At 66.5% G+C, this 57,092-nt stretch carries 56 protein-coding genes and 2 pseudogenes (1 of these 58 running past the window's edge); 22 read left to right on the top strand and 36 right to left on the bottom strand.

The annotated features are described in order from the left end of the window. The first annotated feature begins 132 nt into the window (after positions 1-132). Complete coding sequence (locus ACKY0X_RS00855; RefSeq protein WP_409429762.1) at positions 133-1,296, top strand: YbhN family protein; 1,164 nt, start codon at positions 133-135, stop codon at positions 1,294-1,296. A gap of 19 nt (positions 1,297-1,315) precedes the next feature. Here the strand turns inward: ACKY0X_RS00855 and ACKY0X_RS00850 are convergent. Beyond that, a pseudogene (locus ACKY0X_RS00850) lies at positions 1,316-1,615 on the bottom strand (hemophore); the annotation flags it as partial. Between the two features lie 388 nt (positions 1,616-2,003). Between ACKY0X_RS00850 and ACKY0X_RS00845 the strand changes: the two are divergent. Beyond that, positions 2,004-4,991, top strand: a complete 2,988-nt coding sequence (locus ACKY0X_RS00845; RefSeq protein ID WP_409427921.1) for an MMPL family transporter — start codon at positions 2,004-2,006, stop codon at positions 4,989-4,991. Next, positions 4,988-5,482: a helix-turn-helix domain-containing protein gene (locus tag ACKY0X_RS00840; RefSeq protein ID WP_409427920.1), complete on the top strand. Its 495-nt coding sequence runs from the start codon at positions 4,988-4,990 to the stop codon at positions 5,480-5,482. Before ACKY0X_RS00845 ends, ACKY0X_RS00840 begins: the two co-directional genes overlap by 4 nt. Positions 5,483-5,504: 22 nt before the next feature. On the opposite strand, the gene ACKY0X_RS00835 is transcribed toward ACKY0X_RS00840, so the two are convergent. Further along, entirely contained in the window at positions 5,505-6,218 is a 714-nt protein-coding gene (locus ACKY0X_RS00835) for a hypothetical protein (RefSeq protein ID WP_065041880.1), read from the bottom strand. Next, positions 6,215-6,931: a hypothetical protein gene (locus tag ACKY0X_RS00830; RefSeq protein WP_409427919.1), complete on the bottom strand. Its 717-nt coding sequence runs from the start codon at positions 6,929-6,931 to the stop codon at positions 6,215-6,217. Before ACKY0X_RS00830 ends, ACKY0X_RS00835 begins: the two co-directional genes overlap by 4 nt. Positions 6,932-6,982: 51 nt before the next feature. Here ACKY0X_RS00830 and ACKY0X_RS00825 point away from each other — a divergent pair, with 51 nt between their 5' ends. After that, entirely contained in the window at positions 6,983-8,980 is a 1,998-nt protein-coding gene (locus tag ACKY0X_RS00825) for a M13 family metallopeptidase (protein WP_409427918.1), read from the top strand. A gap of 43 nt (positions 8,981-9,023) precedes the next feature. On the opposite strand, the gene ACKY0X_RS00820 is transcribed toward ACKY0X_RS00825, so the two are convergent. From ACKY0X_RS00820 to ACKY0X_RS00805, 4 genes are all read right to left on the bottom strand, one after another. Beyond that, positions 9,024-10,160, bottom strand: coding sequence for a L,D-transpeptidase family protein (locus ACKY0X_RS00820; RefSeq protein WP_064888578.1), 1,137 nt, complete (start codon positions 10,158-10,160; stop codon positions 9,024-9,026). Positions 10,161-10,320: 160 nt separating this feature from the next. Continuing rightward, on the bottom strand, positions 10,321-11,532 hold the full coding sequence (locus tag ACKY0X_RS00815; RefSeq protein ID WP_409427917.1) for an MFS transporter: 1,212 nt from the start codon (positions 11,530-11,532) through the stop codon (positions 10,321-10,323). A gap of 79 nt (positions 11,533-11,611) precedes the next feature. After that, positions 11,612-11,905, bottom strand: a complete 294-nt coding sequence (locus ACKY0X_RS00810; RefSeq protein ID WP_409427916.1) for a metal-sensitive transcriptional regulator — start codon at positions 11,903-11,905, stop codon at positions 11,612-11,614. Next, a complete protein-coding gene (locus ACKY0X_RS00805) occupies positions 11,902-12,474 on the bottom strand; it encodes a DUF305 domain-containing protein (RefSeq protein WP_409427915.1) in 573 nt (190 codons plus the stop codon). The genes ACKY0X_RS00810 and ACKY0X_RS00805 overlap by 4 nt, the downstream gene beginning before the upstream one ends. Before the next feature lie 74 nt (positions 12,475-12,548). Here ACKY0X_RS00805 and ilvD point away from each other — a divergent pair, with 74 nt between their 5' ends. Continuing rightward, positions 12,549-14,273, top strand: a complete 1,725-nt coding sequence (ilvD, locus tag ACKY0X_RS00800; RefSeq protein ID WP_409429761.1) for a dihydroxy-acid dehydratase — start codon at positions 12,549-12,551, stop codon at positions 14,271-14,273. A 56-nt stretch (positions 14,274-14,329) separates the two neighbouring features. Here the strand turns inward: ilvD and ACKY0X_RS00795 are convergent, their stop codons facing one another. Then, positions 14,330-14,773 (bottom strand): SPW repeat protein, encoded by a 444-nt coding sequence (locus ACKY0X_RS00795; RefSeq protein ID WP_409427914.1) that lies wholly within the window; start codon positions 14,771-14,773, stop codon positions 14,330-14,332. Between the two features lie 128 nt (positions 14,774-14,901). Then, positions 14,902-15,561, bottom strand: coding sequence for an O-methyltransferase (locus ACKY0X_RS00790; RefSeq protein WP_409427913.1), 660 nt, complete (start codon positions 15,559-15,561; stop codon positions 14,902-14,904). A gap of 123 nt (positions 15,562-15,684) precedes the next feature. Between ACKY0X_RS00790 and mymT the strand changes: the two genes are divergently transcribed. Continuing rightward, positions 15,685-15,834 (top strand): metallothionein MymT, encoded by a 150-nt coding sequence (gene mymT, locus ACKY0X_RS00785; RefSeq protein ID WP_081654569.1) that lies wholly within the window; start codon positions 15,685-15,687, stop codon positions 15,832-15,834. Between the two features lie 81 nt (positions 15,835-15,915). Here the strand turns inward: mymT and ACKY0X_RS00780 are convergent, their stop codons facing one another. Together ACKY0X_RS00780 and ACKY0X_RS00775 are read right to left on the bottom strand one after the other, a co-directional pair. Beyond that, on the bottom strand, positions 15,916-16,098 hold the full coding sequence (locus ACKY0X_RS00780) for a hypothetical protein (RefSeq protein WP_409429782.1): 183 nt from the start codon (positions 16,096-16,098) through the stop codon (positions 15,916-15,918). Positions 16,099-16,195: 97 nt separating this feature from the next. Next, a pseudogene (locus ACKY0X_RS00775) lies at positions 16,196-16,498 on the bottom strand (transglutaminase-like domain-containing protein); the annotation flags it as partial. Positions 16,499-16,641: 143 nt separating this feature from the next. Here ACKY0X_RS00775 and ACKY0X_RS00770 point away from each other — a divergent pair. Next, positions 16,642-16,998, top strand: coding sequence for a hypothetical protein (locus tag ACKY0X_RS00770; RefSeq protein WP_409427912.1), 357 nt, complete (start codon positions 16,642-16,644; stop codon positions 16,996-16,998). Between the two features lie 106 nt (positions 16,999-17,104). Here the strand turns inward: ACKY0X_RS00770 and ACKY0X_RS00765 are convergent, their stop codons facing one another. The 5 genes from ACKY0X_RS00765 to ACKY0X_RS00745 are packed head-to-tail and all read right to left on the bottom strand — an operon-like array spanning position 17,105 to position 21,409. Beyond that, positions 17,105-17,491 carry a hypothetical protein gene (locus tag ACKY0X_RS00765; RefSeq protein WP_409427911.1) on the bottom strand — a complete coding sequence of 129 codons (387 nt, stop codon included), beginning with the start codon at positions 17,489-17,491 and terminating at the stop codon, positions 17,105-17,107. Positions 17,492-17,502: 11 nt separating this feature from the next. Then, on the bottom strand, positions 17,503-19,179 hold the full coding sequence (locus ACKY0X_RS00760; protein ID WP_409427910.1) for a hypothetical protein: 1,677 nt from the start codon (positions 19,177-19,179) through the stop codon (positions 17,503-17,505). A 59-nt stretch (positions 19,180-19,238) separates the two neighbouring features. Further along, positions 19,239-19,748: a TIGR04338 family metallohydrolase gene (locus ACKY0X_RS00755; RefSeq protein ID WP_409429760.1), complete on the bottom strand. Its 510-nt coding sequence runs from the start codon at positions 19,746-19,748 to the stop codon at positions 19,239-19,241. Positions 19,749-19,759: 11 nt separating this feature from the next. After that, positions 19,760-20,512 carry a DUF2786 domain-containing protein gene (locus ACKY0X_RS00750; RefSeq protein WP_409427909.1) on the bottom strand — a complete coding sequence of 251 codons (753 nt, stop codon included), beginning with the start codon at positions 20,510-20,512 and terminating at the stop codon, positions 19,760-19,762. Positions 20,513-20,557: 45 nt separating this feature from the next. Continuing rightward, positions 20,558-21,409, bottom strand: a complete 852-nt coding sequence (locus tag ACKY0X_RS00745) for a lysophospholipase (RefSeq protein ID WP_409427908.1) — start codon at positions 21,407-21,409, stop codon at positions 20,558-20,560. A gap of 48 nt (positions 21,410-21,457) precedes the next feature. Here ACKY0X_RS00745 and ACKY0X_RS00740 point away from each other — a divergent pair, with 48 nt between their 5' ends. Beyond that, positions 21,458-22,201 carry a glucose 1-dehydrogenase gene (locus ACKY0X_RS00740; protein WP_409427907.1) on the top strand — a complete coding sequence of 248 codons (744 nt, stop codon included), beginning with the start codon at positions 21,458-21,460 and terminating at the stop codon, positions 22,199-22,201. A gap of 68 nt (positions 22,202-22,269) precedes the next feature. Continuing rightward, entirely contained in the window at positions 22,270-23,394 is a 1,125-nt protein-coding gene (locus tag ACKY0X_RS00735; RefSeq protein WP_067968924.1) for an NDMA-dependent alcohol dehydrogenase, read from the top strand. 4 nt (positions 23,395-23,398) lie between these two features. On the opposite strand, the gene ACKY0X_RS00730 is transcribed toward ACKY0X_RS00735, so the two are convergent. Both ACKY0X_RS00730 and ACKY0X_RS00725 read right to left on the bottom strand, forming a co-directional pair. Further along, positions 23,399-23,872: an LppA family lipoprotein gene (locus tag ACKY0X_RS00730; RefSeq protein WP_409427906.1), complete on the bottom strand. Its 474-nt coding sequence runs from the start codon at positions 23,870-23,872 to the stop codon at positions 23,399-23,401. An 83-nt stretch (positions 23,873-23,955) separates the two neighbouring features. Continuing rightward, positions 23,956-25,869, bottom strand: a complete 1,914-nt coding sequence (locus tag ACKY0X_RS00725) for an alpha/beta hydrolase (protein ID WP_409427905.1) — start codon at positions 25,867-25,869, stop codon at positions 23,956-23,958. Positions 25,870-25,942: 73 nt separating this feature from the next. Between ACKY0X_RS00725 and ACKY0X_RS00720 the strand changes: the two genes are divergently transcribed. Both ACKY0X_RS00720 and ACKY0X_RS00715 read left to right on the top strand, forming a co-directional pair. After that, the gene (locus ACKY0X_RS00720) at positions 25,943-26,662 is read left to right on the top strand and encodes a pirin family protein (RefSeq protein WP_409427904.1); all 720 of its coding nucleotides are present in this window, start codon (positions 25,943-25,945) and stop codon (positions 26,660-26,662) included. A 175-nt stretch (positions 26,663-26,837) separates the two neighbouring features. After that, positions 26,838-27,875, top strand: a complete 1,038-nt coding sequence (locus ACKY0X_RS00715; protein WP_409429759.1) for a phosphodiester glycosidase family protein — start codon at positions 26,838-26,840, stop codon at positions 27,873-27,875. A 25-nt stretch (positions 27,876-27,900) separates the two neighbouring features. Here ACKY0X_RS00715 and ACKY0X_RS00710 read toward each other — a convergent pair whose 3' ends face one another. Both ACKY0X_RS00710 and ACKY0X_RS00705 read right to left on the bottom strand, forming a co-directional pair. Next, positions 27,901-28,560, bottom strand: a complete 660-nt coding sequence (locus ACKY0X_RS00710; protein WP_409427903.1) for an Mce protein — start codon at positions 28,558-28,560, stop codon at positions 27,901-27,903. Positions 28,561-28,657: 97 nt separating this feature from the next. Beyond that, complete coding sequence (locus ACKY0X_RS00705) at positions 28,658-29,248, bottom strand: hypothetical protein (protein WP_409427902.1); 591 nt, start codon at positions 29,246-29,248, stop codon at positions 28,658-28,660. Positions 29,249-29,628: 380 nt separating this feature from the next. On the opposite strand from ACKY0X_RS00705, the gene ACKY0X_RS00700 reads away from it, so the two are divergent. From ACKY0X_RS00700 to ACKY0X_RS00655, 10 genes are all read left to right on the top strand, one after another. Beyond that, positions 29,629-30,498, top strand: a complete 870-nt coding sequence (locus ACKY0X_RS00700; RefSeq protein WP_409427901.1) for an MlaE family ABC transporter permease — start codon at positions 29,629-29,631, stop codon at positions 30,496-30,498. A gap of 1 nt (position 30,499) precedes the next feature. Next, complete coding sequence (locus tag ACKY0X_RS00695) at positions 30,500-31,357, top strand: ABC transporter permease (protein ID WP_409427900.1); 858 nt, start codon at positions 30,500-30,502, stop codon at positions 31,355-31,357. A 1-nt stretch (position 31,358) separates the two neighbouring features. Next, positions 31,359-32,939, top strand: coding sequence for an MlaD family protein (locus ACKY0X_RS00690; protein ID WP_409427899.1), 1,581 nt, complete (start codon positions 31,359-31,361; stop codon positions 32,937-32,939). Next, on the top strand, positions 32,936-34,027 hold the full coding sequence (locus tag ACKY0X_RS00685; RefSeq protein ID WP_409427898.1) for an MCE family protein: 1,092 nt from the start codon (positions 32,936-32,938) through the stop codon (positions 34,025-34,027). The genes ACKY0X_RS00690 and ACKY0X_RS00685 overlap by 4 nt, the downstream gene beginning before the upstream one ends. Then, the gene (locus ACKY0X_RS00680; protein ID WP_409427897.1) at positions 34,020-35,084 is read left to right on the top strand and encodes an MCE family protein; all 1,065 of its coding nucleotides are present in this window, start codon (positions 34,020-34,022) and stop codon (positions 35,082-35,084) included. Before ACKY0X_RS00685 ends, ACKY0X_RS00680 begins: the two co-directional genes overlap by 8 nt. Before the next feature lie 62 nt (positions 35,085-35,146). Further along, positions 35,147-36,286, top strand: coding sequence for an MCE family protein (locus tag ACKY0X_RS00675; RefSeq protein WP_409429758.1), 1,140 nt, complete (start codon positions 35,147-35,149; stop codon positions 36,284-36,286). A 38-nt stretch (positions 36,287-36,324) separates the two neighbouring features. Further along, positions 36,325-37,536: an MCE family protein gene (locus tag ACKY0X_RS00670; RefSeq protein ID WP_409427896.1), complete on the top strand. Its 1,212-nt coding sequence runs from the start codon at positions 36,325-36,327 to the stop codon at positions 37,534-37,536. Then, on the top strand, positions 37,533-38,783 hold the full coding sequence (locus ACKY0X_RS00665) for an MlaD family protein (RefSeq protein WP_409427895.1): 1,251 nt from the start codon (positions 37,533-37,535) through the stop codon (positions 38,781-38,783). Before ACKY0X_RS00670 ends, ACKY0X_RS00665 begins: the two co-directional genes overlap by 4 nt. Before the next feature lie 19 nt (positions 38,784-38,802). Next, positions 38,803-39,417, top strand: a complete 615-nt coding sequence (locus ACKY0X_RS00660) for an Mce protein (RefSeq protein WP_409427894.1) — start codon at positions 38,803-38,805, stop codon at positions 39,415-39,417. Positions 39,418-39,427: 10 nt separating this feature from the next. Beyond that, a complete protein-coding gene (locus ACKY0X_RS00655; protein WP_409427893.1) occupies positions 39,428-40,222 on the top strand; it encodes a mannan-binding lectin in 795 nt (264 codons plus the stop codon). An 11-nt stretch (positions 40,223-40,233) separates the two neighbouring features. Here the strand turns inward: ACKY0X_RS00655 and ACKY0X_RS00650 are convergent, their stop codons facing one another. The 16 genes from ACKY0X_RS00650 to ACKY0X_RS00575 form a co-directional block, all read right to left on the bottom strand. Further along, a complete protein-coding gene (locus ACKY0X_RS00650) occupies positions 40,234-40,902 on the bottom strand; it encodes a YoaK family protein (RefSeq protein ID WP_409427892.1) in 669 nt (222 codons plus the stop codon). Between the two features lie 13 nt (positions 40,903-40,915). After that, complete coding sequence (locus ACKY0X_RS00645) at positions 40,916-41,641, bottom strand: mammalian cell entry protein (protein WP_409427891.1); 726 nt, start codon at positions 41,639-41,641, stop codon at positions 40,916-40,918. Next, complete coding sequence (locus ACKY0X_RS00640; protein ID WP_409427890.1) at positions 41,608-42,156, bottom strand: mammalian cell entry protein; 549 nt, start codon at positions 42,154-42,156, stop codon at positions 41,608-41,610. Before ACKY0X_RS00640 ends, ACKY0X_RS00645 begins: the two co-directional genes overlap by 34 nt. Beyond that, positions 42,153-43,109: an RDD family protein gene (locus tag ACKY0X_RS00635; RefSeq protein WP_409427889.1), complete on the bottom strand. Its 957-nt coding sequence runs from the start codon at positions 43,107-43,109 to the stop codon at positions 42,153-42,155. The genes ACKY0X_RS00640 and ACKY0X_RS00635 overlap by 4 nt, the downstream gene beginning before the upstream one ends. Further along, positions 43,106-43,762, bottom strand: coding sequence for an Mce protein (locus ACKY0X_RS00630; protein WP_409427888.1), 657 nt, complete (start codon positions 43,760-43,762; stop codon positions 43,106-43,108). The genes ACKY0X_RS00635 and ACKY0X_RS00630 overlap by 4 nt, the downstream gene beginning before the upstream one ends. After that, positions 43,732-45,324: an MCE family protein gene (locus ACKY0X_RS00625; RefSeq protein WP_065038954.1), complete on the bottom strand. Its 1,593-nt coding sequence runs from the start codon at positions 45,322-45,324 to the stop codon at positions 43,732-43,734. Before ACKY0X_RS00625 ends, ACKY0X_RS00630 begins: the two co-directional genes overlap by 31 nt. Then, positions 45,318-46,469, bottom strand: a complete 1,152-nt coding sequence (locus tag ACKY0X_RS00620; protein ID WP_065038955.1) for an MCE family protein — start codon at positions 46,467-46,469, stop codon at positions 45,318-45,320. Before ACKY0X_RS00620 ends, ACKY0X_RS00625 begins: the two co-directional genes overlap by 7 nt. Positions 46,470-46,486: 17 nt before the next feature. Beyond that, positions 46,487-48,052, bottom strand: a complete 1,566-nt coding sequence (locus tag ACKY0X_RS00615; protein ID WP_409427887.1) for an MCE family protein — start codon at positions 48,050-48,052, stop codon at positions 46,487-46,489. After that, positions 48,049-49,653, bottom strand: a complete 1,605-nt coding sequence (locus ACKY0X_RS00610) for an MCE family protein (RefSeq protein ID WP_065038957.1) — start codon at positions 49,651-49,653, stop codon at positions 48,049-48,051. Before ACKY0X_RS00610 ends, ACKY0X_RS00615 begins: the two co-directional genes overlap by 4 nt. Beyond that, positions 49,650-50,678, bottom strand: coding sequence for an MCE family protein (locus tag ACKY0X_RS00605; protein WP_409427886.1), 1,029 nt, complete (start codon positions 50,676-50,678; stop codon positions 49,650-49,652). The genes ACKY0X_RS00610 and ACKY0X_RS00605 overlap by 4 nt, the downstream gene beginning before the upstream one ends. Beyond that, positions 50,675-51,886 (bottom strand): MCE family protein, encoded by a 1,212-nt coding sequence (locus ACKY0X_RS00600; protein WP_064890489.1) that lies wholly within the window; start codon positions 51,884-51,886, stop codon positions 50,675-50,677. The genes ACKY0X_RS00605 and ACKY0X_RS00600 overlap by 4 nt, the downstream gene beginning before the upstream one ends. A gap of 5 nt (positions 51,887-51,891) precedes the next feature. Further along, entirely contained in the window at positions 51,892-52,761 is an 870-nt protein-coding gene (locus ACKY0X_RS00595; RefSeq protein WP_065038959.1) for an ABC transporter permease, read from the bottom strand. Between the two features lies 1 nt (position 52,762). Beyond that, positions 52,763-53,500: an ABC transporter permease gene (locus ACKY0X_RS00590; protein WP_109413487.1), complete on the bottom strand. Its 738-nt coding sequence runs from the start codon at positions 53,498-53,500 to the stop codon at positions 52,763-52,765. 322 nt (positions 53,501-53,822) lie between these two features. After that, positions 53,823-55,415, bottom strand: coding sequence for a fatty-acid--CoA ligase FadD5 (gene fadD5, locus ACKY0X_RS00585; RefSeq protein ID WP_409427885.1), 1,593 nt, complete (start codon positions 55,413-55,415; stop codon positions 53,823-53,825). Between the two features lie 20 nt (positions 55,416-55,435). After that, a complete protein-coding gene (locus ACKY0X_RS00580; protein ID WP_024442929.1) occupies positions 55,436-55,876 on the bottom strand; it encodes an SRPBCC family protein in 441 nt (146 codons plus the stop codon). Between the two features lie 36 nt (positions 55,877-55,912). After that, the gene (locus ACKY0X_RS00575; RefSeq protein ID WP_409427884.1) at positions 55,913-56,389 is read right to left on the bottom strand and encodes an acyl-CoA thioesterase; all 477 of its coding nucleotides are present in this window, start codon (positions 56,387-56,389) and stop codon (positions 55,913-55,915) included. A gap of 14 nt (positions 56,390-56,403) precedes the next feature. Between ACKY0X_RS00575 and ACKY0X_RS00570 the strand changes: the two genes are divergently transcribed. Continuing rightward, positions 56,404-57,092, top strand: the 5' portion of a protein-coding gene (locus ACKY0X_RS00570) for an alcohol dehydrogenase catalytic domain-containing protein (RefSeq protein ID WP_409427883.1). It continues 427 nt past the right edge of the window; 689 of the gene's 1,116 nt are visible here — the first part of the coding sequence; its start codon is at positions 56,404-56,406; the stop codon falls past the right edge of the window.

The raw sequence follows: 57,092 nt of genomic DNA, 5'->3' as shown, positions 1-57,092 counted from the left end.
CCGCGGCTAACCTTTAAATTCGTGCCCCACGCCTCCGTTTCGCCCGACCGCGTCGATCCCGACGTCGTCGTTCATGGCGTCGGCGGGCAAGAACCTTCGTCTTCACAGCGCCCCGGCGGCAAATCCCGGTGGGTGCGCCCAGTCCTGGTGGGTCTGATCGCGGTCGTGCTCACGGTCGAACTCGTGCTGGTGTGGGACCAGGTTTCCGCCGCGTGGCGCAGTCTCGGCCGCGCCGACGCCCGCTGGCTCCTCGGAGCGGTAGTGGCCGCGGCGGCATCAATGCACAGCTTCGCGCAGATCCAGCGGACGCTGCTGGGCTCGGCCGGTGTGCACGTGTCGCAGAGGCAGTCCGAGGGCGCCTTCTACGCCGCCAACTCGCTGTCCACCACCCTGCCCGGCGGCCCGGTGCTGTCGGCGACCTTCTTGTACCGGCAGCAACGCCGTTGGGGTGCGACTCCGGTGGTGGCGTCATGGCAGCTGGTGATGTCGGGGGTACTGCAGGCGGTCGGGCTGGCCGTGCTGGGCCTCGGCGGTGCGTTCCTCCTCGGGGCGCGCAGCAACCCGTTCTCACTGTTGTTCACCCTCGGCGGGTTCATCGCGCTGCTGCTGCTGGCGCAGGCGGTCGCCACGCGACCGGAGTTGATCGACGGGATCGGCGTTCGCGTGCTGTCCTGGTTCAACTCGATGCGCGCCCGGCCCGTGGACGCCGGGCTGGCGACCTGGCGTCGGCTGCTGAGCCAATTGGAGTCGGTGAGCCTGGGCCGGCGGGACCTGTCGACGGCTTTCGGCTGGTCGCTGTTCAACTGGGTCGCCGACGTCGCCTGCCTGGCGTGCGCCGCCTATGCCACCGGTGGGCGGGCATCGGTCGCCGGTTTGACGGTGGCCTACGCCGCGGCCCGCGCGGCGGGGACGATTCCCCTGATCCCCGGTGGCCTGTTGGTGGTGGAGGCCGTGTTGGTGCCTGGCCTGGTGTCGAGCGGGCTGACGCTGCCAGACGCCATCTCTGCCGTGTTGATCTACCGGCTGATCAGCTGGGTGCTGATCTCAGCCGCCGGCTGGGTGGTGTTCTTCTTCGTCTTCCGCACCGACAACGCGGCCGACCACGACACCGACGAGTACGCCCCGGTCCTCAGCGAACCGCGATCGGTTGGGTCACCGCACCGGCCGGAGGTCCGCTCACCGGTAGGCCGGTCACCGGCAGGCCGCCTACGGGCAGGCCGCCAGGCAGGCCGCCACCCGGCAGGCCGCCCTGAGCCTGCACGGCCTGCAGCAGCCCGAGCACCTGCGGCAGGCTGACCGCCAGCTTGCACTGGTCAGTCACCTCCTGAACCGGCGCGGTGATCTTGGCCAGGTCGTCGCCGACCTTCGGGTTGGCGTCGAAGTGCGCCTTCAGGTTTGCCAGCGTCTGCGGACCGGGCTGCTGCTGCAGCGCGCCGGTCATCACCTGGTTGGTGTCCGGGTGCGAGTCCAGGTAGTCACCGGTCGAGGTGACGACCTTGCCCACGGTCCGGGCGATCTCGCTGGCCACGCACGGGTCTTTTGCGGCGGTCGCCGAGGGCGCCGACGGGGTGACCAGCAGCGCGGCCGAGACGGCCCCGCCTAGAAGGACAGGCACGCCCACAAGGACGCCCTTGCCCGACAGACTGCGACGCACGGTGGCGCGGGTGATGTTCACGAATTCTCCTCACGACTGGCGAGATCTCCGATCGGCCCCGACGAGTCCCGCCACATTGCGGACGACGGTTCGACGATGGTCTGGTGTGCGCGCGATGCCCCCCGGCAGCAACGGCAGATCGAAAGACGGCCTTTCGCCCATCCTGACAGTAACCACTTGATGCCGCCACCCGAGCACAGGTCAGCCTGGTCACAGTGTGGTTCCCGGACGGCATCGGAGCAGCTCAGAGGCGACAGAAACGGCCAGCACAATTGGTTGCTGCGGTAGGCTCGCAGCACGCGACGCACCAGTGCGGGCGAGAGCGGGGAGAGACGAAATCCAGCAGTTCATGATGCGCTTCAGCAGCAACCTGCGCAGATTCCGCTGGGTGGTCTTCACAGGGTGGTTACTTGCTGTGATTCCCTCGCTCTACCTGGCCGCCACTCAGTCCGGCCACCTCACCGGTGGAGGCTTCGAGGTCCAGGGATCGCAGTCGTTGCATGTGCAGTACCAGCTCGAAGACCATTTTCCCGACGAGGGCGCCTCACCGCTGGCCTTGGTGGCCGCACCCCGCGCCGACGCCACCTACCGAGACATGAAAGACGCCGTCGCGCTGCTCCAGCGGGCCGCCGGCGAAGTTCCCAGCGTGACCGTGCTACCGGATACGACGCAGCCGCCGCCGCGGCCCGACCGGCCGTACGTGGTGTCCCTGCGAGTGGACTTCAACAACACCGGCGCGGTCGACGTCGCCAAGAAGCTGCGCACCAGGCTGGGCGTGGAAGGTGAACATCCCGGCCGGGTCGAAAACGGTTCGGTGAACCTCTACGTGATCGGGCAGGGCGCGCTCGGCGCCGCAGCGTCGGCGAAGACCAAGCAGGACATCGGAGCAGCCGAGCGATGGAATCTGCCGATCGTGCTGGTCGTGTTGCTGGCCGTGTTCGGCTCATTGGCGGCCGCCGCAATCCCGCTGGCGTTGGGGATCGGCACGGTGATCGTCACCATGGGCCTGGTCTATCTGCTGTCGCTGTTCACCACGATGTCGGTGTTCGTCACGTCGACGGTGTCGATGTTCGGGATCGCTTTGGCGATCGACTACTCGCTTTTCATTCTGATGCGCTACCGCGAGGAACTGCGGGCCGGCCGCCAACCGCAGGAGGCCGTCGACGCGGCGATGGCGACGTCGGGGCTGGCGGTGGTGCTGTCGGGTCTCACCGTGGTGGCCTCCCTGACCGGGATCTATCTCATCAACACGCCGGTGCTGGTGTCGATGGCGACCGGAGCGATCCTGGCTGTCTCGGTGGCGGTGCTGGCGTCGGTCAGCCTGACCCCGGTGGTGCTGGCCTTGTTCGGCCGAGCAGTAGCCAAGCGGTCGGCGCTGCTGCATTGGGCGCGCAGCCCCCAGACCGTCCAGTCACGGTTCTGGACCAGCTGGACGGCTTCGGTGATGCGGCGCCCCTGGGCCTCGGCGTTGGTGGCTGCGGGATTCCTGCTGGCGCTCGCGGCGCCGGCGCTGTCGCTGTCGCTGGGCAACAGCATGCTTCGCCAGTTCGATTCCTCCCACGAGATCCGGGGCGGGGTGGCCGCGGCGGCCCAAGCCCTGGGTCCGGGGGCGCTGGGACCGGTCCGGGTGTTGGTGACCATCCCCGGCGCGAATGCGTCGGCGCCGGCCCACGCCGAGACGTTTGCGGCGATCCGCCAGGAGATGTCGCAGGCCCCCAACATCGCCTCGGTGTCCCCGCCGGTCTTCGGCAACGACAACAGCAGCGGCCTGCTGTCTGCGGTGTTGTCCGTCGATCCCGAGGACATGGCCGCGCGGACAACCGTCGACTGGATGCGCGAACACCTGCCGGAAGCGGCCGGCTCGCCGGCAGTGCAGGTGGATGTCGGTGGACCGACCGCGTTGATCAAGGACTTCGACGACCGGGTCGCAGCGGCCGAACCGATGGTGTTCGTGTTCGTGGCGTTGATCGCCTTCCTGATGCTGCTGGTCTCGATTCAGTCGGTGTTGCTGGCGGTCAAGGGCGTCGTGATGACGGTCCTGTCGGTGGCTGCCGCGTACGGAAGCCTGGTCGCGGTGTTCCAGTGGGGCTGGCTGGAACGGTTCGGCTTCGCATCGACCGGGTCCATCGACACGTTCATCCCGCCACTCGTGCTGGCGATGACGTTCGGCTTGTCGATGGACTACGAGATCTTCCTGCTGACCCGCATCCGCGAGCGTTTCCTGCAGACCGGCAACACTCACGACGCCGTCGCCTACGGGGTCAGCACCAGCGCACGCACCATCACCAGCGCCGCCCTGATCATGATCGCGGTCTTCATCGGCTTCGCGTTTGCCGGGATGCCGCTGGTCGCCGAGCTGGGGGTGGCCTGCGCGGTGGCGATCGCGGTCGACGCCACCGTGGTGCGGTTGGTGCTGGTTCCGGCACTGATGGCGATGTTCGCCGAGTGGAACTGGTGGCTGCCACGCTGGCTGGCCCGGATCCTGCCGTCGGTCGACTTCGAAAAGCCGCTACCCACAGTGGATTTGGGCGACGTCGTGGTGATACCCGATGACATCTCGACCCTGATCACCCCCAGCGCCGACCTTCGTGTTGTGGTCAAGTCGGCGGCCCGGCTCAAAGGTCTGGTTCCCGACGCCGTCTGTGTCAGCGACCCACTGGCACTGCGCGGCTGCGGCGTTGCCGAAATGGCCACCAGCAAGATCCAAGCGGTGCCGGTCGCTACCGGGCCGGCTCCCTCCGGCGGCACCATGGTCAGCCATGCGCTGGCCCGGCTGACCGGCGGCTGGCAGTCGCGTACCGGTACCGTCCGGGCGCAACCCCGCACCATCCGTCCGGTTCACCCGGTCACCGTGTGGCGCCGTCGGCTCGCCATCGCCCTCGACGCGCTGGAAACCGAGTCATGGGCGGCCGGCGAGATCGGGCTCGATGTCCCGGCGTTGACCCGGTGCCGTCCGATGGAGGCCGCCGCCGTCCAACTACCCACCGGAGACCGGCTACAGATCCCCACCGGCGCCGAAACGCTGCGCCTGGCGGGCTACCTGGTGCTGGCCCGCAACAGCCCGCGCGACTACGCCGGGCTGGCTGAGCTCGCCGATGCGCTGGGCCCGAAAACCGTTGCTGGGGCCCTCCGCGGAATTGACGCGTACTACTCTGGTCAACCAGCCGACGGACACTGGATGGCCACCCAGCTGGTATGTCGACTCGCCGATCCGGAGCCCACCGCACGCGGCGACTACACCTCCGGCGACGATGCGCTTGGGGCGAGTACGGATTGGGAACACGTCCAAGGGCGCTGCCTGGCAGTTGCCGTGGCGATGCTGGAGGAGGCGAGGTGACGTTGGCCGCGGACCGACGCCGTGGGCCGCTGCCCCGGCAGCCGTCCGGCGACACCGACCGGCCGGTCGAGTTCTGGCCCACGTCGGCCATCCGCGCTGCGCTGCAGACCGGCGACATCTCCACCTGGCAGCTGATCGTGGTGGCACTCAAGCGCGATCCCTACGGCCGCACCGCGCGCCAGGTCGAAGAGGTGCTGGAGGGCACCGAATCCTTCGGTATCGCCAAAGCCCTGTCGGAGGTCCTGGCCCGTACCCGGGCCCACCTGGAGGCCAACGAGCGCGCGGAGGTCGCGCGTCACATGCGGGTGCTGATCGAGCGGTCGGGGCTGAGCCAGCACGAGTTCGCCTCACGGGTCGGGGTTCCCGCCGACACACTCGGCGAATACCTCAGTGGCACGGTCAGCCCGCCGGCCTCGCTGATGATCCGGATGCGCCGATTGTCCGACCGCTTCGTCAAGCTGCAGACCCGCGAGGCGCCCGACGTCGTCTGACGCCGGGCGCTACGCCCTCGCGTCAGCGAGCGTGGATCGGGGACATCTCCAGGACCAGCCACTGACCGCCGCGCTTGGTCAGTGTCACCCGCACCGGCACTACCGACTGCTTGACCTGCTGGTTCGCCACCGTCTGGACGCTGCGCATCACGACTGCGACCCGCGCCGCCGACGGCCCCAGCGCCTCGACTCCGGCACTGAGCGTCTGCGCCTCGACCGCGATGTTGCGGTTGGCCATGTCGGTGGCGGTCCGGCCGATGCTCTCCCGAAACGCGTTGACCCGGTCCGGGACCATGTAGGTCGCAGCCTTCTCGATCGATGCGTCCGGGTTGGCCGGCGAGACGGTGGCCGCAGCTTCGGCCATGGCGACGGCGGTCTTGACCGCCTCACCCGAGTCGGCCTCCAGGTCGCGGTCCGGAACGGTCCAGCGCAGGTACCCGAGCACTGCCGCGGCCACCAACGCGGCCGTTGCCAGGCCGACGACCCCGAAGCGCAGGCCGGGCCGCTCATTGTCGGTGCCGACCGTGACCGCGTCACGGCGCAGCAGCACGAAGTTGACCACCATGCCCTCGACGATCAGCAGGATCAGCACCGAGCACAGCGACACGTACCAGACCGGCCAGTCCAGCGTCAGCCCCACCAGCAGCAGGCCGCCGACCGCGGCCAGCGGCGCGGCGATGTCGACGGCCACCATCCGCCACAGGGATTGCGTTTTCAGGAGTTCCAGCTTGCTCATCGAATCGACCTCAATCGGGAGATCATCAGATTGCCGGCGACGTCGGTGACGTCGAGGTGTAATGCCCAGTGCACGGTCTGGGGCCTGCCTCCGACGTTCTCGGCGATCGAGGTGGCGATCACCATCACCGGGTCGGTACGGCCGGGGTTCGACGGCTTGTCGCTGCCGGTCGCGGCCGGCTCGTCGAGATCGTGGTGCTCGAGCTCGATGGCGACGGCTTCGATCCGGCCGGTGCTGCGGGACTGGATTCGCTGCACCACGTCACGGTAGGGCGCCAAGGCCGCATCGAACTCGCTGTTGAGTTCGCCGACGGTCTTGTCGCGCAGCCGCGCCATGCCCTTCTCGACGTTCTCGGCGTTCAAGTTGATCAGCACGCTGGTCCAGCTGGCCGCGGTCTGCAGCACCTGACTGCGGTGTGCGCGCTCCTTGACGTCATTGTGGTGCATGCGCCAGGTGATCCCGCCGAAGATCACCGCGGCCACCGCGACCAGAGCGAGGGCCACCGAGCCCCACCCGTAGCCGGAGAGGCCACCGCCCGAGGCCGCCGCTGCCGGCTTGCTGTGGGTGCTCTTTTTGCCGGCCTTCGCTGGCGCCTTTTCGTGGACCTGCTCTGCAGCGGCCGGGTCCTCGGTGCTCTCTACAGTGACGTCGTCGAGCTCGGTGATCTCAGAGTCCACCTCGGTGGCGTCGTCGGGTTGCTGCTCGTCAGGCATGGCGGTGACGCTACAGGAGAGCTGCAGCATCCGTCGTGGAAGGATGGGACGGTGACCTCACCAGCCACCCGTTCCGGCCTTGATCTCACCCATATAGATAGTGCTGTCCGCCCGCAGGACGATCTGTTCGGTCATGTCAACGGCCGATGGCTCGAGGGCTACGAGATGCCACCGGACCGTGCCACCGACGGAGCCTTTCGCGCTTTGTTTGATCGCGCCGAGATCCAGGTCCGCGACCTGCTCACCGAGGCCGGCGAGTCGGCCGCGGCGAGTGCGGATGCGGCCGATACCGACGAGCGCCGGATCGGCGACCTCTACGCCAGTTTCTTGGACGAGCAGACCGTCCGCGAGCGCGGGGTGGAGCCGCTGCGCCAGGAGCTGGCCGCGATCGACAACGCCGGTGACCGCGAGACCTTGGCTCGGGCGGTGGCCGCCGGCCAGCGCACCGGGGTCGGCGGCGGCGTCGGGCTATACGTGGACACCGACTCGAAAGACTCGACTCGCTACCTGCTGCACCTGAATCAGTCGGGCGTCGGGCTGCCCGATGAGTCCTACTACCGCGAGGAGCAGCACGCCGAGATCCTGGCGGCCTACCCGCGGCACATCGCAGCGATGTTCGCTCTGGTCTACGGCGGGGAACCGGACGAGCACGCCGCGACCGCGGCACGCATCGTGGCGTTGGAGACCCGGTTGGCGGGCGCGCACTGGGATGTGGTGAAGCGCCGCGACGCCGAGCTGACCTACAACCTGCGCACCTTCGCCGAGCTGCCGACCGAGGCGCCTGGCTTCGACTGGGCCGGCTGGGTGGGTGCTCTCGGCGTCGCAGTCGCGGCTGCCGACGAGCTGGTCGTGCGGCAACCCGATTTCCTGGCGGCGTTCGCCGCATTGTGGGAGAGCGCGGACTTCGCCGACTGGCAGGACTGGGCACGGTGGCGGGTCATTCATGCGCGCGCCGGGCTGCTGACCGAAGAACTGGTCGCCGAGGACTTCGAGTTCTACGGACGCCGACTGTCGGGCACCGAGCAGATCCGGGACCGCTGGAAGCGTGGCGTGTCCGTGGTGGAGTCCCTGATGGGCGATGCCGTCGGAAAACTTTATGTGGCAAAGCATTTCCCGCCGGACGCCAAGGCACGCATCGACGAGCTGGTAGGAAATCTGCGCGAGGCCTACCGGGTAAGCATCACCAACCTGGACTGGATGACCCCGGAAACACGCGAGCGAGCGCTGGCCAAACTGGACAAGTTCACCGCCAAGGTCGGCTATCCCGCAAAGTGGCGGGACTACTCCGCGCTGGTCACCGACCCAGCCGACCTCTACGGCAACTACCTGCGCGGCTACGCGGTCAACTACGACCGCGAACTGGCTAAGTTGGGCCAGCCGGTGGACCGCGACGAATGGTTCATGACACCGCAGACCGTGAACGCCTATTACAACCCGGGAATGAACGAGATCGTCTTCCCCGCCGCGATCCTGCAACCGCCGTTCTTCGACGCCGACGCCGACGACGCGGCCAACTACGGCGGTATCGGCGCGGTGATCGGCCACGAGATCGGGCACGGTTTCGACGACCAGGGCGCCAAGTACGACGGTGACGGCAACCTGGTCGATTGGTGGACCGACGCCGACCGCGCCGAATTCGGTTCCCGCACACGCGCGTTGATCGCCCAGTACGAGAACTATGTGCCGCGTGAACTGGACGGCGACCGACACGTGAATGGCGCGTTCACCGTCGGGGAGAACATCGGTGATCTGGGCGGGCTTTCCATTGCTCTGCTCGCCTACCAGCTGTCACTGGCCGGCACCGAGGCTCCGGTGATCGACGGCTTGACCGGCACCCAGCGCGTTTTCTTCGGCTGGGCGCAGGTGTGGCGCACGAAATCCCGTGACGCCGAGGCGATCCGGCGCCTGGCGGTGGATCCGCATTCTCCGCCGGAGTTCCGCTGCAACGGAGTGATCCGCAACATGGACGCCTACTACGACGCCTTCGGCGTCACGCCAGACGACGCGCTCTACCTCGAGCCCGCATCCCGGGTCCAGATCTGGAACTGAGCACCGCCAGGTGCCCTAGCGCGCGCAGCTGAGGGCGCGCGCCCTACATCTGCCAGTCTTGGGAACCGTCGTTCTTGGTGTAGCTACCGACGGAGTTCTTCACCACGACCGGATCGCCGCTGCCGAAGTTGTCGTAGAACCACTTGGCGTTGGCCGGGCTGAGGTTGATGCAGCCGTGGCTGACGTTGCGCTTGCCCTGATCGGCCACTGACCACGGCGCGCTGTGCACGAAGCCGCCGCTGTTGTCGATCCGGACCGCATCCTGCACGGTGAGCTTGTATCCCCAACTGGAGTTCACCGGCACGCCGTAGGTGGAGGAGTCCATCACTACCGTGGGGAACTTCTCCAGCACGTAGTAGGTGCCGTTGGGGGTCTCGTGCCCACCAGCGCTCATCCCCATCGACATCGGGAAGGTCTTCTCCACCTTGCCGTCACGGGTGATCGTCATCTGGTGCGTCTTGTCATCGGCGGTGGCCACCAGGGAGTCCCCGGTGCGGAAGCTTGACTTGGTGCCGCCCGCGTCGATGTTGACGACGGTGTGGGCGGGCCAGAAGTTCAGCGGACGCCACCGCACCTGGCTGGGCGTCATCCAGTAGAACTTGCCGGACACCGGCGGGTTCGACGAGATGTGGATCGCCTGCTCGGCCATTGCCTTGTCGGCGATCGGCCGCTGGAAGTCGATGATGATCGGCTTGGCGACACCCACCATCGAGCCATTGACGGGGTTAAATGACGGCGGCAGGAACGGCGCCGTCCCAGTGAACGGCTCCGGGTTCTGTCCCACGACCGGTCCGGAGGCGGCGGCCGGCACCGCACCGGGCTGCCCCGGGACTGCCGGGTCTGCCGAGCCGGCCGGAACTGCCTGCGGGTCCGGACCCGGGGGGACGCCCTCGGGCGCGGCGGGTAACCCGGGTGCGAGCTCGGGCGGTGGCGGGAACGCCGGCGGCTCGCCCGGCGGGGGCGGCGGAGGGGGCAGCTCCGGCGGAGGCGGCGGGAACTGGGGGAACTCCGGCGGGGGTGGCGGCGCGGCCGGGTCGGCCGGGCCGGCGTCCGCTGCGGCCGGGTCGCCGGGCTGCTGCGGCGGATCAGCCAGGGCTGATCCACAACCGAGCGTGAGACTCGCGGCCAAACCAGCCGCGCTGAGCCACGCGCCGAACTGCGCGAGCTTCCATCCCGACATCTACCTACCTCCGGTCACGATCTTGATCCCAGTGTCTCACAGGATGGTTGCCAGCTAACTCTCGAAGTGGGCGAGATGCGGCGCGAGATGCGAAAGACGCCCCCTTTGACCAGGCGATTTAATTGCCGGCGGAGTGGCGAACGTTACCGCTCCAGGAACGTCAGGGAACGACGAACAGGCGCTTGCTGGCCGCGATACCGACCGCGGCGACGCCGACCAGCAGTGCTGAGGCTGCCAACATGGCCGAGGTCCCGGCCCGCTCGAACAGCAGCCCGCCGGCCAGCGAGCCACCGGTGATACCGACCTGAAACGCCGTCACGTACAACCCCGACGCACCGTCGGGGTCGTCGGGCGCGGTGCGCATCGCCGCCGACTGCAGCATCGGCGACACCGCCATCGCCATCGCACCCCACAGCACGATCGCGGCCGCCCCCACCGCCGTCGTACCGGTGGTGTGATGCCCACCGAGGGACAGCGCCGCCAGGACCACGAAGGCCGCCGACATTGCGGCCATGCAGCCGCCGGTGACCAGTTTGGGTCGATGGTCGACTGGTCGGGCCAGCAGCGGCATCGCGATCAACCCGGCCGCACCGAATGCCGCGAGCAACCAGGCCAGGCGGGCCCCCGGCACACCGACCACGTCACCGATGATCACCGCGATGAAGGTGTAGGAGATGAAGTGCCCGGTGACAGCGATCAACATCAGCGTGCTCACCGCCACCAGGCGCCCGTTGCGGTGGTGATGGTTGCCGACCAGCGCCAGCTGGTCGGTGCTGAGCACCAGGGCCGGCAGCGCGAAGCGGGCTGCCAAGGTGATGGCCGCGGCCGCCACCGTGATCACCACTACGGCCAGCCGCCATCCCCACAGCAGGCTCATCGCCGAGGTCAGCGGGATGCCGACCACCAGCGCGAGGCTGGTGCCGACATAGATCGCTGTCGTCGCGCGGCCCGAATGGCTGGGTGGCACCAGTCGGGTGGCGATGGGCGCCAACACCGACCACATCAGGCCGTGCGTGACGGCGCACAGCGCCCGGCCGCCGGCCAGCACGGCGAAGTTCGGCGCGAGCGCCGAGATCACCTGGGAAGCGGTCAGGCAGACCAGGGTGAGCAGCAGCACCCGGCGGCGCGGCCAGAATGCGGTCCAGCGCACCAGCGGAAGCGTCGTCGCCGCTGCCACCACGGCGTACCAGGCCAGCAACGTCCCGACCAGCGCCTCGCTGACGTCCAGACCGGCCGAGATCGCAGGCAGCGCACCGACCGGCAGGATCTCGGCGGTGGCGTAGATGAAAGCCGCGGCGGACAGAATCGCCAACCGCGCCGTGGTCTGTGGCGTCCACGGCCTCAATCGGGCATTTCCGGTTTCAACAGTCATGTGTTGGGGGCAGCGTCGAGTGGTGTGTGGCGCATGGCGCTCCCGGTAACTGCTGGCTCACATGGTAACGGCGCGAGGGTCAGGAACGAACTAACCGCGCAATCGCTGCCGAGGCTTCGGCGAGTTTCGCGTCGGCCTCCGGGCCACCGGTTGCGACAGCCCCGCTGACGCAGTGCACCAGGTGTTCATCCACCAGGTTCAGCGCTACGGACCGCAGCGCACTGTTCACCGCACTGATCTGGGTGAGGACGTCAATGCAGTACTTGTCCTCTTCGATCATCTTGGCAATGCCACGCACCTGGCCCTCGATGCGGCGCATCCGCTTGGCGTAGTTGTCTTTGCGCGGGGAGTATCCCGGAGCATCGGTGGTCATGGCGCCCCCAACAGTTGGTTCATCTGGTTGATCTCGGCTTGCTGAAACGGCAGGAGTGATTGCGCGATACTGATCGCCTCGGGACTCTCGCCATGTTGAATCTGGTTCTGCGCCAGCGTGATCGCGCCACGCTGGTGGGCGATCATGGTTTGCAGCCACAGGGTGTCGAATGCCGGTCCGCGCAGACCGCGCAGCTTGTCGATGACGGCCTTGTCCACCATGCCGGGAATGTCAGCGGCCCGGGCCTGCTCGGAGCGCCCGGCGGGGACCTCCCACTGCAACAGCTGCGCCTGACAACCCTGCAGTTCGGTGCGTTGCTGGGTTGCGCTCTGATCGGCGAACGCGACCAGCGCCGGGTCGCCGCTCTGGCTGTACACCATGGCCGCCAGCTCCAGGGACTGCTGGTGATGGATCACCATGTCTTCCAGAAACCTCACGTCGGCGGGGCTGCCGGAGGCCATACCTGCCGCACTTGACGACGCTTCGGGCGCCGAATTGGGCGCATGGTGACAACCGCCGGTGGCCATGCTGACAATGGCCGCGACGACGACGGTAAGAACCGATCTCATGCGCCCACTTTAGCGCATACCCCCTTGGGGTATTTTATTCGTTTTGCCCGGTCCAGCCCTACCGGCATACTGAGCTGGTGAATTCTGGGAGCAGCAACGCCGCCGGGGCGTCCGTCGACATCAAACCGCGCAGTCGTGACGTCACCGACGGCCTGGAGAAGACGGCCGCCCGCGGCATGTTGCGTGCCGTCGGCATGGGCGACGACGACTTCGCCAAGCCCCAGATCGGTGTGGCCTCGTCGTGGAACGAGATCACGCCCTGCAACCTGTCGCTGGATCGGTTGGCCAAGGCCGCCAAAGAGGGCGTCTTGGAGGCCAGCGGTTACCCGCTGGAATTCGGCACCATCTCGGTCTCCGACGGCATCTCGATGGGCCATGAGGGCATGCACTTCTCACTGGTCTCGCGCGAGGTCATCGCCGACAGCGTTGAGACCGTGATGTGCGCCGAACGGTTGGACGGCTCGGTGTTGCTGGCCGGTTGCGACAAGTCGCTGCCGGGGATGTTGATGGCCGCGGCACGCTTGAACCTGGCCTCGGTCTTCCTCTACGCGGGCTCGACCATGCCGGGCTACGCAAAATTGTCCGACGGCACCGAGCGCGAGGTGACGATCATCGACGCGTTCGAGGCGGTCGGCGCCTGTTCGCGCGGGCTGATGTCCCAAGAGGACGTCGACGTCATCGAGCGCTCGATCTGTCCCGGCGAGGGCGCCTGCGGCGGCATGTACACCGCCAACACCATGGCCAGTGCGGCCGAGGCGCTGGGCATGTCGCTGCCCGGCAGCGCGTCCCCGCCGGCGATCGACCGGCGCCGCGACGGCTACGCCCGAGCCAGCGGCCAGGCCGTGGTGGAGCTGCTGCGCCGTGGCATCACGGCCCGCGACATCTTGACCAAAGAGGCGTTCGAGAACGCGATCGCGGTGGTGATGGCGTTCGGCGGATCGACCAACGCGGTGCTGCACCTGCTGGCGATCGCCCGCGAGGCCGAGGTGGACCTGACCCTGGCCGACTTCTCTCGGGTGGGCGCCAAGGTGCCGCACCTGGCCGACGTCAAGCCGTTCGGGGCGCACGTCATGTACGACATCGACAAGATCGGTGGGGTGCCGGTCATGTTGAAGACCCTGCTGGAAGCCGGTCTGCTGCACGGCGACTGCATGACCGTCACTGGAAAGACGATGGCGGAGAACATCGCCGAGCTCAATCCCCCGGTCGTCGACGGCAAGGTGCTACACGCGTTGACCAACCCGATCCACCCGACCGGCGGTATCACCATTCTGCGCGGCTCGCTGGCGCCGGAGGGCGCGGTGGTCAAGTCCGCGGGCTTCGACACCGACGTGTTCGAAGGGACCGCACGGGTTTTCGATGGCGAGCGGGCGGCGCTGGATGCGCTGGAAGACGGCACGATCAGTGCCGGCGACGCCGTGGTGATCCGCTACGAGGGCCCCAAGGGCGGGCCCGGGATGCGGGAGATGCTGGCGATCACCGGGGCCATCAAGGGCGCCGGTCTCGGTAAGGACGTCCTGCTGCTGACCGACGGTCGGTTCTCCGGCGGCACCACCGGCCTGTGCGTCGGCCACATCGCCCCCGAGGCGGTGGACGGCGGACCGGTGGCGTTCCTGCGCGACGGCGACAAGATCCGCCTCGACGTGGCGAACGCGACCCTGGACGTGGTGGCGGATCCCGATGAATTCGCCGCCCGCGCTGAGGGTTTCACTCCGCCGCCGCCGCGTTACACCACCGGCGTGCTCGCTAAGTACCGCAAGCTGGTGGGCTCCGCGGCCAACGGCGCCGTCTGCGGCTAGCCGTCGACGGTCATTGGGGCCCACCCGCCTGCGGGGGACTATTCGCGATGGGTTCGTCAGGCGTGCCGGGCTGACTCGCTGCGCGCCCGCATACCGAAGTACGCGGCATTGAGGCCCAGGATCGTCAACAGCGCACCGGTGATCACGTTGGACCAGATCATCTCGGTGCTCGGCGTTCCGTGCATGAGAATCCAGGGCGACGCGATGAACCACACCCCGAAGACTGGCAGGGTCCACGCGAGCCCGTGCATGCGATCGAGCGCCGCCGCCATCCCGCACGCCAGGAAGGCGACGCAGAGCCCGACGACCAGGTTCGTGATGGTCAACCTGGTGGTCGTCTCGAATCCGACAATCCACGGAGACACCGCCCCGTAGACGGCCGTCAGCAGCGTCAATCCGAAGGTTCCCTGAGCCGTCATCGACTCGGCGGCGCGCTCGTACCGTGCCCGCAGAGCTAACAGATCAGGGTGGTGTTCGATTGATGAATGGACTGTACTCATTTCGTAACCTTTCTGTTATGCAACAGGCGGTTTGGTGCCAGCTGCACCCATCCATCTGATGAAAGGTTACGCCCGGCCACTGTTTGCCAGCAACGAAAAGTTCGCCGCCGAACAGCGCCCGACCACGGCTAGTCGACGACGGCTAAGGCGAAGCCGTCCCAGCCCTTGGACCCGACAGTCTGCAGGGCGGCGGACCGCAGCCGCGGGTGTGTGCCCATCAGCTCCAACACATCCCGGCTGCCACGCGCCGTCGCGTCGTCGGAGCGCGGGTCCAGGATCGCACCCTCGCGGATCACGTTGTCCACCACGATCACCGAGCCGGGACGGCATAGCTGCACGGCCCAATTCAGGTAGCCGACGTTGTTCTCCTTGTCGGCGTCGATGAACACCAGATCGAACGGCTCGCCGGCCAGAGTCGGCAGGGTGTCCAATGCGGCGCCCACCAGAATCTGCACCCGATCACCAACGCCGGCACGGTCCAGATTGCCGCGGGCGACCTCGGCATGCCTGGGCTCGTACTCCAGCGTCACCACCGAGCCAGCCGGTCCGACGGCGCGCGCTAACCAGATGGTGCTGTAGCCGCCCAGCGTGCCGATCTCCAGGATGCGGGTGGCGCGGGCTGCGGTCGCCAGTAGGTTCAGGAACTTGCCTTGTTGTACCGAGACCGCGATGGGCGGAAGTCCGGCCTCATCGCTGGCGACCAGCGCCGCCGTCAGTGCCGGGTCTTCTCCGGCGAACAGGTTGTCCAGCAGGGCATCAACATCACGGTGCGTGGGCTTTTCAGTCACTTCACCCAGGCTAGCCCCCGATCGCGGTTCCGGCTCCCGATTATTCTTTACCCCATACCCCTATGGGGTATATAGTCGGGGCACCCCGGCGCCCGCCGGGGATCACAGAGGAAGGTGTGAGACATGGCGAACTACGAAGACGGGACCCTGCTGACCTGCGGCCACGAGGGCTGCGGCTGCCGCGTCCGCATCGAGACGGCGTGCCACTGCTCTGGCTCGGGGCAGGCCTACCGCTGCACCTGCGGCGACGAGCTGGTACCCGTCAAGAGCTGACGAGCAGCGCCGGTGACGCACAACCTCGACCGTTGTGCGTCACCGAACGCCTGTTCTTGGTCTACACCAGCCGGGGGCTGTTTAGCAGGCTTCGGCACCAAGTGCCGTCGGCAAGCAGAGCGCAAGGACGTCAGGCGCATCGCGCAGCGTGTCAACGACGCGCTTCGCGGGGGAGGCAAAGATCTGCGGGTAGTCGATCTCGCCGAGGGGCGCGTCGACCGGCCACGCGAGCCTTTCCGCGCCGAGCGAGAACTGCGCGTCCACGCCCGCCTTGTTGCCACGGGCGTCCTGGCGGTGCCAGGCTCCGTCGAGATTGACCGCAACGAGTCCGTGGAGGCCCGTCGCCGTGCACAAGGCGCTGGTAACAGAGGCCGGTAGGGATGCCTTCTGACGTAAGCAGTGCCGCCAGCAAGTGTGATTTGTCGTAGCAGAGTCCGACGCGATATTCGAGAACCTCGCTGGCGGTCAGTGTCACTCGGGGATCTGCGACGTCATAGGAGTGCGCGACCACGTCTCGCACCCACTCGAAAGCGGCCTCGGCGAACAACACATCATCGACCGCAGACTGCCGCAATTCCCGAGCAAGGTTCCGGACAGCCGGCTCTTTGCACTGGATGAATTCGTCATCTCCCAGATACGCCTCCGGCCCTTCGGCTTCGAGCACTGGGAAGGAATTCGTCACCCACTGACCTTAGCCAGATCCGAAGTCCGCCACTCTGCCGGACGCTATCATGAGCGAAACCCATGGGTGAACCCGCCAACGCGCCACATCCTCAAACCAGGACCACAAGAAAACGAGACGTCGGGATGAAACTACTCATCGCCGCTCTTGCGGCAAGCATCGCAGCGGCACCGATTGCCAGTGCTGATGACCAATCACTCCTCGACCGTAACCAATCATTCCTCGACCGGGCTCACGAGCTTGGCGTTCCAAGTCAGTACGGCTTCCTTGGGCGTGCGGATGACAACAGCACTCTTGCTGGAGGATTGGGGACTTGTCGTGGCCTCAGAGAGGGCATGACCCTTGAGCAGATGGAACCGAGGCCGTCTCTTAGCCCGATCCTCAACGCTTTTCCGCATTTTTATTGGGAGATTGCTCAGGCGGCACAGGAGAAACTTTGCCCTGACACCCTTGGTGCGCCCAGTGAAAGACCGAATACCTAGCTAGCCAGGAACGCGCGTCTTCTCGACAGAAATCGTCGACGGCGCGTTGCCCGACATACCACGACATACCAACAGTCAGGCGGCCTTGCGAGGGACCGCGCAGAGGCTAGCGAGGACGCTCTTCTGCCAATAAGGCTGCACGCGCCGACCCAAAGTGTATTTCAAAAATATCCTTCAACCACGTCATAATCTCGTTATCTCCAGCACTCATTCCGGGGGTCTTCAACTGATCGTGCGCATCGCTGAGACGTAGCATGGCTTGCCATGCCCTCGATTGGTTGGATAAACCGAACTCATTCGGCGCATCGAGCGGCGCTAGCATGAAGTTGAAGCCACCATTTCGCGCAGACCAATAAAGCTGCAATTTGCAGTCAGAGCCTCGGTAGAAAATCGCCCATGCTCTACGATTATCATATGTAAGGGCGTCCTGCACTTCGTCCATCTCTAAACCCACGCCGGAAAGTGTGCGGCCCAAGTATTGGTCCAGCTCCATTGGCTTCATGGTCAGCCATCTCCTCCGTACAACCACACATTGCCGTATTGTCGATAGCCATATTGAGCGGCGTTTTCCTTCAGAAAATTTATCTCAGCAGCGGAGTACGACAACCTGTCCTCCGCTGCCAGTTGCTCAACGCTTGTGCAGCCCTCCGGAATTACGTATTCAATCCGCGGCACTCCCTCTTCCATCTGAGCGCGGAGAAACTGTTCGTTTACTTGCCACGCCGGGCCTCGCTGCTGCGTTTCGCCAAGTCCGTGGGTTAGTGCATCCCAGGTTCGGTCACCGGTATCGAAGTAGATGCCACCGTGCCCTCTGGCCTCGCCGATGTAGCCACCCTCCTGGAAGGCGAACTTACCCAGGACAACCCGATCCGGGTTGTCGCCAACGTAATGGGTGGACATGTCAGCGACTTCCTCGCTCAAACCTGCCGTCGGCCCTCCGTGCCTACTCGCGTAGTTGAGATCCATGGCGGACTGTTCCGCCCACGGGTGGTAGGTGGCGGGCACATCGAATCCGACTTCTGCGTACGACGAAACCACCGGGCCCGCGTCGAGTACCCCGCGGCCCATCTCACCGAGCCCCGCCCGGATCGATGCCCCCTCCGCGCCAAAGGGAAGCGTGACGGCGGCGGAGCCGATGTCGAAAGCCTTCTCGCCCAGAAAGTAGGCGGGGCTGGGCGCGTTCAGGGCGTCCTTGACTTGGGCGACACCCACGCCGACCGGGTTGATGAAGGTGTCGCCAAGCCCTTTGGCCAGGCCGCCCCAAGATTCCAGGACGCCGGGGGCGCCCGGGCCGCCCTGCCCGAGCAGGTTCTTGACGGCATCTTCGGTGACGCGCCAACGGTCCCCGAATGCGTCGCCGAAACCTAACGGCACCCGCCGCTGCGATTCGGGGGCAACGTAGCGCGGTAGCGGCTGCTGGGCCTGGAGCACCGCGGCGTTGATGCGCGCTTCGATCTGATCCGGCGCAACACCGTCGTTGGCCAGGACCTCCCGGGCTAAGACCTTGAAACTCTCCACATCGCCGGGGTTCACCGGTGCCGGCGCGTCGCCGGCCTCGAACCCGTGCACCACGGCATCGGGCTCGTAGCCATCCTTGACCCGCAGATTCGTCAGCGCCGCCTGCAACGTCTTGGAATAGGCACCGCGAATCAGCGTGACGTTGGACAGTACGGTCCGTGTGTCGGATATCGAACCTTCCCAACACTTTTCGATCAGGGCGTCGACGTCGTCACCGTGTAGTTGGTAAGCCAGGTAGTGGGTGTTGTAGTCAGCCAGAAACTCGTCGTAGCCCCGCAGGTTGGCATTGAGCGCTTCGATCTGCTCGCTGCAACTCTGCCGGGCCTGGGCTAGGGCGGCGGCGATGGTCTCCAAGTCGGCCGCGATCTGGCCGAGTTGTTGGTTGGTGGCGTGCAGGCCTTCTTTGACCAGTTGCACTTCGGCGCCATTGTTGATCGGCTGCTCACCGTTCTCGCGGTTGTACTGCTCGAAGTGCTGTCGAGCGGTGCGGAAGGTCTCCTCGGCCGCGGTGGACGAGCCGGCCGCCGAATGAAACGCCTGCGCCAGGAAGTTGATCTGGGTGGGACTTCCGGCCTGCACGCCGTCATCAACGGCCCAGGGGTCACCGCCCGCCGCAGCTACCAGGTCGCCGAGCCCCAAATACCGCAGGCTCGGACGACTCACGGCGCACCCGCGCTACCCGCCATCGTCAGATAATGACCCACGCTGCGCCGGAGCGCACGTCACCGCACGCCCTCCTTGGCGAACACCACCCGCAGCACATATCCCAACTCCGGCCCCATCACCATTTCGGTCAGCTCACAGAACGTCGCGACGAATTCCGGGCCGTGCGGCGGTCGAGCCTCACACAGATGGTGCGCAATCTCATGCAGCACCACCAGTTCTCGCAACGCCCAGTCCACCCCGCGCTGATCCGGTACGGCGATAACGCCCGCCGCACCGAGCTTCTCGTAATGCGCGGCCGTAGTCCCACGGCGCGCACGCACCGTCAACATAGAAGCATCCGGCCACCGAGCGCGCACCGGCGAGAGCGCCATGACGTCATCGACATAGCGCCCGACGGCGGCCGCCGAACCGAAACGGGCCTCGGGCGGCAACGTCAGCTCGGCGCCGAAGAACTCCACGCTGCGCCTGCCGCTCTCGGCAGCGCGGTCGAACAGGGTGCGGACGAAGACCTCCGCGGCGTAAACCTTGGCGCGCTGACCGTCGCGCCCGGAAGCGCCTTCACTCAATGTTCCAGCGCTCACCGCTCCAGCGCGGACCGCGCCACCGACAGCTCAGCACTCTCGCCCAGCCGGGCGTTGCGCCCGGCCCGATCCCCGGCCCGTCGTGCCGCGGACGAGTATCCCGCCGACGCCCGGGTGGCCCGCCAGGTGCCCCGCGCCTTGGAGGTACCGCGGTAGAAGTCGCGCAGCTCGACCTCTTTGTTGCGCAACGCAATCGCGGTGCCAGGTGGCCGGCTCCGATCCTTCTCGGCGTCGCGTCGGGTCTCGTCGCGGGCCTCGGCCAGCCGCTGGCCGACCCGAGCACCGAATGCCAGGTGGAAGTTCAGTCGAGCGGTGATGGTCGGGGTGGGCCGGTGCGCGCCGGTGGCGATATAGGCGTCCGACGCCCGGACCATCTGGACGACCAGGCTGGCGTAGAGCGCGTGGGTGGCGTCGATGTCCTCGGCGAAGCCGTAGGCGTAGACATAGGTCGAGTTGGTCGCCACGTCGCAGCGCACGTCGTTGGCGGCGGCGATCCCCACGAACAGCTGCACATAGGTGCGCAACCCCCGGGCGCCGGGCTCACCGATGGTGATGGTGCGCTGCACCGGCGCGGTGGCCGCTGTTCGGGTGGCGGAGTGCGCGCGAGCCACCGCCAGGTCGATAGAGGTCGCGGTGGCCAGCCGCTGCGCCGCCGCCATGAACGCATCGGCTTCGTGGGCGTTGTCGGTGCCCTCGGCCTGGCGCAACAGTGCGGCGATCCGCGCCAACATCTTGTCGTCGGTGCTCATGGCCGCCACGCTAACCGACAGCGGCGACACCGCGCCGACAGCAACTCACAGATGCGCGTCGATCCAACCCACCACGTCGTCGAGCACCTGCGCACGCTCCGGCTCGTTGAATACCTCGTGGTAAAGCCCCGGATACACGGTCAGCCGCACGTCGTTCGAGCCGACGCACTCCACCAGCCGCCTGCTGCCTTCGGCGGGCACCAGACCGTCGTCGGCGCCGTGGACCACCAGCAGCGGCACCGTGAGCGCCTGCGCCCGCGTCGGCATGGTCTCGCCGACCTTGATCAGCGCGCGCGCCACCCCGGCCGGCACCCGGCCGTGGTGCACCAGCGGATCCTCGTTGTAGGCGACCACCACCGCCGGGTCGCGCGAGACCAGAGCACTGTCGAGCTTCTCCACCGGCAGGCTCGGCGCGATAGCCCCCACCGCTTTGGCGACAAACGCCAATCCCGGCGACACCGTGTCGGTCATGGCCACCGCGGGTCCGGACAGCACCATCAGCTGGTAGTCGTCGGGGCGGTCGACGCCGTAGCTGAACACGATCGCCCCGCCCATGCTGTGCCCGAGCACCACGCGCGGCAGTCCGGGGTGTTCGCGGGCAGCGATCCCGCCCAGCGTGTGGAAGTCACCGGTGTATTCCGCGATGTTGCGGCACAGCACTCGCTTGCCGCCCGAGCGCCCGTGTCCGCGGTGGTCCAGCGCATAGGTCACGAACCCCGCCGCAGCGAACCGCTTCGCGACATGGTCGTAGCGACGGGCATGCTCGCCGAAGCCGTGGGACAGCACCACCACGGCGCGCGGCGGCACATCCGGCGTCCAGGTGTCGTAGACGATCGGTACCGCCCGCACGCCGTCAAAGGTTCGCTCGATGCGGGTCCCAGAGCCAGGGGATGCCATCAGGGCAGCGTAACGGCCCACGAGCCCGCCCAGGTAACCTCGCCAGCCATGGGACGAGTCGAAGGCAAAGTTGCGCTGATCAGCGGCGGCGCGCGGGGCATGGGCGCGGCACACACCCGGGCGCTGGCCGCCGAGGGCGCCAAGATCGTGATCGCCGACGTCCTGGAAGACGAGGGCAGCAAACTCGCCGACGAGCTGGGGCCCGACACCGCCCGGTTCGTCCGACTCGACGTCACCCAGGCCGACCAATGGCAAGCGGCCGTGGCGACCGCGGTCGATGCTTTCGGCAGCCTCAACGTGCTGGTGAACAACGCCGGGATCGCCAAGTACAACACCCTGGAGAACTTCGACGTGGCCGCCTGGCAGCAGGTTCTCGATGTCAACCTGACCGGAACCATGCTGGGCATGCACGCCGCCGTTGCCCCGATGAAGGCCGCCGGCGGCGGCTCCATCATCAACATCTCCTCCGTCGAAGGGATGCGTGGCACCGCCGGCCTATACGGCTACGTCGCCTCCAAGTGGGGCGTGCGCGGGCTGGCCAAGGCCGCCGCCGTGGAATTGGCACCGCACAACATCCGGATCAACAGTGTGTTGCCCGGACTGATCCGCACCCGGATGACCATCGCGATCCCCGACGATTCCCTGCAGATTCCGCTGGGCCGGGGCGCCAAATCGGCGGAGGTGTCCACCGCGGTGGTTTTCCTGGCCTCCGACGAGTCCTCGTATATGACCGGCGCCGACCTGGTCATCGACGGTGGCCTGTCCGTTGGCATCCCCCACAAGACGGGATAGGACAGCATTTTCCCAGCTAAGAGCACCCGTCGGAGCAACTTCTGAAACGTGTTCTATGATGGCCGGTCATGAAGACCAAGGGCGCATTGTTGTGGGAGCTGAACTCGCCGTGGCGGGTCGACGAGATCGAACTGGGCGACCCGGTTGAAGGCGAAGTCCAGGTCCGGATGCACGCCGCGGGGATGTGCCACTCCGACTACCACCTGACCACCGGAGCCACCCCGATGGCCCTGCCGGCGCTGGGCGGCCACGAGGGCGCCGGCGTCATCACCAAGGTCGGCAAGGGCGTCACCGGCCTGGAAGAGGGCGACCACGTGGTCATGGCCTTCATCCCGGCCTGCGGCAACTGTCCGCCGTGTATGAAGGGCTTCCGTTCGCTGTGTGACCGCGGCGCGGTCCTGCTGGGCGGCAAGGCCATCGCCGACGGCACCAACCGGATCCATGCCGGTTCGCACGAGGTCTCCGCGATGAACCTGCTCGGCACGTTCTCGCCCTACATGACCGTGCACCAGGACTCCGTGGTCAAGATCGACAAGGACGTGCCGTTCGAGACCGCGGCCATCATGGGCTGCGCGGTGCCCACCGGGTTCGGTTCGGCCACCAACGTCGCCGAGGTCAAGCCCGGCGAGACCGTGATCATCATCGGTGTCGGCGGTATCGGCATGAGCGCCCTCCAGGGCGCGGTGCTCTCTGGCGCACGCCGCGTCATTGCGATCGACCCGGTGCCCTTCAAGCGCGACCAGGCCGTCAAGTTCGGCGCCACCCACGTCTACCCGTCGATGGCCGAGGCGATCATGCCGGTCATGGAGGAGACCTGGGGCCTGATGGCCGACAAGGTGATCATCGCCGTCGGCGACATGAAGGGCGAGTACATCGAAGAGGCGCTGATCCTGACCGCCAAGACCGGCACCTGCGTGGTCACCGGCATGGGCTCGATGGTCGACGCGGACGTCAAGCTGAACCTGTTCTTGTTCACCATGTTGCAGAAGACGTTGAAGGGCAACATTTTCGGCGGTGGCAGCTCGCACATCGAGACGCCAAAGCTGGTGGGCCTGTACAAGTCCGGGCTGCTCAAGATCGACGAGATGATCACCACGACTTACAAGCTCGAGGACATCAACACCGGCTACCAGGACATGGTCGACGGCAAGAACATCCGCGGGGTCATCACCTACGACGAGTCCGACTGGTAGGCGGTTACTTCTTGTCCTGCGGCAGCCGGCAGCCGGTATAGCCGGAGACCACGAGGTTGCCGCGGTAGCCGACCTTGATAAAAAGGCCGGTGGGTCCGTAGAACCCGACGTCGTGATTGCCCGGCTGGTTCTGCATCACCTGCACCTCGGTGGCATCCAGCTTCGCGGCCGCCTCCTTGGCGGTCTGTTCGAGCTTGGCCCAGGCCTGCTCTGACACCGCAACATCCCGGGCAACCGCGTCCGGCAGGAAGTAACGCTTACCGTCGGTTTGCTCGTATGGCCGCTCGCAATTTCCGCCCTCACCCTCGTCCAGGGTCTCCCAGACGATGGATGGGATGAGTTGTTTTGCAGCGGAGGTTATTTCATTCATCGTGGCGGCTACCTGAGTTTGCGTGTCTTCTAACGACGGCAACGACTTGAGCACGTCCAAGGCCTCGGCGGCGACGCTGGGCGGAGTGGGTTCATACGGTTGGGACACGTGACATCCTGCGGTTAGTGCGACGGTGGTCAAGACAGCGAACAGGCATCGTCGCGGCTGGGGTGGGGACACTTGGTGAAACATCAATTTCCTTGAACCGCCTTGTTGTCCAGGCCGGCGAGGACCGCGGCGATGTTGTAGTTCGTAGTCCGCAGGCCTCCGCCGTCGGGGAAGCGGGGGTAGTCACTGTGCCCGTGGGCCTCTTGCAGGGTGATGGTGCCACCGTGGCCGTCGGGCACGGTCGCGGCGCCGGTAGCCAAGCGGGTGAATTCGGAGTTGGTAGCCGGGTTGGGGCCGAAGTCGCCGAGCTCGTTGTTGAGGTAGGTGCCGATGATCGGAATGCCCTGGCCGACGGCTCTGGCGTCGTAGACCCATTGGATCTTGTCGTCGGGCGCTTCCATCGCGAACACCTGCCCGGGCTGTAGGTGCAGGTCCCCCGGCGTGGATGCCTCGATGCCGGGCGACCCGTAGAACAGCGCCCGCGACACCCCGTGATCGCCGGGCTCCTGCAACGCCAACCCGGTGGTCAAGGACCCGTAGGAGTGCCCGATCGCGGTGAGATCGGCGGGACCGCCCAGATGCGAAGCTTGGATCCCGTCGTAGAAACGAGCCAGGTCGTGCGCGCCGGCGCGGGCCAGATCATCGTGGGTGACGCCCCAGATTCCGGCCAGCGATGCGGTCTTGTCGTCGAAGCCGGGAACCTGCGGGGGGTCGTACCCGATCCAGGCGATCGTCGAGACGGTATCGCTCTCGTGTCCCGGCTCGAACCGCAATTGCCGCAGTGCTTCCCGTCTGACGTTGGTTGCTTCTTCGGTCATATTCCCGATGCCGCCGTGCACCGTGGTGTTCAGCCCGGGCGTGGTGACCGACACGTGGGTGGCCTTGTCCGGATCACCGACCGCAATGGCCGCGCGGGCCTGGGTGCCGCTTTGGGTGTCCAGCAGCATCAGCTTGCGGTTCGGACTGGCACCGACCGCGGCATCGACGGCCTTGAGGTCGTCCAGGTACTTCGAACCGTCCCGGGCTGCGTCGTATTGCCGTTGCCAGTTCTCGTAGGCGACGCGGTCATCGAAAATCGCCCCGGGCTCGTTGGGGTGCGGAATGTTCTCGCCGGCAGCCCAGTCCGGGTGCTGGCTGCGCAGCGCATCGGCCTGCGCGGCGGCGCCCTGTGCCCGCGCGAGTTCGTCGGCCAGGTGCAGCTTGTTGTAGTGGTCGTAGCCCAGGTGATCAGGCGGATCACAGGGCATGCCCGGATGATTACCGATGTTGTGGTCGGCGTTGTAGAGCCAGTCCTTCTGTCCGGGCGTCAGGCTGTTCCAGTAGTCGTTGAACTGCTTGGGGTCATCGGGCACGGGTCCCGGCGGCGGTGCCGGCGCGTCCGCGTCGAATTTGCGCAGCTGTGCGTCGGGGTCGTAGCCGTCTCGCACCCGCAGATTCGTCAAGGCCTGTTGCAAGGTTTTGGAGTAGCCGTTGCGGATGACCGTCGCATTGTGCAGGGCGGTCGCGGTGTCGTCCTCGGCCAGCTGGCAGCACGCGGCGATATCCGCGTCGTGGTCGTAGCCTTGATTCTCCTGCTCCAGGTACACGCCGATACGGGCGTCGAGGACGATCAGATTCGCGTTGAGCGCGGTGATGTTGGCCAGCGAGGCGGCGCGGGCCTGCGCTAAGGCCGCGGCGATGGTCTCCAGGTCGGCCGCGATCTGGCCGAGCTGTTGATTGGTGGCATGCAGGCCGTCCTTGACTCGCTGCACCTCGGCGCCGTTGTTGATCGGCTGCTCGCCGTTCTCCCTGTTGTACTGCTCGAAGTGCTGCTGGGCAGTGACAAAAGTTTCCTCGGCCGAGGTGGCCGAGCCGGCGGCGGAGTGGAACGCCTGGGCCAGGAAGTTGATCTGGGTGGGGCTGCCGGCCTGCAGACTGTCGTCGACCGCCCACGGATCACCGCCAGCCCGGGAAATGAGCTCGGCGATCTGCAGATGCTGCAGCGTCGGACGGCTCACGCGACCTCCGTATCCCCTCGGCGGTTGCAAGGAGACTACCGGCAACGACCAGGTTGCGCGTTAGCCTTGGAGCATGGGTTTGCTCGATGTGCGACGAGCGGACGACCGCGCGGCCACCCGTGCCCCGTGGCTCACCTCGCGGCATTCGTTCTCGTTCAACGATTACTACGACCCGGACAACACCCATCACGGACTGCTGCTGGTCAACAACGATGACGTCGTCGCGCCCGGCTCCGGCTTTGATACCCACCCCCACCGCGACGCCGAGATCGTCACCTGGGTGCTGTCCGGTGCGCTGAGCCATCGCGATTCGATCGGCAACGCGGGCGTCATCCATCCCGGCCTGGCACAACGAATGTCGGCGGGCACCGGCATTCTGCATTCGGAGAAGAACGACTCTGCGAGCGAGCCAGTGCATTTCATCCAGATGTGGATCATGCCGGACACCCCGGGGCGCACTCCCGGCTACCAGCAGCACGACATCGGCGACGACCTGGCGGGCGGCGGACTCATCACAGTCGCCTCCGGCCGTGACCCTGACGCCGCGATCAGCATCGGCAATGCGGGTGCCACGCTGTACGTCGCGCGGCTGCAGCCCGGAGACCATGTCGCACTTCCTGACTCGCCGTATGCCCATCTGTTTGTCACGGCCGGCGATGTCGACTTGGAGGGCGCCGGTGTGCTGCACACCGGGGACGCGGTCCGCTGCACCGGCGTCGGCGGTCAACGAATTGCCGCGTCCGCCCCGTCGGAGATCCTGATCTGGGAGATGCACAGCCGACTCGGCGAATGATCGCTGGCCATAACCGATCCGCCACCGACGCAGCACAATCCGGTCACGCAGGTTGTCCCGGCGGTTTCGGTGGCTACCGTAGGAATCTGGTGTCTCCCCCAGTCCGGAGCCGAAGGGACAAACAGTGTCGACTCCAGTGGCTTTCGCGCGCCGGCTGGCGGCTGGCTGCGCCGCGATGCTGCTCTGTGCAGTTCTGGCGATCGGCCCGGGCCAGCCGACCGCGTATGCCGCCGCACAAGACCAGCTGGCCGCCGCGATCGCGCGGACCCCGGGCTCCTACCTGGTGTACAACTTCGGGAGCGGGCATCCCACACCGATGCTCAATGCCGCCGGCGACTGGTACGAGATGTCCGGCGGTGGGCACCTGGTGGTCCTCAAGTCGGCTTCGCAGCGCATCGAACCGCACCTGCTGGTCGACAGCCATAGCGGAGCGCAGAGCCGCTGCGAACGCGATCCGCGGGCTCGCACCAGCGAGGGCCTGATGCAGGCATCCGAGCTCTACACGCCGCTGCAGGCCTGGCAGATGCTGGGCCGGCCGACGGTGGCGATCAACGCCAACTTCTTCGACATCCGCGGCCAGCGGGGTGGATCCTGGCGGACCACCAAATGCAGTTCCCCGCTGGGCGCCTACGTCGACAACACCCGCGGCAAGGGCCGAGCCAACGTCGCGGTCACCGGCACCATCCCCTACGCCGGCAAGCAAGGCCTGTCCGGTGGCAACGAGCATTGGTCGACGCTGACCACGATGATCCTGCCGACTCGTGGCGCGCCATATGTGTTGTGGCCGCGCGGCGGCCGCGACGGTGGGGACTACGACTCGGCCGGGCCGACGATCACCGGCCTGGTGGAACGCGGGGACCGGTTCGTCGCGGTCAGCGGACTGGGATTGCTGGCCCCGGGCGTCACCGGGCAACTCAACGACGGCGGGCCGAGTGCGGCACGCACCGCCGTGGGCTATTCGCGAGCCAAGGACGAGCTCTACATCTTCCAGGGCGGCCACTACACACCCGACAACATGCAGGATCTCTTCCGCGGCCTGGCCAGCGACCACGCCATCCTGCTCGATGGCGGTTCGTCGTCGGCGGTCGTGCTGCGCCGCGACGCCGGCGGCATGTGGACCGGCGCCGGAGTGCCACGCGGATCCTGCGACACCGCACAGGTACTGTGCGACGCGCACGAACGCGGGCTGCCCAGCTGGCTCGGATTCAACTAAAGCGGCGAAGCCGGGTCGCCATCGCTTAGGGCATCTCAACGTTGGCGGCCAGCCAACGGCCCTTCACCTTCTCCATGGTGATCACGATGCGGCTGCGGTCGATCTGCGCCTGGGGGGCGGTCTTGTTGCTCACCGACTGATCGACGAACAGCAGCACCTCAACCTTGTTCTTGGTGGCGGACTTGACCGCCGAGTCGATGACGGTGCCGTGCGCGGACGCCTTGTTGTCGATCAGCAGTTGGCGCAGTTGTTCACTGGACGCGCGGTAGACGTCCTTGAACTCGCCGGTGGCTCCGTCGAGGATTTCGGCGAAGTTCTTGTCGATCGCGGTGGGGTCCACACTGGTGAGCGTCAGGGTGTACTTCTCGGCAGCCTCCAGTGCCTGCGCGGCGGCCACCGTGCGCTGGTGGTGAGCGAACAGCAGCCAGCCCTCGTAGGTCGCTCCGATCAGGCCCAGCGCCAGGACCGCTGCGGCGACCCAGCGCCGATTCGGTTTCAGGCTGCCGATGCGTTCCTTGAACCCCGCAGCTTCGCCAGCGGTCTCGTCAGCAGCTACAGACTCGGCGGATTCGGTTTCGGCAGAATCGGTTTCAACGTTTTCTACGGCTTCGGCGTCGACGGTTTCTACCGCCTCGGCCGGCGGTTCGACGTGGTCGGCCGCTTGCTCGTCCTCACGGTCCGACACTGAACTACCTCTCGTGGTCCGCTACTGGTGGCCGGTCGGCCGCAGCGCCCCCGAACCTACCCCACCCCGCGCCTGCGGGTTTTTACTTGATCGCCGCTTAGGTGCAGGCCCTGGAGTTCCGCAGGGCGTTGGCCCATCCGATCGCGGAGTCGATGTGGGGACGGGCGAAACCGGCCGGCTGCTTCTTGCGCATGCTGTCGGCGATGCGAGACAGCTGGAACAGAACTCCGGTCAGCTGTTCCCCGCCGTAGATCGGCGAGTAGGGGCCGAAGTTGTCCGGGGTGTTGCGGATGGTCAGTGGCTGCAGTCGTGGCCCCAAGAAGCCCGTCGATCGGTCGATGTTGGCCACCACCGCATCCGCCTGCGACTGCACACTCGCGTAGACGTCGCGGTGGTCGGCAAGGTTGCGGTTGAATTCGTCGATCTGTCCCATCAGCGGGTCGAACTGCGCGTTGAACCATTGGCACGAATCCGACATGCCGCCGATCATCTCGGGGGTGACCTGATAGGTGAAAGTGCTGTACGGCCAAATGTCCATGCGCGGAGACCAGTCGCTGGGCGCGGGCGTGAAGCCGGGAAGCGCCGGCGGCTGAGCCGGATCGGCGACCGCGGAGCCTGGTGCCACCGCTGCGGCGACTGCCATCGCACACGCGACGGCGGCCGCGATCTGGGTCCACCCTGCCCGCATCGGCACGTTCCTGATTTCCTTCCCTGCGTCGTGCTTGTCCCGATCGAGTATCGCCATCAACGCCCGCGCGAGGGCGTCAAAACCATGAAAACGCGTGCTACTGACCGGTAACCCATCCATAACCCGAGTCATGTTGCCTGAAGCACCCTTGCCGGGGCATTGTGTCCGACATCATGTCCGGATGAAAGGTCGCGGCGAGACCCCATGAGCTCCTCCCCTTTGGTAGCCATGCGTATCCTTTCTATCTACCCACCAGTTGGTCCGAGAAGTTCCGAACCCTACCGCGGAGTAAGAACGCTGACTAAGGTGGCCGCCATGGATCATCGGCCGCACGCGCAATCGGCAATCTCCGGTGATCTCACGACCATGATCGGCGACAAATGACCACCCAGGACGACCGCGACCTCGCCGCCGAGCCTCAGCTCGACGGCGTGGCAGCCATCCAGGACTGGACCACCGGTTATGTCAACCGCCACCCGTTGGCCTCGCTGACCACCGTCGGCGAGCAGTGCGTTCTGGCGGTGCGTACCGTGCAGTACTTCTTCTCCGACTTGTTCGGCGGCCGATTCCAATGGGGTGAGTTCGTCCGGCAGAGCGCCTTCATGGCCAACACCGCGGTGCTGCCGACGGTTTTGGTCGCATTGCCGATCGGGGTCACGCTCTCCATTCAGTTCGCGCTGTTGGCCAACCAGGTCGGCGCCACCTCACTGGCCGGCGCGGCTGCCGGGCTGGCTGTCATCCGACAGGCCGCCTCACTGGTGGCGGCCATGCTGATGGCCGCCGCGGTCGGGTCGGCCATCACCGCCGACCTGGGCTCGCGCACCATGCGCGAGGAGACCGACGCCATGGAGGTGATGGGCGTCTCGGTGATCCGCCGGCTGGTGGTCCCCCGCTTCGCCGCGGCCATCATGATCGGCGTAGCGCTGACCGGAATCACCTGCTTTGTAGGCTTTTTGGCCAGCTATCTGTTCAACGTGTATTTCCAGAAGGGCGCGCCAGGCAGCTTCGTGGCCACCTTCTCCTCGTTCGCCACCACCGGCGACATGATCGTCGCGCTGATCAAGGCCGTGGTCTACGGCGCCATCGTCGCGGTGGTGTCCTGCCAGAAAGGCCTGTCCACTCGCGGTGGTCCGGCCGGCGTGGCGAACTCGGTCAACGCTTCGGTAGTCGAGTCGATCCTGGTGCTGATGATCGTCAACGTCGGCATCAGCGAGCTCTACAACGTGCTCTACCCGCGGACGGGACTGTGAGATGACCGCCTCTTCCTATGTCCCGGCCTTCGCGCGCCCGCTGCTGCGCGCCTACCGAATGGCGTCGGTGCCGACCATCCGCCTGGGACACATGCTGGTGTTCTTCGGCCGCGCCGCGGCCGGTGTCCCCACCGTGTTCCGGCACTACCGCAAGGAATTTCTGCGGCTGCTCTCCGACATCGCCTGGGGCAACGGCTCCATCGTGGTGGGTGGCGGTACGGCCGGGGTGGCGGTCGTCCTGGGCTTCACCGCCGGCGCACTGGTGGCGATCGAGGGCTACAACTTTCTGAATCTGCTGGGGCTCGGCCCGGCCACCGGCATCATCTCCTCACTGGTCAACACCCGCGAGCTGGCGCCGATCATGGCCTCGATGGCGTTTGCGATGCAGGCAGGTTGCCGCTTCACCGCGCAGCTCGGCGCCATGCGGATCGCCGAGGAGATCGACGCCCTCGACTCGATCGCGATCCGGCCCATCCCTTTCCTGGTGACCACGCGACTGCTGGCCGCGACCATCGCGGTGATCCCGCTGTACGTGGCCTGCCTGGCTATCACCTACCTGACCTGCCAACTGGTCACCGGCATCATCGGCGGCGGATCGATCGGCCCGTACATGCACTACTTCACAATGATGTTGAGCGGCAAGGACATCGTCTACTCCGTGCTCAAGTGCGTGGTGTTCGTCTGGTTGGCCTCGACTGTGCAGTGCTACTACGGCTTCTACGCCTCCGGCGGTCCCGAAGGGGTCGGGGTGGCCGCGGGCCGGGCCATGCGCGCCAGCATCACGATCGTGATCATGGTCAACATGCTGCTGACCATGGCGCTGTGGAGCATCGACGCCGGCGCAAGGTTCGGTGGCTGACATGAGCAATTCGCTGGACACCGACGGCCGCGGCCCCTCCGAAAGTCAGCTGCTGGGGGCGGGAATCGCGGTCTTGCTGGTGATCGCGCTGGCCACCGGGGGCCTGCTGGCTAAATCCACCGGGATGCTCAACTCCTACGTGCGGGTGGTCGCCGACCTGATCAACGTCGGCGATGGACTGCCCGCCCAGTCCGACGTCAAATACCACGGGCTGCTGGTCGGCAGCGTCACCGACGTGATCCCGGCCGCCTACGGCAAGCCCAATTACGTCCACATCAACCTCAAACCCGGTTACGCCAAGGACATTCCGAGCTCGGTGACGGCCCGCGTGGTGCCGTCCAACGTCTTCGCGGTCTCGTCGATTCAATTGGTCGACTCCGGCACCGGCGGACCTACCATCCGCGACGGCAGCCACATCGCCGAGAACGGCGAACTGTCAACGGTGATCTTCCAGACCACCGTGTCCAAGCTGCGCGACATCCTGGCCGCCACCGGCCGCGGCCGTGAAGACCACAGCCTGGGCATCCTGGCGGCGGTGGGGGCGGCCACCGACAATCGGCGCGTCAAGCTGCTCAACACGGGTGCGCAGATGTCGCGCCTGCTCGATCAGCTCAACAGCATCGTCGCCACCGAGCCCGGTCCGTCGACGGTCTCGGCACTACTCGACGCCACCCACGGGCTGCAGTCCACGGCCCCCGACCTCGTCGACGCACTGCACCAGGCCGTCGAACCGATGCGCGCGTTCGCCCAGAAGCGTGCCGAGCTGGCCTCGCTGGTCTCCGGTGGCCAGCACACCGTCGGTGTGGCCCGAGAAGCCCTCGACAACCACATCGACCAATTGATCCAGATCACCCACGACCTCACGCCCGTCATCGGCGTGCTGGCCAACAACGCCGACAAGTTCGTACCGATCTTCACCCGGGTCAACCGGCTCTCGGACAAGTTCTTCGACCAGCTCTACGATCCCAAGTTGATCACTCGCAACATGCGGGCCAACCTGTCCTTCACCCCGCTGCACACCTACACCCGGGCAGACTGCCCGCAGTACGGCGAAGTGAAGGGACCGAGCTGCTTTACGGCGCCGATGATCTCGGTTCGGCCCGAACTTCCCGCGACGCTGCTGCCACAGAACTATCACTTTCCTGCCGGCCTCGAGCCGCCGCCCGGCACCGAGATCGGCCCCGACGGCAACCTGCACGCCGTCGGGCCGCCCCTGGTCAACCCGAATCGCAGCCTGGAGGACACCAACCCGCCGCTGCCGTGGTGGACCGGGCCCTTCCCGCGCGTTCCCAGCAACGCCGACCCGCTTGACCCGGCTCCCCCGCCCCCGCCGAGCCCGCCGATCCCGGCCCAGCCCCATGCACCGGAGTGGCAGCCGGCGGCGCCGGCATCCTTCGGCGGCAACGTCGGACCGGTCGGCAGCCAAGCCGAGCGCAATCAACTCGGCCTGATCGTCGGGCCCATCACCGGGCGGAGCGAGCCGGCATCGGTGGCGACGCAGTTGCTGCTCGGCCCGGTCGCGCGGGGCAACGCCATCTCTTGGGCCTCGCCCGGCCCCGCCAACACGGGAGGCCACAAGTGACATTCCGCGGACCGCTGGTCGGCCTGTCCCTCTTCATGGTCGTTTCGACGGTGCTGACCTGGCTTGTCTATGCCACCCTGCGCCGCGATGTGGCCGGCTCGACGACGCCGTACGCGGCCGTGTTCACCGACGTCTACGGGTTACGCGAGGGCGACGACGTCCGGATGGCCGGTGTGCGGGTCGGCCGGGTGGAGAAGGTCGCACTGGACGGGAAGCTCGCGAAGGTCTCGTTCATCGTCCAAAGCGATCAGAAGCTCTACGGCAACACCGTCGCCTCGGTGACCTACCAGAACATCATCGGCCAGCGTTATCTCGGACTCTCGCTGGGCACGAGCTCGGGAGATGCCGAGCAAGAACGAGTGTTGCCGCGCGGCAGCGTGATCAGCGTGGAGCACACCGAACCATCCTTCGACGTCGGCGCCCTGCTCAACGGCTTCAAGCCGTTGATGTCGCTGCTGGATCCCAAGCAGGCCGACGATCTGACTCGCGGTGTGCTGGAATCGCTGTCGGGCGACCAGGCGTCGATCACCGCACTGGTGGATCAGTCGTCGACGTTGACCGCGACGCTGGCCGGGCGCGACGAGGTGCTCGGGGACCTCATCACCAGCCTCAACCGGCTTACCGGCACCATTGCCGGGCAGAACGATCAGTTGGACCACGCCCTGACCCAAGCACGGCGAGCGGTCGCCGACCTGGACTCACGTCGCCCGGCCTTGCAGTCCTCGGTCGGTTCCCTGGCCCAGACCACTCGGCAGCTGTCCCGGATCGCCGACGAGGTCTTCCCGTCCTTGGAAGAGATGATCAACCGGGAACCCGGTTTCACCAAGCACATGGCCGGGATCGAACCGCAGCTGGCGTTCACCGGCGCCAATCTGCCGCTGCTGCTCAAGGGTCTGGGCCGGGCATTCGGGGATGGCGCCTACGGCAACGCCTACTTGTGCGACCTGAACGCCACGGGATTCTTCCCCGGCTTCAACGACGTCACGACGATCATCGTCAACGCTGCCACCCCCGGCAACGCACGCCCGATAACCCGGGAGAACCTGGCATGGCACTCTCCCCGATGCAGGAACACCGTCGATGGGTAACGCCTTGACCACACCGACCAAGAAGTTCTTCCGCGAGTGGCGCACGCGTCCTCTGGAGTCCTACAACACCACGTGGCTGGGGTTCGGGGCGCTGGCCGTGGTGGCCGTGGTGGTGGCCGCGGCACTGTTCGTCAAGGTGATCGGTTTCGGCTACACCCGCTACACCGCGGAGTTCGCCCAAGCCGCCGCGCTGGCCCCCGGCAACCCGATCATGGTGGCCGGCATCGAGGTGGGCCGGGTGACGAGCATGCGACTCGCCGGGGATCACGTGGTGGCCGGCCTGAGTGTCCGCAACGACGTCCCGCTGGGTCAGGACACCCGGGCCAGGATCCAGGTGATGACGATCCTCGGGTCGCGCTATCTCAAGCTTGAGCCCGACGGTCCCGGCTCGCTGCCGGGCAAGCGGATCAACCTCGCCCACACCGAGGTGCCCTACTCGCTGGAGTCGCTGCTGGAGGACGCCACCACCACGTTCGACCAGGTTGACTCCGACCAGTTCGGGCAGTCGCTGGCCGTGCTCGGCCAACAACTCCAGGGCCTGCCGCCGGTGGTTCCGCAAGCGATGGCCAACCTGCACGCACTGTCGAAGATCACCGCCGATCGGCGCGATCAGCTGGGCACGCTGCTCGCCAGCACCCAGCGGGTGGCCACCACCCTGCGCAACCAACAGACGAACCTGGGAAATCTGGTCGATCAAGGCCAAGACTTCATCGGGGAACTGGTGGCGCGGCAGAACACCTTCCACGCCATGCTGGCCGCGTTGACCAGTCTGGTGGGCCAACTCAACAACGTCGTGGTCACCGATCGCTCGATGCTCGACGACATGTTGGTCAATCTCCGCGCGCTCTCGGACATGCTCGGCCAGCACGACGACCTGCTGCGCAGCCTGATCCAGTCCGCGCCGCCGCCATTGCGGGGTATCACCAACGCCACCGGCTATGGACCCGGTATCGAGTTCTTCGCCGGCAACGGGATCGCGGTCGACTCGTGGATGTGCGCCATCAGCGGCCGCGCCAAGCAGTTCGGCATGATCGAGTACTTCAAGGACTGCAAATGAGCGCGCCACCGACCACCGCGGCCGACGATCCGATCGAGGAGCCGGCAGACACCGATTCCGCGATGCCCGAGATCCGGCCGACGGCGGCCCGTAAGAGTCGTCGCGGCGTCATGGCGCTGGTGACGACGCTGGTCGCCGGTGCCCTGATCCTCGCCGTCGTGGCCGGCTCACACCTCAATCCTTTCGGCGGCCGCATCACCGTCACCGCCCAATTCGACAGCGCCGCCGGTCTTTACGAAGGCAATGTGGTGGCGGTGCTTGGGATGCCGGTCGGCAAGGTCAAGAAGGTCACCCCGAAGGGTGAGTACGTCGAGGCGGAGTTCACCGTCGACCGCGGCGTGAAGATCCCCGCCGACGTCAACGCCGTTACCATCAACACCTCGATCCTCACCGCGCGGCAGATCGAGCTGACCCCGGCTTATTCGGGCGGCCCGGTGTTGGCCGACCGCACCACTATCGGGCTGAATCGCACCCGTACACCGGTGGCGTTCGATCGCGTGCTGGACATGCTCGACAAGGTCTCCAAGTCACTGGGCGGCGACGGCAAGGGCAATGGTCCGGTGGCCGACGTGATCAACGCGGGCGCGGATATCGCCGACGGCAACGGCGAGAAGATCAAATCGGCACTGAGCGAACTGTCACGGGCTTTGCGCCTCAGCTCCGACCGTGGCGAGGCCACCGGCGATCAGCTGACCACGATCATCACCAATCTCAGCTCGCTGATGGACGCGGCGGCCCGCAACGACGCGAAGCTGCGTCAATTCGGTTCCACCACACGTCAGTTGAGTCAGATGCTGGCCAACGAGGACTTTGGCACCGGCCGCACGGGACGCAAGTTCAACGAGATCGTCACGCAGGCGACGTCGCTGCTGCAGGCCAATCGGGACAACCTCAAGCAAAGCGTCCTCAATGGCGACACCGCCGTGACCACCCTCGTCGATAAGCAGCGCGACCTCGCCGAGCTGATCAACCTGCTGCCGCTGACGATGGAGAATCTCTACAACGCCATCGACACCAACAACGGGGCGGTCCGCTTGCACGCCCTGGTCGACAAGATCCTGGTCGACAGCCAAAGCACCAAGGAACTGTGCAACATGATGCACCTTCGGCAATTGGGATGCGGCACCGGAACTCTGGCGGACTACGGTCCGGACTTCGGCCTCACCTATGTCCTGGACGGCCTTTCGATGATGGGACAGTAGACGTGGCATCACGATCGAGCCGGACACCCAGGACTGCCATGGCACTGCTGTGCAGTGCCGTCATCGCCTCGTCGGCGGCGGGCTGTGGCACCAGCGGGCTAGACAGCCTGCCGCTACCTGCTCCGGGTATCGGCAGCGGTGGCTATCTGATCACCGCGGTGTTCGCGAATGCGCTCAACCTGCCGGGTCGCGCCAAGGTGAAGCTCTCCGGTGCCGATGTCGGCCAGATGGAGTCGATGGTCGCCCGCAACTACACCGCGGTCACCACGCTTCGCATCATGGACGGCGTCCGGATTCCGGTGGGCAGCACCGCCGAATTGCGGTCGGCCACGCCGCTCGGTGACGTGTTCGTGGCGATCAAGCCGCCGACCCCCCTTGACCCTTCGGCGCCACTGCTCAAGGGCGGCGACTCCATCGGGCTAGACGCGACCACCTCGGCCGCCACCGTGGAGTCGGTGCTGAGCTCGGCGGCGCTGCTGGTGAACGGCGGTGCGGTGCAGAACTTCACCAACATCGTCAACGGCGCCGGCAAGGCCACCGGCGACCAGGGCAAGGCCTTCGGGAAGCTGATCAACCAGTCCAACGAGCTGCTGGCCAAACTCAACGCCCGCTCCGGCGAGATCGAGACCGCGCTGCGCGAAACCAGCCGACTGGCCGACCAACTCGATTCCCGCAGCGCCGCACTCACCGATGTGCTCAACGCGGCGGGGCCGGCGACCGACACCCTGGTGGACAACACCAGCCAGATCGCCGACCTGGTCGAACAACTGGGCGCCACCAGCCGACAGCTGGCCCGCTTCCCGTCGATTGCCGGAACCGACGATTCCGGCCACAGTTTCATCAAGGACGCCAACGTGTTGGCCGGTGCGTGGAACGACGTGGCCACCGACCCCAGCACCAGCCTGGCCGCCCTCAACCGGCTGATGGCGCCCTTCATCAAGATGACGGCGGGCTCCGGTGTCTCGGTGCACGCCAGCGTCGACCGACTGGTGTGGGGTTCGATGCCCGACGCCGGGTTCAAGGGCGACCCGGCGTTCCACGGCCCGAAGCGCTACGACTGGGCCAAGATGGCCGGTTCGATCAAGTACGCGCTCTGGCGGCTGCAGGAACGCGTGGTGGGTCGCGGCCCGGACTCCGACATGGGCCAGGCACCGTGGACGGCGGTCGGTCCACCGATTCCGCCGACCCCGGCGGAGGTTGACATGGAAGACGCCGCGCCCGGCCCGCTGATACCGAGGCCGGCACCATGATCGACGCATTGAGTCGCCAGATCGTGGCCCTGGTCCGCGCCGGCTACCGGCGGAAGAACCTGCTGTCCGGGCTCGCGTTGGCGACGACCCTGGTGGTGGCGGTCAGCTACCTGCTGGTGGGTGCACTGCGGGTGAACCCGGCACGATCGACCTACCAGATCACCATCGCACTGCCCGATTCCGGCGGTCTGCTCACCAACCAGGACGTGTCGGTGCGCGGAGTCCCGGTCGGCCGGATCGAATCGCTGCGGGTCACGCCGAACGGCGTCGACGCGGTCGCGAACATCGACTCGAAGGTGAAGATTCCCGCCGCCAGCCCGGTGCGCGTCTCCGGTCTGTCGGCCGCCGGCGAGCAGTACATCGACTTCGAGCCCCCGTCGAGCTCCGGTCCGTTCCTATCCGCCGGCAGCGTGGTCTCCCGGGATCGCGCGACGACTCCGATCCCGATGTCACAGTTGCTCGCCGACGCGGACGGCATGCTGGCCCAGACAGATCCGCGCAAACTCGAGCTGATCAAGAAGGAACTCAGCCTCTCCGGCGAGGGCCCGCAAAAGCTCACCGACATCGTCGACGGCGGCTCGTTCCTGCTGTCCACGCTGGATTCGGTACTGCCCGAGACCGTGAGCCTGCTCAAGTCGAGCCGGGTCGTGCTGACCATGCTCAGCGACGTCAACAACGGCCTGGCCGCAACGTCGAACAACCTCGACAAGGTGCTCAAGGGCGTCAACCCGATGATCGGCGGCTACCACCGGCTGGTGGACCAGGCTCCGGGGATGCTGACCCAGGTCGACGGGTTGTTCGACGACAACTCCGACACCATGGTCGGCCTGCTGGGGAATCTGGTCACCCCGGCCCAGTTGCTGTACGTGCGGACCCCCGCGCTCAACGCACTGTTTCCCAACTACCGCGGTTCGACGTTCGATGCGCTCAGCTCGGCCATCCACGAGGACGGGATGTGGGCGACCGTCGATATCTACCCGCGCTACACCTGCGACTACGGCACACCCCGGCGGCCACCGTCGCAGGCGGACTACCCCGAACCGTTCCTGTACGGCTACTGCCGCGACACCGACCAGTCCGTGCTGGTGCGCGGCGCCCACAACGCGCCGCGCCCACCCGGCGATGACACCGCGGGGCCGCCGCCCGGTGCAGACCTGGCGGCGACCACCGACCCGACGCCTAAGGGCCGCTACACGATTCCCACTCCCTACGGCGGTCCGCCCCTGCTGATCGAGCCGCCGCGTTGATGCTCAAGGAGATGCCGCGGTGAGCACCGCCGACGAACCGACCGCCGAGACCACGCCCGAGGACGTGGAATCGACCGCTGTCGAACCGGAATCAAAAGCCGTCGAGGAGACGGACGAGGCCGCCACCGTGGAGACGGACGTCGCACCGGCAGGCAAGCGTCGTGTCCCGTTGCCAGTCGCGATCGTCGCAGCCGCCTACGTCACCGTGTTCGGGCTCGTCATCGGCCTCGGATGGCCGCTGTGGCAACAGCATCGGATCTCTGCGGCGGAAGCGGCTGGACGCCAGGCGGCGGTGGACTATGCCCAGGTTTTGACCAGTATCGACTCCAACAAGGTCGATGATGACTTTTCCGCAGTGCTCAACGGCGCAACCGGGGAGTTCAAAGACACCTACACCAAGGCCAGCGTTCAGCTGCGGCAGCTGCTGATCGACAACAAGGCGACCGCGCAGGGCACGGTGGTGGAGTCCGCTGTGCAGTCCGGTTCCAAGGACACGGTCGTGGTGCTGTTGATGGTCAACCAGACGATCACGAACACCACGCGTCCCGACCCGCGGGTGGATCGGACTCGGATGAAGATGACGATGCAGAAGGTCGACGGCCGATGGCTGGCGAGCAAAGTCGAATTGCCTTAGGAGGCAGGCTATGTGGGCGACCCGGCTACTGACGGGCGTGCTCGCCGCGACACTTGCGGTGGCTACGGTGTCCGGGGCACCGGTTGCCGGCGCTTCAGCGCCGTCGTTCTGCAGCGGGCTGGGCGGCAACTGGGACGGGCAATACTGCACGACCGACGTGCATTCCGAGCGGCTGGCCACCCGCTATATCCGAATGGCGGTGCCCGGCGATCTGGTCGACCACCCGGTCGCCGGTCCCCCGATCCGTGACTACCTGTCGAAGCTGTTCACCAACTGGCGCAGTAAAGGTGCCTCGATGGTGGCCGACAGCTGGGGGAATGAGAACTACGAGATCTTCCAGCACGGCAACGCGTTGACCGCGGTCTTCCACGAGGACTACCACTCCGACGGTCCCTACATCAACAACGCCTACCGGACGTTTACGTTCGACATGGGCGCCGGCGGACGGCAGTTGCAGTTGGCCGACATCACCAAGCCTGGGATCGACCCACTGGCGATGATCCCGCAGTTGGGCGAGCCTTACATCAAGGAGGCACTGGACCGGGCGTTCTGGGAGCACCGCCCCGGGGACTATCCCTTTGTCCCGGAGCGTTTCACGCCCGACAAGGTCTTCTCCGGCGGCTACCGGTCGTGGGCGCTGACCGCCGATGAGCTGATTCTCTACATGCCCGACTACCCGGTCAGCCACGACAGTCCGATCCAGTACAACCAAATGCAGTGGTACATGGACGGTGGCAACGTGCAGGCGCACATCCCGCTGTCGGCGCTCAGCTCGATCTTGCGCCCGGAGTACGGCGGGTCCTAGGAGGCGCCCCGCTAGCCGTAGCGAAACAGCGCCAGGCTCGCCAGCACCACGATCCCTGCGATCGCGATGACCGGCGCCACCATGATGGGCGTCAACGTCGCCCCGACAATGGCGCCGAGGATCATCACGAAAACGACGCCGTAGCGCAGCTTTCCGCGTTGGCCGGTTCCGCCGGCCAGTCGGCTGTCCACCCCGATACCTACGATCGTCGAGGTGAGCACCGTGGTGTAGAGCTCCTGGATGCCGAACTGGCGGGCGGAAGAGTTCTGCACACCGAACGCCACCGCGAGTCCGGCGATCAAGAGCAGCTTGCTGGCACTGAAGTAGTTCAACACGCCCATTCCGCCCAGCGCGGCCAGCACCAGCAGCATCACCGCCTCCAGTCCCAGTGCGATCGTGAGCCAATGCCGGGGCCGCTGTTCCCCGAAGGTCCGGAACAGCCGCCCGCCGATGACCGCGCCCAGTAGGAATCCCGCCACCGCGACGATCGCGGCGGTCAGATCGAATCCGGTGCTGGGGACGAACAAGAATCCCAGGAAGATCGCATTGCCGGTCATGTTCGCCACGAACACCCGGCCAAGCACCAAGACACTGACGGCGTCGACCAGACCCGTCGCGAAGGTCAGCAGCAGTAGGGCCGCCACGGTCCGCCGGTGCGAGATCGGCGACGTGACGGCCACGGGTTCCTGCCGCTCAGCCCTGGAGACGCGGAGTCAGGTCCAGCGAGGTGATGGTGGGCATCCTGGTGACCACCCACCGATTCTGGTCGCGCTTCATGAAGAGCCGGTAGGTGAGGTACTTGATCTGCGGGATCGATTTGCTCAGTTCACTGGTTGCCGTGGTGTTGGTGTAGACGATCACCGTGGCCTCGGGGCCATCGAGGGTCTCGACTGCCGCACCGACGATCTCGGTGGTGTCGGTGACCTTCGCGTGCTTGTTGCTGTCCGCGATGGCGTCAATGAACTTGCGGTACTGAGCTTCCAGGTCGCCACTGAGATACACCGAGGCCCGATCCGGAAGGGAATCCATGTTTTCCGGGGTGTAGTTCCACAGCGTGTGGATCGCGCGGGCCGCCGTGCGGGCGATGTCGAGCTTGGTGGCCACCTCTGCCCGGTCGAGCAGATACGGCTGTGCTGTCGCACCCGCGAACGCGGCGGCGCCCACGAACGCCGCGGCCGATACCGCAACCGCAAGCCGCACACCGAACTTACGCCGCCCGGGGCGCTTGGCGGCCGCCATCACCGCCTCGGCCTCAGGCTCCGCCTCAGCCGTGGTCTCCGGCTCGACTTCGGCCTCTGGATCCACTTCGGTGGTGGCGGCGTCCGGTTCGAGGTCGCCAGTCGATTCGGCGGCGTGATCGACCTCTGCCCCGGAGGACGCGTCGGTCACAGCACCTGGTTCAGATTGCTGATCTTCCACTGGTCCCCTTCCTTCTGCGCTGTCGCGAGCCAGCGGGTGGCCACCTTGGCATCGTGCTTTCCGTCCGGCGACTTACCGGTGTTCTCGACGGCCACCAGCAGACTGACGCTGCCGTCGTCGTTCCACCGTTCGACACCGGCCGCGGTCACCGTCCCGGTGGTCGGTTCGCTGCGCGCCACCGCGATCAGGATCTGATTCGCCTTCTCCTGGTACTGCTTGGCGAAGTCTCCGGTGGCGTGGTCCATGACATTGGCGAGGTAGTCGTTGGCGTGGAACGGATCCGGCGAGGTGAACATCGTCATGAACGATGCGACCGCATCTCGCGCCTCGACATTCCGCATGGCGGCGCGGCGGTGTTGCTCGTGGGTCACCAGCGTCATCGCGCACACCGCGATGGCGGCAGCGGTCAGTGCCAGCGAACTTGCGATGACGATCGGCAGCCGTCGGCGCCGCGGTACCGGCCGGTCGACGAAGAGTGGTTGTGCTTCAGCGTCCCTGCGGCGGCGCGGACTCATTTCGCCCCCTCGGCGGGCAGCGGCTTACTGACGACAGTAAGGTCGTCGACCCGCCAGGTTCCCGATGTCTGCGCGAACACCACCTGAACGGTAGCGCTGATCAGGCGTTCCTTTCCGGGTGTGCCGCGCTGGCCCTGTAAGAACAGCAGCATGGTGGCGCGGTGCGGAGCGGCGTTGAGCACCGCGGCATCGGTCACCCGGTAGAAGTTCGGCACCGGCTTGGAATCGCGGATCGCGTCCTGCTGGGGAACTAGGAGCTGGCGATACTTCTCGGTGGCCAACGATTGGGCGCGGTCGAAGTCGTCCTGCAAGGTCTCGGGGTCATAGGACAGCATGTCCGCCACGATCTTCGGACCCTGTCGGGAAATCTCGGCCTGGGCCAGATCCGATCTGTGGTCATTCTGATAGACCACCGAGTACGCGGTGGCCGCAGCGATGAGGCTCAGGACAGCCGTGGCCACGAACACCACCACCGTTACGGATCGGATGTTTGGCGGTGGCTGCCGCTGTGCAGCCGGACGAACCTCGGTGCGCGCCAGCACATCGGCGAAAGTACGGCCCCGTCGGTCCCGCAGCGGCCAGAGCCAGCCCAGCAGAACCGGCACGGTGTCGAGCAGGTGCGCGACCTCGCGCAGCAGCAGTCGGCCGACGCCGACTGCCGGAACGGACCCGTCGCCGCCGCGCACCACTTCGATCCCGGTGAACGCACGACCCAGGCTCCAGCCCTTGAGCGCGGGCAACAGAATTCGGTTGACCGCGGTAGCCAGGAAGGCCAACGCACCGACGATGGTCGCGAGCCACCGCCACAGGCCACCGGACGGGAAGCACAGGGCAGCCATGCCCATCGTCACCATCACGGCCAACCCCGGCAGCAGGTCGATCGCCAACGCCGTGGCGCGGGTGCCCCAGCTGGCCGGCTCAGGACGCGGCGCCTCGGCCACTGTGTCGGTCACTTGGCCACCTGGTCGAGCCTGCCGATCCGGTACTGGCCGTCGTCGCGGACCATCTGAACACGCAGCCGGTAACCGACCTCTCTGCCCTTGGCCTCGACGTTGTCAACCTTGATCCGGAAGGCCACCAGGATGTCGACCGAGCCGTCCGGGTTGTTGCGCTCGACTGCCGCACCCATCTCGGTCAGCTCGACGTGGACCTTCGCCGCCTGATAGGCGGGCGGAAGAATCTGCGCGTACAGCGAGGCCTGGGTGCGGAACTCCCCGGTCGCGCAGTTCAGCATCTTCTCCTGGGACAGTGACACATCGCCGGAGTCCGGGACCTGGGTCGCGAGAACACACGCTTTGGCCGCCTCAATGGCTTCAGCGTTGTCGCGGGCCAGTTGCTGGCTTGCCGCGTGGTCGCGTAAGCCAACGAAGCCCGCGGCCACCAAGCCGGCCGCCAACAGCAGTAACAGCACACAGATACCCGCCTGCTGGCGACGGCCGAGACGCGACGGTGCCGGCTCGGCGTCTATCGCCACTGAGTCAATCGACTCCTCCGGATTCGCGTCCGCCGCCATACCCTCAGCGTCCAGAGCTTCCTGAGCCGAGGTATCTGCGGTCTGCTGGTCCTCGTCCGTGCTCAGCGGAACGGTGCCAGCATCCCCTTCCATGCGTCGTCTCCTATGTTCATCGAGTTCTCGACGGAGTATTCGACGCCGTCTGGCCCTACCGCCTGGCCACTCTGCGGATTGTAGATCGCGGCTGGTCCCCCGCCGGGGGTGTAGATGCAGGGGTTCGGTTGTTGCCCGTTGCACTGAACGCTACCGGTACCCGGCCGAGACAGCGGGTCACTGACCGGCGGGGGCGTCCCCGGCACCATATCCGCGGGCAGCGGGTTGAGGCCGGTGTTGACCGACGGCGCAGGGATCACGTGACCCGGTTCGACCGGCTGGTCACAGCGAGCGCCCAGCGCCGGGCAGTTCCGGATCTGGTTCGGGTCGCCGTACCAGGGGTTGGTGCCCAGCGGGACGTACGGTTTGTCGCTGCGGCATTCCTTCGGCGTGGGAGCCCGCTTACCGGGCACGTCCACACAGGGGATGTTGCGCACACCGCGAACGTTGTTGGCCGGGGTGTCCTGCGGAATCCGGCACGAGACATCCGGCAGCTCTGCGGGGGTGGTGTCGGCGAACGCCCGCCACTCCGATGCCGGCAGATAGCCGGTCAGACACGGCGGTGGGGTGTTCAGGCTCAGGCCCGGAACCGGCACCGGGAAGATCGGTCCGGGGAAGGCACCGAGCGCCACACCCAGAGATGCGCGGCCAGGGTAGGTCGAGCTCACGGTCTGGATGATCGAGCCGGCCTGGGGCAGGAAGACCAAGACCTGCTCGGTGTTCCGGTTGTAGCGCTTGGCCATCTCGGTCAGGATCGACGCGTTCGCCATCAGCTGCGGAAGCGAGTCCTTAGTGTCGTTGAACACCGTGTGCACCTGGTCGATCAGCGGCGGCAGATCCGAGATGATGTGCTTGACCGTGTCGTCTCGGCTGGCCGCCTGACTGGCCAGGACGTTCAGGTTGCGCGCCCATTGGTGAATAGCGTCGCTGGAGTCGGTCTGACTCTCGATGATCGGCGCCGACTTCTCCACGATGTCGTCGACGTCGGCGAGGTTCGTTTTGAAGTCGCCGACGATCGCCTGTGTCGCATCGACGAGGCGTTGTAGCGACGGGCCCAACCCACCCACGGCCGTTGCTGTCTCGTCGAGCAGCGCCGAAATCTTGCCGGCCGGCAATGCAGCCAACCCGCGGTTGGCGGTGTCGAGCGCCGGACCGATCGCCGACGGGACGGTCCCGGTGGTGATGGTCTGGCCCTGCTTCAGGTACTGGCCCGGGTTACCGGTCGAAACCAGATCCAGGTACTGCTCACCGATCGCCGACACCGAATGCACGTTGGCACTCGCGTCGACCGGAATCTTGTACTTGCTGGAGATCTGGAAGGTGGCCTGCGCACCGGTTTCGGTCGGTTCCACGCTGGTGACCCGGCCGATGATGGTGCCGCGGTAGGTGACGTTGGCGGTCTTGTACAGGCCGCCCGCCTCCGGCAGATCCGCCTTCAGCGTGTACTGACCCAGTCCCGCCATGGTCGGCAACCGCAGGTAGTAGACGCCCAACACCAGCAGCGCCACCGCGGTCAAGACGCTGAAAATGACCAGTTGTCGCTTGATCTGAGGTTTCAGCAATTCCGGTCAGCCCTTTCCACATATGGACCGCCGGGTGCGGTAGCCGGGTTCGGCGTGTACCGAACGTCCGGAATCATCTTCGCCGGGTCGTGGCCGAAGGACTGCTCCAACGCCCGCAACATCCCGGAGAAACCGGTACCGGTCAGGATCGCGTTGTCGATGGACGCGTAGGTGAGGTCGACCACCAACGAGGTGTTGATGAAGTCGCCGCGGACGGCCTTGAAGGCACCGTCGACGTGGTACGGCGCGGTGATCATCACCTGCAGCAGGTCGGGCAGATACGGCGACGCCTTGCGCAGTTCCCGTCCCGGGCACTGGAACGACGTCAGGACCTTGTGCAGATCGGACCTCGCGGGTGCGATCTGGGTGTTGACCTGCGTGCCCATCGCGCCCAGTGCGTCAATGGCGTTGATGAAAATCCCCTGCTGCGCGTTGAAGTACTTGAACAACGGCGGGAAGTCCGTCAGGGCCTTCTCGATGGAGTCGTTGTGCGCACCGAAGTAGCCCAGCAGCCGGTTGCTCGAATCGATCGCCCGGGTGATGTCCTCACGCTGGTCGTTGAGGTTGCCGATGAACGTGTCCAGCTTGGTCAAGAACGCGCGGATCTGGTCGGCCCGCCCGTTGGACAGCGCGGCGAACTCTGTGGTGATGGTGTCCAGGTCCGACAACCCGCCGCGCTGCAGCAGCAGCGCCAGCCCGGCCAGCGTGCGTTCGATCGTCGGGTACGACGTCGAATTGCTCAGACCGATCGTGTCGCCGTTGCGGAGCTCACCCTCCGGGTTCTCGGGCGCCTTCAGCTCGATGTGCTGCGAACCGAGCAAGCTGGTCTGGCCGATCTTCGCCGTGGCGTTGCGCGGCAGATGAACGTCCTTGTTCAGCTTCAACTTCAGCGTGGCGACCCAGTTCTTGAGCTCGATCCGCTCGACAGCGCCGACGAAGACGTCGGCGACCAGGACCCGGCTGTTGCCGTTGAGCGCCAAGGTGTCCGGCACCTGGACGTACACCGTGTAGGCGCCGGCGCCACTACCCGGACCGCCCGGCAGCGACACGTTGGCGATACCGCGCCAACTACTGCAGGACGTCAGCGTCAGCGCGGCCATCAGCAGCACCAGAGCCTGCCAGCCGCGGCGGCTGACCGTGTTCATCGCTGTCCTCCGTCTCATCAGCCATCACCTCGCGGGGGAAGCGGCGCCACCGGGCCCGGGATCACGTTCGGTCCCGGCGGAGGCGGTGCGATCGGTGCCTGACCCGGGGGCAGGCCGATGAACGGCAGCGGACCGGCGGACTCGTCATACGAGTTGGGCGGGCCGGGCGGCGTCTGGTACTGCGAGTCGACCGGGGCCGGGTCGGGGCCACCCATCAACTGCGCCAGCGACTCCGGGGTCAGCAGTCGCGCGGTGTCGTGACCGGGCTCCACACCCTGCATTCCGGGCGCGGTGATCCATCCCGGCTGGGTGTTGCGGTGCGACGTCGGGGTGTCGGGCACCCAGATGCCGGGGACCGTGGTGTCCTTGTACCCCGGCGGCGGCTGCAGCCGCGGCTCGGAGTAGGCGATCTGCTTCGGCGTGGTGTAGGCGTTGGTCCAGATGTTGATACCGAACGGCAGGTAGTTGAACTTGATCGCGTCGGCCACCGGTGCCAGGTATTCCGCACACAACTCCGCGGAGTCCTGGTAGCCCAGACGGCTGCCGGCCTGAATCGCGCTGCAGATGAACTGCATCGGGTTCGCGAAGTTCACGATCACCGGGGAACCGAGAACCATGCCCTGAGCCGGGTGGTAGATCTCGTCCACGCCGGCCAGCACGTTCGGCAGAACGTGCAGCGCGGTCTCGAAGCCCTCCAGCGCCTCCGGCTGCGTGATCGCCGTCGTCACCTCCGCCACGTTGTCGATGGTGTGCACCAACGGCTTTGCGTTCTGATTGAGGAACGCCTTGACGATCGTCATGGTCGCGTAGAACTGGTCGGTAGCCGTTGCCAGCGCCTGGTCGGTGCTGTTGAGATTGCTGGTGAACTTGGCCAGATCATGGTTCAACGCGACGAACTGCTGGTCATTGTGGTCCAGCGCCTTGACGAACAACGACAGGCTGCGCACGACCGCGAAGAAGTCGCCGCGGCCCTTGTTCAGGGCGGTCAGGGCGTCCGACAGACTGTCGAACGCCTTGTTGACCTCCTGACCCTTGCCGGACAATCCGTCGGCGAACGATTCGATGGCGTCGCCGATCGGCCCCTTGGGCTGCTCGGCAGTCGGTCCCAACTTGTTGATGATGTTGGTGACGTCGTTGCGCAGCGTGTCCCATTCCACCGGGACCTCGGTGCGCTCCTCGGGGATGACGGCCTTGTCGGCCAGCACCGCGCCGCCGCGGTAGGGCGGCTCCAACTGAATGGTCCGTGAGGCGACCAACGTCGGGTTCAAGATGATCGCCTTGGCGTCCGCGGGCACCTTGTACTTGTTGTTGTAGTGCAGGGTGACTTTCATCTTGTCGCCGGCGGGCTCGATCTTGTCGATCGCGCCCACCCGGACACCCATGATCTGCACCGCGTCACCGGGGTACAGCGCGTCGGTCTGCGGGAAGTAGGCGACGACGCTGGTGCTGTTCAGCTTGCGGAACAACTGCATGCCGCCGAAACCGGCCACCAGGGCCAGCGCCAACAGCAGCGACCCGACGATCACCGTCGACCGCGACCGCTCCGGCAGCCTCAGGTTGCGAACATCAAAGACGGTACTCACGGCCGCTCACTCCCTCTTGCGCCACCGCCGCCACCGGGCTGGCTGTTGCCACCTTCGCCGGGCGTGATGAACGGTGCCGGCAACTGGTTGCCGGGTCCGGGCGGAGCCGGCGGTCCGGGTGCCCGCGGTGCCGGGGGCGGTGCCGCTCCCGGATTGGCGGGAGCCGGACCCGCGACGGGGCCCATCGGCTCGGAACGCCCGCCGGGGTTGGCGTCGGGCATCGGGACCGGGGTACCGGGCACCACCGGTGGTGTCTCGCCCGGACGTCCCGCGATCGAGATGCCCGGCGAGGCCGGGAGGCCGTCCGGGTTCGCCGGCGAGACCAGCACATCGGTCGGGCCCGGGTACGGTCCGCTCCGCCCGAACGGACCATCATTCGGGTCGAGGTTGGCACACGGCAGTGGGTTGCCCGGGGTCGGGAACATGCCCGCCGCGGGTGCGTAGGAACACGGCGATCCGGGTGCGACGGCCGGCCCGGGGTGCTCGGGGGTGCCCTCGATCACCTGCGGAGCAGGCGGCGGTGCGCCGTTGGCGAACCTGGTTCCGTTGGGGTCGGGGTAACGGAACTCCGGCAGGCCGGCGTTGCGCCAGAACTCCTCCGGCGAGATTCCGCGCTTCTTGAAGGCGGCATCCACCCAGGGCTGCAGGATCCAGAACGGGATCAGGTTCAGGGTCGAGACCTTGAAGTACGGCCCCGAGGCGATCGCGTCGTTCACGATTGTCAGGTACCTGCCCAGGATGGTGTTCATCTCCCGCAGGTCTTCTTTGCGGCGCACCAGCATGTCGGTGATGTTGGAGGCCTCGGTGAAGACGTGGTTCAGATCCAGGCCCGGATTGTCGCGGACCAAGCCCTGAACCTGTTCGCCGAAGTAGGCGATGTTGCCCAGCAGCGCCGAGATCGCCTGGCTGCGCTGATTGACCGCTGCCGACAGGGTCTGCGTGTTGCGCAGCAGCGCGTCGATCTGGTTGCTGCGGTCACCGATAACGCTCGCGACCTGGTTGGTCTGCGCCAGCAGGTGGGTGATCTCCTCGTCGCGTTTGCCGATGGTGTCGGAGAACTTCGCGACACCGTCGAGTGCGGCACTCAGGTCGGGATAGGTCTCATCGACCGTTTCCGACAGCACCTTCAACGACTTCTTGACCGTGTCGATGTCCCAGCCGGAGGCGGCTTTGGTTGCGTCGAAGACCGCGTCGTAGAGCTGGTAGGGCGTGGTGCTCTGGCCCAACGGCAGGACGGCCTGCGGCGCGAGGCGGCGCTCGCCCTTGGGCTCGATCGACAGAACCTTGCGGCCCAGGATGGTGTCGGTCTTGACCCCGATCCGGCTGTCGCTCCCGATCGGGTTGGCCCCGACCGAGAACTTCACCAGCACATGGTCGTTCTCGATCGACAGGTCTTGGACCTTGCCGACGTCCACGCCGGAGATGCGCACCTTGTCACCGGCGGTCAGGCCGCCGGTGTCGGAGAGCTGTCCGTAGTAACTCGGTTCGGCGAAGAGCATCGGCGCCGTGGTGAAGCTCTGCCCCACCAGGGTCACCAGCGCCACTGTGGCGACGCCGATGATGCCGATCCGTGCCCGGTTGGGCGGTTCCAGGGTCCTCACTGGGGCGTGCACCTCCCCGTCGGTTGCTGCCACAACCGGACGTTTCGCACCGGTCCACCGGGCTGCAATCCGGGAAGCTTGATGGTCGCGTCGCAGATGTAGAAGTTGAAGAAGTCACCGTAGACACCGGTGCGCCCGATCAGCTTCAGCGCCTTCGGAATCTTCTGCAGCAGCTCGTCGACGTCGTTGAGCCGGTCTGGCGGCTCCGGGCCCGCCACCGGGAACAGGCTGTGCAACTGCGTGCGGTTGTCGGCCAGCAGATCCGCCAGATTGCCTGCGGCGTTACCGAACTCCGCGGTGCCGTTTGCCAACCCGTCGGCGTGGCTGTTCAAACCCTTGACCAGCTTGTCGAAGTTGTCGACCGTTTCGTCGAAGGTCTGACGGTGCCGGACTGCGGTGTCGAGCACCACGTTCAGGTTCTTGACGACCTCGCCGATGGCCGCATCGCGGTCGGCGATGTGGGCGGTCAACTGGGCGGTCTGCTCCAGGATGTCGTTGATGGTGCCGCCCTGCCCCTGGAAGACCGTGACGATGGTCGAGGCGATGGTGTTGATCTTCTCCGGGTCCAACGCCCGGAACACCGGCTTGAATCCGCCGATCAACGCGTCCAGGTCCAGCGCCGGCTCGGTGCGGGAGGCAGGGATGAATCCGCCCACGGGCAGCCGCTGGTCGGCACCCTCGCCCTCGCCCCGTTTGAGCTCCATGTAGCGGTTGCCGATGAGGTCGTCGTAGCGGATCTGCGCGGTGGTCGACTGGAACAGCGGCAGTGACCGGTCGACGTCGAAGTCGACCATAGCTCGACGACCGCCGTCGACCAGCCGGACCTTTTTGACCTTGCCGATCTCCACGCCGGAGGCGCGGACGAACTGCCCGGGACGCAGGCCGCTGGCGTTGCTGAACTCGGCGGAGTAGCGGGCCGTCCGATCGAACCGGATCTGCCCGAAGACCACGACGAGGCCGACCGTGAAGAGCAGCAGCACCGAGCCGACGGCACCGAGTTTGAGGGCGGTTCTGGTGATGTTCATGGGTTGATCGTGTTATCCCCGACTTGGCGACCCCAGACGTAATCAATAGCCAGGGGCGATCCGGTATCAAAGTGGTTGTACGGCGCTTGGCTGACTCCCGTGTCGGCCACCAGGTAAGGCGCCGGCCAGAAGTCGTGGGTGATCTCCTGCCAGCAACCCGGCGCACCGCCTGGGCCACCGCGAGCGTTGTAACGCGGCAGGTTCTCGGGATAGACGTACGGGTTAGCCGGTCCGACCAGTTCACTGACGGTGTCGAGCGCGTAGCCGTCGCCGCCGAGGAATTCGTAGACCTTGGGGGCGCCCTCGGCAAGGTTGCGGATGGCGCAGAACAACTCCGGGCTGTACTCGTCCAGCAGTGCCGACACCGGGACCAGGTCGGAGAACTGCGCACGGAAGTAGGGCCCGAACCGCTGGGTGACATCCGCCCCGAGGTTGCCCACCCCGGCGGCGCCCAGCAACGCGGCGTCCAGTTCCTTCTGCTGGTTGGTGATCGTCTTGACGGTGACGGTCGAGCTGTCCAAGAAGCCCACCAGGTCCGGCGCTCCGTCGGCGTAAACCTCGGCCAGGGTCGCGAAGCCCTTGAGGTCGCGACGGAACGAAGGCATCCGGGCGTTGACGTCGTCGAGAATTGCGTTGCCGTTGACCAGGGATTCGCCGAGCTTGTCACCCAAGCCGGTCAATGCCTCGGCTGCGGCGTGCAGCGTCAGGTTCAGCTTGATCGGGTCGACGTGTTCGGACAGGTTGTTGATGGTCTCAAACAGCGTGTTGAGTTCCGTCGTCACCGACGTCGCGATGATGTTCTTGCTGGTGATGCGTTCCCGCGCCGGGTGTTCCGGGGCGGTCAGCGACACGTACTTGTTGCCGAACAGCGTGGTAGCCAAAATATCGGCTTTGACGTTGGACGGGATCAGCTTGAGGTACTTGGGGTTCACGTCGAGGGTGAACTTGGCAGCCGGCTTGTTCTCGTACTCGGTCGGCGCAATGGCGGCTACGCGCCCGATCTGGACGCCGTTGTAGGTCACTGGCCCGCCCGGATCCATCACCAGACCGGCGCGCGGCGCGACCATGGTCAACGACGTGGTCTTGGTGAAGGCCCCGCGGAACTGGCCGTAGACCAGGCCCGCGATCAGCGCCAAGACCGCGAAGGTCACCACGCCCGCGATCCGGAACGGCGGGTTGTGGACTTTGTTCTGCTTCCCGGTTGCCATGCGCGTCACATCGTTAGGTTGAAGTTGGGGTCGACGCCGTAGAGCGCCAACGCTGCGAGCAACACGACTGTGGGCACCGTGATCAGGGACAGCCGCATCGACTGGCCCACCGCGCTGCCGACGCCGACCGGGCCGCCACTGGCGTTGAAGCCGTAGTAGCAGTGGGTGACCATGACCACCACGGCGATCAAGATGGTTTCAATGAACGACCAGAACACATCGTCTGGCCGCAAGAACGTTCGGAAGTAGTGGTCGTAGGTACCCGACGACTGCCCGAAGAACAACGTGGTGACGATCTGCGGTGCGGCGAACGCCATGATCAGCGCGAGTGCGTACAGCGGGATGATCACGGTGAAGCCTGCCACCACGCGGGTGGACACCAGGTAGGCGATCGAGTTGATACCCATCACTTCGAGGGCGTCGATCTCCTCGCTGATGCGCATCGCGCCGAGTTCGGCTGTGGCGCCGGCTCCGACCGTTGCAGCCAAGGCGATACCGGCGTTGACCGGACCGACCACGCGGACGTTGACCAGGGCCGCGGCGAAACCGGTGTAGGTCTCCACGCCGATGTTGCCCAGCGAGGTGAACCCCTGGATCGCGATCAGGGAGCCGCCGGCCAGCATCACGAAGCCCATGATGGCGACGGTGCCGCCGATCACGGCCATGGCGCCGGTGCCCATGCCCAATTCGGCGACCAGGCGCAGCGTCTCGGTGCGGTACCGGCGCAGTGCCCACGGGATCTGCCGGAGGGCGGTCAGCGAGAACCAGCCGAGCCGACCGCTCCTTTCGAGCCCGCGGCCAGCCATCCCGACGTAGCGCTGGTAGTTGGCAACCAGCCCGGGAAAACGGCCCCGGACAACTGTCGATGTCGACATGTCAGGTCCCCGTTCCGAACTTCACGCCGATGGTGGTCAGCACCACGTTCACGGCGAACAACGCAAGTACGCACAGCACGACGGTTTCGTTCACGGCCGTGCCCAGGCCCTTGGAGCCGCCGCGGACGGTGAGGCCGCGGTAGCAACCGACCAGGCCGGCGATAAGTCCGAACACACTGGCTTTCACCGTCGAGATGATCACCTCGGGCAGCCCGGTGAGCAGAGTCAACGTCGACAGGTAGGCGCCGCCGGAGACGTTCTGCAGGTAGACGCCGAAGAGGAAGCCCCCGGTCAAGCCGATCACGATCACCAGGGCGTTGAGGAGCAGGGCCACCACGGTCGCGGCGATCACCCGGGGCACCACCAGTCGATGGATCGGGTCGATGCCGAGCACTTCCATCGCGTCGATCTCTTCGCGAATGGTGCGGGCACCCAGGTCGGCGCAGATCGCGGTGGACCCGGCCCCGGCGACCACCAGCACGGTGACCAGCGGCCCCAACTGGGTGACTGCGGCGATGCCGGCTCCCGCGCCTGAAACATCGGCGGCGCCGAACTGCGCCAACAAGATATTCAGTGTGAAGACCAGGAGAACGGTCAGCGGAATGGCGACCGCGATGGTCGGAATGATGGCGACGCTGGTGATGAACCAGCCCTGCTGCAAGGTCTCACGCCACTGGAACGGCCGTACGAAAAGCGCACGAGCGGTCAGAGCACACATTCTGAAGAATCCGCCGACCATGATCAGCGGCGGCAGCACCCGATCCCGGAGGAAGTCGGCGACACGGGGACGCGCTGGAGCCGTCACACCACCCCCCTCACTAGAAATCCCGCCGCACGACTCAGCAAGGAACCGCGTCGCACAGTGTCTTCTCCGTCCGTCGTTCAGCGAGACCCGCGTCACCTTATCGGCCCGAAGTGCCCTTGGCGACCATCGGACCATACCTGATGGCTGCGTGAGAGGGGCATCGAACGAGCGGAACCTCCGCGGGTTTCCTACCGGAGAGTAACGTGCCGCGACCTCACTCATCGCTGTTTCGGGCGGCATCGCTTGGGGGGCTTCCCTAGTCGGATCCCTGAGCCGTCCCGTAGTTAATGCGCAGTTCGGTTTTGAGCACTTTCCCGGCCGGGTTGCGGGGCAGGGCCTCAACGATCTCGAGCGCCTTGGGGTGCTTGTAGCGCGCCAGCCGCTGGGTCAAGAAACCGTCGAGGTCGGCCAGGGTCAGACCCGCCCGGGACAGCGCGGCGACCGCGATCGGAACCTCGCCCCAGCGCTCGTGGGGGCGACCGATAACGGCGACCTCGGCGATGTCGGGGTGATCGGCCAGCACGTTCTCCACTTCGGCGCAGTACACGTTCTCGCCGCCGGAGATGATCATGTCCTTCTTGCGGTCGACGACCCAGACGTAGCCCTCTTCATCCATCCGGACCAGATCGCCGGAGTGGAACCAGCCACCGGCAAAGGCCTCCGCGGTGGCCTCCGGCTTGTTCCAATAGCCACTCATCAAGGTGGGCGCCCGGTAGACGATCTCGCCCACCTCACCGACAGCGACGTCGTTCATCTGCTCGTCGACGACCCGGGCGGAGACGGTCGGAATGACGGTGCCGACCGAACCGCGCTTCCTGGTGGCGTCCTCGCCGAGCAGGATGCAGGTGACCGGCGACATCTCCGTCTGCCCGAAGGCCGCCAGAATCTTGGTGCCGGGGAAGGTCTCCGCCATCTGCCGCAGCAACGCATCAGAGGCCGGCGCCGCTCCCCACGACATGGTCCGCAACCGGATGTCGCGCGGGTTGGCCTGCTGCTGAGCGCAGACCGCCTGCCATTGGGCCGGCACCAAGAAGATGCCGGTGACTCGCTCGGCGGCCAGCACGTCGAGCAGTTGGCCGGCGTCGAACGCACCCAGCGGGTTGATGACGGTCGGGATGCCCAGCCACATACCGGGCAGCAGGTTGCCCACCCCGGCGATATGGAAGAACGGCACTCCGATGAAGGCCACGTCGGAGGTGCCGGTGCCGGCGGTGTGCAGCGCGGTCATCGTCTGGCCGACCAGGTTGGTGTGGGTGAGCACCGCGCCCTTGGGCAGACCGGTGGTGCCCGAGGTGTACATGATCAGGGCCGGCGAGTCGTTGGGAATGTCCACCGGCGCGTGCGATTCGCCGGTCTCGTTGATCAGGTCCTCGTAGGCGATCAGGCCCGCGGCTGCTACGTCGCCGGGTTCTTGCGCCACCACCACGTGCTCCAGCAGTCCGGTCAGCTCTCGCACACCGGTGGCGACCGGCACCAGCGCCGGTTCGGTGATCAGCACCTTGGCCTCGCAGTCGGTGACCAGATAGCCGATCTCCGGTGGGGTGAGCCGGAAGTTGACCGGAACGGCGATGCCGCCCAGCGTGTTCGCCGCCAGCACCGACTCGACGAACTCGGTGCGGTTGAGCATCAGGATCATCACCCGGTCACCGGCACGGACCCCGCGGCGGCTCAGCGCGTCGGCCAGCGCGCCAACGCGATCACGCAGCTGCGACCAGGTAGTGGTCTGGCCCAGGAACCGCAGTGCCGGAGCGTCCGGTTTCATCAGCGCGTGCCGGTCCAGCTGGTTGACCCAGTTCTGTCGACGCGCCCGGTAGGGCTGCTCGGCGGGATCAACGGTTGCGTGGCTCAATTCGGTTCTCCCGCGTTGTGCTAGCCCGAAGCCAATTCTTCGGCGCGCCGTTTGAGATTGTCAGCCAGATAGTCCAGGGCGTTGCTGAACGCCTTCTTGAGCATCGGCTTGGGTACCGACATCTGCGTCTCGACGTTCATGTCGACGGTGAGCAACGTGGTCGGGCCGATCTCAACCACCGAGAACAGCTGCTCCTGCTTGCTGAACAGATCACCCTGCTGCAGCACCGTCTGGATCTGAGTAGCACTGGGGTAGTAGACGGCCTGGATGAAGGTGCCGTCGAAACCGGAGTAGGACGCATCCAGCCGCAGCTGGCTGGGCCGGCCGTCGTCGTAGCGGGCCAGCACCCAGATCCCTTTGACCTCTTCATTCCACTGCGGGTACGCCTCGAAGTCGGCCACGATCCCCATGATTGTGGCGGCATCGGCGGCGACTTCGACGGTCTTGCTCACGAGCGGCACCCGCCGAGCATAGCCACCGGCGAAACAGCCGCCGAGCTAAACCTGGGCGGTGGCCAACAGCGCGCGAATCCCGTCGGGGATCGGGACCGGCCGGCGGCTGCTGCGGTCGATATAGACGTGCACCCAGTGCCCAAGCGCGGCGATCGGTACCGCGGCGGCGTCGACTCCGGTTTCAGGGGCCCGGAAGAGCGCGAGCCGATAGGTGACGCTGCTGCGGCCCAACCGAGTGACGGCCAGCCCCACCACGAGCCGGTCCGGGAAGGCGAGTTCGCCCAGGAATCGGCAGCCCGATTCGGCGACCACCCCCAGCTCCGGCGCCGCGACCGGGTCGATGTCGACGTGGGCCGCGATCCAGCCGTTGATCGCGGTGTCGAACAGCTGGTAGTACACCGCGTTATTGAGGTGGCCGAACATGTCGTTGTCGGCCCACCGGGTCAATACCGGCCAGTGCACCGGAAAGTCCTGGCTGGTCAACCCTTCCGGCGCGGGCGGGACTGCTGCGTCCGAACTCATGGTTGTATTCCAGCATGACCACGATCCGCGGGGCGGTGCTGGAGCGGATCGGGGCGCCGCGCCCCTACGCCGCCTCGCGCCCGCTGACGGTGACCGAGGTGGAGCTGGCCCCACCCGGCGAGGGTGAGTTGCTGGTGCGGGTCGAGGCCGCCGGCGTCTGTCACTCCGATCTGTCGGTGGTCGACGGCAACCGGGTGCGACCGGTGCCCATGCTGCTCGGCCACGAAGCCGCCGGCATCGTCGAAGAGGTGGGCGCCGGGGTCACCGCGGTGCGGCCGGGCCAGCGGGTGGTGCTGACCTTCCTGCCCCGCTGCGGCCACTGCGTGGCATGCGGCACCGACGGCCTGGCGCCGTGCGAACCCGGCAGCGCCGCCAACGGCGCGGGCACCCTGCTGGGCGGCGGGCAGCGGCTGCACCGTGCTGGCCAGACCGTCTATCACCACCTCGGGGTCTCCGGGTTCGCCACGCATGCCGTGGTCAGCCAGACCAGCGCGGTGCCCGTGCCCGATGACGTGCCGCCGACGGTGGCCGCCCTGCTGGGCTGTGCGGTGCTGACCGGCGGCGGGGCCGTGCTCAACGTCGGCCGTCCCGTGCCGGGTGACACCGTGGCGGTGGTCGGGCTCGGCGGAGTCGGGATGGCCGCGGTGCTGACCGCGCTGGCCCACGACGGTGTGCAGGTCGTCGCGATCGACCGGCTGCCGGA

The organism is Mycobacterium sp. SMC-11, from assembly GCF_046250095.1.
In the GTDB taxonomy this organism is placed as follows: Bacteria; Actinomycetota; Actinomycetes; order Mycobacteriales; family Mycobacteriaceae; genus Mycobacterium; species Mycobacterium heraklionense_A.
This window is presented reverse-complemented; position numbering and strand designations above follow the sequence as displayed.

Excerpts from the sequence above, each read along its gene's own strand:
- ACKY0X_RS00805 (WP_409427915.1), bottom strand. The coding sequence starts at position 12,474 with ATGAGATCGGTTCTTACCGTCGTCGTCGCGGCCATTGTCAGCATGGCC.
- ACKY0X_RS00770 (WP_409427912.1), top strand. The coding sequence starts at position 16,642 with ATGAAACTACTCATCGCCGCTCTTGCGGCAAGCATCGCAGCGGCACCG.
- ACKY0X_RS00630 (WP_409427888.1), bottom strand. The coding sequence starts at position 43,762 with ATGGAAGGGGATGCTGGCACCGTTCCGCTGAGCACGGACGAGGACCAG.
- ACKY0X_RS00745 (WP_409427908.1), bottom strand. The coding sequence starts at position 21,409 with ATGGCATCCCCTGGCTCTGGGACCCGCATCGAGCGAACCTTTGACGGC.
- ACKY0X_RS00835 (WP_065041880.1), bottom strand. The coding sequence starts at position 6,218 with ATGAGCAAGCTGGAACTCCTGAAAACGCAATCCCTGTGGCGGATGGTG.
- ACKY0X_RS00620 (WP_065038955.1), bottom strand. The coding sequence starts at position 46,469 with ATGAACACGGTCAGCCGCCGCGGCTGGCAGGCTCTGGTGCTGCTGATG.
- ACKY0X_RS00670 (WP_409427896.1), top strand. The coding sequence starts at position 36,325 with ATGGCACTGCTGTGCAGTGCCGTCATCGCCTCGTCGGCGGCGGGCTGT.
- ACKY0X_RS00675 (WP_409429758.1), top strand. The coding sequence starts at position 35,147 with ATGCCCGAGATCCGGCCGACGGCGGCCCGTAAGAGTCGTCGCGGCGTC.
- ACKY0X_RS00690 (WP_409427899.1), top strand. The coding sequence starts at position 31,359 with ATGAGCAATTCGCTGGACACCGACGGCCGCGGCCCCTCCGAAAGTCAG.
- ACKY0X_RS00575 (WP_409427884.1), bottom strand. The coding sequence starts at position 56,389 with ATGAGTTCGGACGCAGCAGTCCCGCCCGCGCCGGAAGGGTTGACCAGC.
- ACKY0X_RS00720 (WP_409427904.1), top strand. The coding sequence starts at position 25,943 with ATGGGTTTGCTCGATGTGCGACGAGCGGACGACCGCGCGGCCACCCGT.
- ACKY0X_RS00740 (WP_409427907.1), top strand. The coding sequence starts at position 21,458 with ATGGGACGAGTCGAAGGCAAAGTTGCGCTGATCAGCGGCGGCGCGCGG.
- ACKY0X_RS00810 (WP_409427916.1), bottom strand. The coding sequence starts at position 11,905 with ATGACCACCGATGCTCCGGGATACTCCCCGCGCAAAGACAACTACGCC.
- ACKY0X_RS00590 (WP_109413487.1), bottom strand. The coding sequence starts at position 53,500 with ATGGTCGGCGGATTCTTCAGAATGTGTGCTCTGACCGCTCGTGCGCTT.
- ACKY0X_RS00750 (WP_409427909.1), bottom strand. The coding sequence starts at position 20,512 with ATGAGCACCGACGACAAGATGTTGGCGCGGATCGCCGCACTGTTGCGC.
- ACKY0X_RS00680 (WP_409427897.1), top strand. The coding sequence starts at position 34,020 with ATGGGTAACGCCTTGACCACACCGACCAAGAAGTTCTTCCGCGAGTGG.
- ACKY0X_RS00715 (WP_409429759.1), top strand. The coding sequence starts at position 26,838 with ATGCTGCTCTGTGCAGTTCTGGCGATCGGCCCGGGCCAGCCGACCGCG.
- ACKY0X_RS00820 (WP_064888578.1), bottom strand. The coding sequence starts at position 10,160 with ATGTCGGGATGGAAGCTCGCGCAGTTCGGCGCGTGGCTCAGCGCGGCT.
- ACKY0X_RS00735 (WP_067968924.1), top strand. The coding sequence starts at position 22,270 with ATGAAGACCAAGGGCGCATTGTTGTGGGAGCTGAACTCGCCGTGGCGG.
- ACKY0X_RS00705 (WP_409427902.1), bottom strand. The coding sequence starts at position 29,248 with ATGCGGGCAGGGTGGACCCAGATCGCGGCCGCCGTCGCGTGTGCGATG.
- ACKY0X_RS00795 (WP_409427914.1), bottom strand. The coding sequence starts at position 14,773 with ATGAGTACAGTCCATTCATCAATCGAACACCACCCTGATCTGTTAGCT.
- ACKY0X_RS00655 (WP_409427893.1), top strand. The coding sequence starts at position 39,428 with ATGTGGGCGACCCGGCTACTGACGGGCGTGCTCGCCGCGACACTTGCG.
- ACKY0X_RS00595 (WP_065038959.1), bottom strand. The coding sequence starts at position 52,761 with ATGTCGACATCGACAGTTGTCCGGGGCCGTTTTCCCGGGCTGGTTGCC.
- mymT (WP_081654569.1), top strand. The coding sequence starts at position 15,685 with ATGGCGAACTACGAAGACGGGACCCTGCTGACCTGCGGCCACGAGGGC.
- ACKY0X_RS00695 (WP_409427900.1), top strand. The coding sequence starts at position 30,500 with ATGACCGCCTCTTCCTATGTCCCGGCCTTCGCGCGCCCGCTGCTGCGC.
- ACKY0X_RS00845 (WP_409427921.1), top strand. The coding sequence starts at position 2,004 with ATGATGCGCTTCAGCAGCAACCTGCGCAGATTCCGCTGGGTGGTCTTC.
- ACKY0X_RS00600 (WP_064890489.1), bottom strand. The coding sequence starts at position 51,886 with ATGGCAACCGGGAAGCAGAACAAAGTCCACAACCCGCCGTTCCGGATC.
- ACKY0X_RS00605 (WP_409427886.1), bottom strand. The coding sequence starts at position 50,678 with ATGAACATCACCAGAACCGCCCTCAAACTCGGTGCCGTCGGCTCGGTG.
- ACKY0X_RS00815 (WP_409427917.1), bottom strand. The coding sequence starts at position 11,532 with ATGACTGTTGAAACCGGAAATGCCCGATTGAGGCCGTGGACGCCACAG.
- ACKY0X_RS00700 (WP_409427901.1), top strand. The coding sequence starts at position 29,629 with ATGACCACCCAGGACGACCGCGACCTCGCCGCCGAGCCTCAGCTCGAC.
- ACKY0X_RS00665 (WP_409427895.1), top strand. The coding sequence starts at position 37,533 with ATGATCGACGCATTGAGTCGCCAGATCGTGGCCCTGGTCCGCGCCGGC.
- ACKY0X_RS00640 (WP_409427890.1), bottom strand. The coding sequence starts at position 42,156 with ATGAGTCCGCGCCGCCGCAGGGACGCTGAAGCACAACCACTCTTCGTC.
- ACKY0X_RS00765 (WP_409427911.1), bottom strand. The coding sequence starts at position 17,491 with ATGGAGCTGGACCAATACTTGGGCCGCACACTTTCCGGCGTGGGTTTA.
- ACKY0X_RS00830 (WP_409427919.1), bottom strand. The coding sequence starts at position 6,931 with ATGCCTGACGAGCAGCAACCCGACGACGCCACCGAGGTGGACTCTGAG.